The organism is Lacrimispora brassicae (genome assembly GCF_054772055.1).
Genome location: NZ_BRYH01000034.1, coordinates 57,672 through 115,342 on the forward strand (window position 1 = coordinate 57,672; position 57,671 = coordinate 115,342).

General features: G+C 46.0%; 53 protein-coding genes and 1 riboswitch. Of the genes, 43 read left to right on the plus strand and 10 right to left on the minus strand.

The window, feature by feature from the left end:
* Positions 1-136: 136 nt before the first annotated feature.
* On the plus strand, positions 137-1,519 hold the full coding sequence (locus ACYVD3_RS16625; protein ID WP_460643601.1) for a glycoside hydrolase family 18 protein: 1,383 nt from the start codon (positions 137-139) through the stop codon (positions 1,517-1,519).
* Between the two features lie 95 nt (positions 1,520-1,614).
* On the opposite strand, the gene ACYVD3_RS16630 is transcribed toward ACYVD3_RS16625, so the two are convergent.
* The 3 genes from ACYVD3_RS16630 to ACYVD3_RS16640 form a co-directional block, all read right to left on the minus strand.
* Complete coding sequence (locus ACYVD3_RS16630) at positions 1,615-2,325, minus strand: hypothetical protein (RefSeq protein ID WP_460643602.1); 711 nt, start codon at positions 2,323-2,325, stop codon at positions 1,615-1,617.
* On the minus strand, positions 2,309-3,850 hold the full coding sequence (locus tag ACYVD3_RS16635; RefSeq protein WP_460643603.1) for a DUF1538 domain-containing protein: 1,542 nt from the start codon (positions 3,848-3,850) through the stop codon (positions 2,309-2,311). Before ACYVD3_RS16635 ends, ACYVD3_RS16630 begins: the two co-directional genes overlap by 17 nt.
* A 178-nt stretch (positions 3,851-4,028) precedes the next feature.
* Positions 4,029-5,003 (minus strand): substrate-binding domain-containing protein, encoded by a 975-nt coding sequence (locus ACYVD3_RS16640; RefSeq protein WP_460643604.1) that lies wholly within the window; start codon positions 5,001-5,003, stop codon positions 4,029-4,031.
* A 273-nt stretch (positions 5,004-5,276) separates the two neighbouring features.
* Here ACYVD3_RS16640 and modA point away from each other — a divergent pair, with 273 nt between their 5' ends.
* The 4 genes from modA (at position 5,277) to ACYVD3_RS16660 (ending at position 8,415) form a co-directional block, all read left to right on the plus strand.
* Positions 5,277-6,176 carry a molybdate ABC transporter substrate-binding protein gene (gene modA, locus ACYVD3_RS16645; RefSeq protein ID WP_460643605.1) on the plus strand — a complete coding sequence of 300 codons (900 nt, stop codon included), beginning with the start codon at positions 5,277-5,279 and terminating at the stop codon, positions 6,174-6,176.
* A gap of 29 nt (positions 6,177-6,205) precedes the next feature.
* Positions 6,206-6,904 carry a molybdate ABC transporter permease subunit gene (gene modB / locus ACYVD3_RS16650; RefSeq protein WP_460643606.1) on the plus strand — a complete coding sequence of 233 codons (699 nt, stop codon included), beginning with the start codon at positions 6,206-6,208 and terminating at the stop codon, positions 6,902-6,904.
* Position 6,905: 1 nt separating this feature from the next.
* Positions 6,906-7,958, plus strand: a complete 1,053-nt coding sequence (locus tag ACYVD3_RS16655; protein ID WP_460643607.1) for a sulfate/molybdate ABC transporter ATP-binding protein — start codon at positions 6,906-6,908, stop codon at positions 7,956-7,958.
* Positions 7,959-8,205: 247 nt separating this feature from the next.
* Positions 8,206-8,415 (plus strand): TOBE domain-containing protein, encoded by a 210-nt coding sequence (locus ACYVD3_RS16660; protein WP_158416173.1) that lies wholly within the window; start codon positions 8,206-8,208, stop codon positions 8,413-8,415.
* An 88-nt stretch (positions 8,416-8,503) separates the two neighbouring features.
* On the opposite strand, the gene ACYVD3_RS16665 is transcribed toward ACYVD3_RS16660, so the two are convergent.
* On the minus strand, positions 8,504-10,054 hold the full coding sequence (locus ACYVD3_RS16665) for a putative polysaccharide biosynthesis protein (protein WP_460643608.1): 1,551 nt from the start codon (positions 10,052-10,054) through the stop codon (positions 8,504-8,506).
* Positions 10,055-10,397: 343 nt separating this feature from the next.
* On the opposite strand from ACYVD3_RS16665, the gene nifS reads away from it, so the two are divergent.
* The 6 genes from nifS (at position 10,398) to ACYVD3_RS16695 (ending at position 16,117) form a co-directional block, all read left to right on the plus strand.
* The gene (gene nifS / locus ACYVD3_RS16670; RefSeq protein WP_460643609.1) at positions 10,398-11,582 is read left to right on the plus strand and encodes a cysteine desulfurase NifS; all 1,185 of its coding nucleotides are present in this window, start codon (positions 10,398-10,400) and stop codon (positions 11,580-11,582) included.
* A 69-nt stretch (positions 11,583-11,651) separates the two neighbouring features.
* A complete protein-coding gene (gene nifU, locus ACYVD3_RS16675; RefSeq protein WP_460643610.1) occupies positions 11,652-12,089 on the plus strand; it encodes a Fe-S cluster assembly scaffold protein NifU in 438 nt (145 codons plus the stop codon).
* A 59-nt stretch (positions 12,090-12,148) separates the two neighbouring features.
* A complete protein-coding gene (gene mnmA / locus ACYVD3_RS16680; protein WP_460643611.1) occupies positions 12,149-13,267 on the plus strand; it encodes a tRNA 2-thiouridine(34) synthase MnmA in 1,119 nt (372 codons plus the stop codon).
* On the plus strand, positions 13,264-14,403 hold the full coding sequence (locus ACYVD3_RS16685; protein WP_460643612.1) for an N-acetylmuramoyl-L-alanine amidase: 1,140 nt from the start codon (positions 13,264-13,266) through the stop codon (positions 14,401-14,403). Before mnmA ends, ACYVD3_RS16685 begins: the two co-directional genes overlap by 4 nt.
* Before the next feature lie 157 nt (positions 14,404-14,560).
* A complete protein-coding gene (locus ACYVD3_RS16690; RefSeq protein WP_460643613.1) occupies positions 14,561-15,448 on the plus strand; it encodes a patatin-like phospholipase family protein in 888 nt (295 codons plus the stop codon).
* Between the two features lie 195 nt (positions 15,449-15,643).
* Positions 15,644-16,117: a GNAT family N-acetyltransferase gene (locus ACYVD3_RS16695; RefSeq protein ID WP_460643614.1), complete on the plus strand. Its 474-nt coding sequence runs from the start codon at positions 15,644-15,646 to the stop codon at positions 16,115-16,117.
* Between the two features lie 77 nt (positions 16,118-16,194).
* Here the strand turns inward: ACYVD3_RS16695 and ACYVD3_RS16700 are convergent, their stop codons facing one another.
* Complete coding sequence (locus ACYVD3_RS16700) at positions 16,195-17,421, minus strand: argininosuccinate synthase (protein ID WP_460643615.1); 1,227 nt, start codon at positions 17,419-17,421, stop codon at positions 16,195-16,197.
* Positions 17,422-17,683: 262 nt separating this feature from the next.
* On the opposite strand from ACYVD3_RS16700, the gene argC reads away from it, so the two are divergent.
* The 20 genes from argC to ACYVD3_RS16800 all read left to right on the plus strand — a co-directional run bounded on the left by argC (position 17,684) and on the right by ACYVD3_RS16800 (position 40,127).
* Complete coding sequence (gene argC, locus ACYVD3_RS16705) at positions 17,684-18,724, plus strand: N-acetyl-gamma-glutamyl-phosphate reductase (protein WP_460643616.1); 1,041 nt, start codon at positions 17,684-17,686, stop codon at positions 18,722-18,724.
* 35 nt (positions 18,725-18,759) lie between these two features.
* Positions 18,760-19,206 carry a GNAT family N-acetyltransferase gene (locus ACYVD3_RS16710; protein WP_460643617.1) on the plus strand — a complete coding sequence of 149 codons (447 nt, stop codon included), beginning with the start codon at positions 18,760-18,762 and terminating at the stop codon, positions 19,204-19,206.
* 14 nt (positions 19,207-19,220) lie between these two features.
* Positions 19,221-19,613 (plus strand): ACT domain-containing protein, encoded by a 393-nt coding sequence (locus tag ACYVD3_RS16715; protein WP_460643618.1) that lies wholly within the window; start codon positions 19,221-19,223, stop codon positions 19,611-19,613.
* A gap of 1 nt (position 19,614) precedes the next feature.
* Positions 19,615-20,838, plus strand: a complete 1,224-nt coding sequence (gene argJ, locus ACYVD3_RS16720; protein ID WP_460643619.1) for a bifunctional glutamate N-acetyltransferase/amino-acid acetyltransferase ArgJ — start codon at positions 19,615-19,617, stop codon at positions 20,836-20,838.
* Between the two features lie 236 nt (positions 20,839-21,074).
* Positions 21,075-21,971 (plus strand): acetylglutamate kinase, encoded by an 897-nt coding sequence (gene argB, locus ACYVD3_RS16725; protein WP_460643620.1) that lies wholly within the window; start codon positions 21,075-21,077, stop codon positions 21,969-21,971.
* A complete protein-coding gene (locus tag ACYVD3_RS16730) occupies positions 21,961-23,160 on the plus strand; it encodes an aspartate aminotransferase family protein (protein WP_460643621.1) in 1,200 nt (399 codons plus the stop codon). The genes argB and ACYVD3_RS16730 overlap by 11 nt, the downstream gene beginning before the upstream one ends.
* A gap of 335 nt (positions 23,161-23,495) precedes the next feature.
* Positions 23,496-24,332, plus strand: a complete 837-nt coding sequence (locus ACYVD3_RS16735) for a PRD domain-containing protein (protein WP_460643622.1) — start codon at positions 23,496-23,498, stop codon at positions 24,330-24,332.
* A gap of 281 nt (positions 24,333-24,613) precedes the next feature.
* The gene (locus ACYVD3_RS16740) at positions 24,614-26,479 is read left to right on the plus strand and encodes a glucose PTS transporter subunit IIA (protein WP_460643623.1); all 1,866 of its coding nucleotides are present in this window, start codon (positions 24,614-24,616) and stop codon (positions 26,477-26,479) included.
* Between the two features lie 170 nt (positions 26,480-26,649).
* Positions 26,650-28,119, plus strand: a complete 1,470-nt coding sequence (locus ACYVD3_RS16745) for a glycoside hydrolase family 1 protein (RefSeq protein WP_460643624.1) — start codon at positions 26,650-26,652, stop codon at positions 28,117-28,119.
* Between the two features lie 20 nt (positions 28,120-28,139).
* Positions 28,140-28,844: a glucosamine-6-phosphate deaminase gene (locus ACYVD3_RS16750; protein WP_460643625.1), complete on the plus strand. Its 705-nt coding sequence runs from the start codon at positions 28,140-28,142 to the stop codon at positions 28,842-28,844.
* A 455-nt stretch (positions 28,845-29,299) separates the two neighbouring features.
* The gene (locus ACYVD3_RS16755; protein ID WP_460643626.1) at positions 29,300-30,427 is read left to right on the plus strand and encodes a BMP family lipoprotein; all 1,128 of its coding nucleotides are present in this window, start codon (positions 29,300-29,302) and stop codon (positions 30,425-30,427) included.
* Positions 30,428-30,566: 139 nt separating this feature from the next.
* Entirely contained in the window at positions 30,567-32,084 is a 1,518-nt protein-coding gene (locus ACYVD3_RS16760; RefSeq protein ID WP_460643751.1) for an ABC transporter ATP-binding protein, read from the plus strand.
* Complete coding sequence (locus ACYVD3_RS16765; RefSeq protein WP_460643627.1) at positions 32,081-33,112, plus strand: ABC transporter permease; 1,032 nt, start codon at positions 32,081-32,083, stop codon at positions 33,110-33,112. The genes ACYVD3_RS16760 and ACYVD3_RS16765 overlap by 4 nt, the downstream gene beginning before the upstream one ends.
* Before the next feature lie 14 nt (positions 33,113-33,126).
* Positions 33,127-34,059, plus strand: coding sequence for an ABC transporter permease (locus tag ACYVD3_RS16770; RefSeq protein ID WP_460643628.1), 933 nt, complete (start codon positions 33,127-33,129; stop codon positions 34,057-34,059).
* A gap of 16 nt (positions 34,060-34,075) precedes the next feature.
* Positions 34,076-35,014, plus strand: coding sequence for a nucleoside hydrolase (locus ACYVD3_RS16775; RefSeq protein ID WP_460643629.1), 939 nt, complete (start codon positions 34,076-34,078; stop codon positions 35,012-35,014).
* 5 nt (positions 35,015-35,019) lie between these two features.
* Positions 35,020-36,303: a M20 family metallopeptidase gene (locus ACYVD3_RS16780; RefSeq protein WP_460643630.1), complete on the plus strand. Its 1,284-nt coding sequence runs from the start codon at positions 35,020-35,022 to the stop codon at positions 36,301-36,303.
* The gene (locus tag ACYVD3_RS16785) at positions 36,296-37,042 is read left to right on the plus strand and encodes a glutamine amidotransferase (protein ID WP_460643631.1); all 747 of its coding nucleotides are present in this window, start codon (positions 36,296-36,298) and stop codon (positions 37,040-37,042) included. Before ACYVD3_RS16780 ends, ACYVD3_RS16785 begins: the two co-directional genes overlap by 8 nt.
* 10 nt (positions 37,043-37,052) lie before the next feature.
* The gene (locus ACYVD3_RS16790; protein WP_460643632.1) at positions 37,053-38,228 is read left to right on the plus strand and encodes a M20 family metallopeptidase; all 1,176 of its coding nucleotides are present in this window, start codon (positions 37,053-37,055) and stop codon (positions 38,226-38,228) included.
* A complete protein-coding gene (locus ACYVD3_RS16795; protein WP_460643633.1) occupies positions 38,212-39,243 on the plus strand; it encodes a LacI family DNA-binding transcriptional regulator in 1,032 nt (343 codons plus the stop codon). The genes ACYVD3_RS16790 and ACYVD3_RS16795 overlap by 17 nt, the downstream gene beginning before the upstream one ends.
* Positions 39,240-40,127: a ribokinase gene (locus ACYVD3_RS16800; RefSeq protein ID WP_460643634.1), complete on the plus strand. Its 888-nt coding sequence runs from the start codon at positions 39,240-39,242 to the stop codon at positions 40,125-40,127. Before ACYVD3_RS16795 ends, ACYVD3_RS16800 begins: the two co-directional genes overlap by 4 nt.
* Before the next feature lie 56 nt (positions 40,128-40,183).
* On the opposite strand, the gene ACYVD3_RS16805 is transcribed toward ACYVD3_RS16800, so the two are convergent.
* Positions 40,184-40,723, minus strand: coding sequence for an ECF transporter S component (locus tag ACYVD3_RS16805; RefSeq protein ID WP_460643635.1), 540 nt, complete (start codon positions 40,721-40,723; stop codon positions 40,184-40,186).
* A gap of 421 nt (positions 40,724-41,144) precedes the next feature.
* Here ACYVD3_RS16805 and ACYVD3_RS16810 point away from each other — a divergent pair, with 421 nt between their 5' ends.
* The gene (locus ACYVD3_RS16810) at positions 41,145-41,774 is read left to right on the plus strand and encodes a cyclodeaminase/cyclohydrolase family protein (protein ID WP_460643636.1); all 630 of its coding nucleotides are present in this window, start codon (positions 41,145-41,147) and stop codon (positions 41,772-41,774) included.
* A gap of 17 nt (positions 41,775-41,791) precedes the next feature.
* On the plus strand, positions 41,792-42,628 hold the full coding sequence (locus tag ACYVD3_RS16815; protein ID WP_460643637.1) for a bifunctional 5,10-methylenetetrahydrofolate dehydrogenase/5,10-methenyltetrahydrofolate cyclohydrolase: 837 nt from the start codon (positions 41,792-41,794) through the stop codon (positions 42,626-42,628).
* Positions 42,629-42,694: 66 nt separating this feature from the next.
* On the opposite strand, the gene thiT is transcribed toward ACYVD3_RS16815, so the two are convergent.
* Complete coding sequence (gene thiT, locus ACYVD3_RS16820) at positions 42,695-43,366, minus strand: energy-coupled thiamine transporter ThiT (protein WP_460643638.1); 672 nt, start codon at positions 43,364-43,366, stop codon at positions 42,695-42,697.
* 26 nt (positions 43,367-43,392) lie between these two features.
* Positions 43,393-43,491, minus strand: a riboswitch (TPP riboswitch).
* 288 nt (positions 43,492-43,779) lie between these two features.
* On the opposite strand from thiT, the gene ACYVD3_RS16825 reads away from it, so the two are divergent.
* The 9 genes from ACYVD3_RS16825 to ACYVD3_RS16865 all read left to right on the plus strand — a co-directional run bounded on the left by ACYVD3_RS16825 (position 43,780) and on the right by ACYVD3_RS16865 (position 50,911).
* The gene (locus tag ACYVD3_RS16825) at positions 43,780-44,205 is read left to right on the plus strand and encodes a DMT family transporter (RefSeq protein WP_460643639.1); all 426 of its coding nucleotides are present in this window, start codon (positions 43,780-43,782) and stop codon (positions 44,203-44,205) included.
* Positions 44,206-44,307: 102 nt separating this feature from the next.
* Complete coding sequence (locus ACYVD3_RS16830; protein ID WP_460643640.1) at positions 44,308-45,063, plus strand: helix-hairpin-helix domain-containing protein; 756 nt, start codon at positions 44,308-44,310, stop codon at positions 45,061-45,063.
* Between the two features lie 23 nt (positions 45,064-45,086).
* Positions 45,087-45,788, plus strand: a complete 702-nt coding sequence (locus ACYVD3_RS16835; protein WP_460643641.1) for a response regulator transcription factor — start codon at positions 45,087-45,089, stop codon at positions 45,786-45,788.
* A gap of 210 nt (positions 45,789-45,998) precedes the next feature.
* Positions 45,999-46,505 carry a GNAT family N-acetyltransferase gene (locus tag ACYVD3_RS16840; RefSeq protein ID WP_460643642.1) on the plus strand — a complete coding sequence of 169 codons (507 nt, stop codon included), beginning with the start codon at positions 45,999-46,001 and terminating at the stop codon, positions 46,503-46,505.
* Positions 46,506-46,517: 12 nt separating this feature from the next.
* Positions 46,518-48,374 (plus strand): DUF6320 domain-containing protein, encoded by a 1,857-nt coding sequence (locus ACYVD3_RS16845; protein WP_460643643.1) that lies wholly within the window; start codon positions 46,518-46,520, stop codon positions 48,372-48,374.
* Between the two features lie 29 nt (positions 48,375-48,403).
* The gene (locus tag ACYVD3_RS16850) at positions 48,404-49,432 is read left to right on the plus strand and encodes an alpha/beta hydrolase (protein ID WP_460643644.1); all 1,029 of its coding nucleotides are present in this window, start codon (positions 48,404-48,406) and stop codon (positions 49,430-49,432) included.
* A gap of 11 nt (positions 49,433-49,443) precedes the next feature.
* On the plus strand, positions 49,444-49,923 hold the full coding sequence (gene rlmH, locus ACYVD3_RS16855; protein ID WP_460643645.1) for a 23S rRNA (pseudouridine(1915)-N(3))-methyltransferase RlmH: 480 nt from the start codon (positions 49,444-49,446) through the stop codon (positions 49,921-49,923).
* A 168-nt stretch (positions 49,924-50,091) separates the two neighbouring features.
* Positions 50,092-50,715, plus strand: a complete 624-nt coding sequence (locus tag ACYVD3_RS16860; RefSeq protein WP_460643646.1) for a nucleotidyltransferase family protein — start codon at positions 50,092-50,094, stop codon at positions 50,713-50,715.
* Positions 50,687-50,911: a DUF6718 family protein gene (locus tag ACYVD3_RS16865; RefSeq protein WP_460643647.1), complete on the plus strand. Its 225-nt coding sequence runs from the start codon at positions 50,687-50,689 to the stop codon at positions 50,909-50,911. The genes ACYVD3_RS16860 and ACYVD3_RS16865 overlap by 29 nt, the downstream gene beginning before the upstream one ends.
* A 411-nt stretch (positions 50,912-51,322) precedes the next feature.
* Here the strand turns inward: ACYVD3_RS16865 and ACYVD3_RS16870 are convergent, their stop codons facing one another.
* Positions 51,323-51,457, minus strand: a complete 135-nt coding sequence (locus ACYVD3_RS16870) for a hypothetical protein (RefSeq protein ID WP_460643648.1) — start codon at positions 51,455-51,457, stop codon at positions 51,323-51,325.
* Positions 51,458-51,545: 88 nt separating this feature from the next.
* Between ACYVD3_RS16870 and ACYVD3_RS16875 the strand changes: the two genes are divergently transcribed.
* Positions 51,546-54,098: a helix-turn-helix transcriptional regulator gene (locus ACYVD3_RS16875; protein WP_460643649.1), complete on the plus strand. Its 2,553-nt coding sequence runs from the start codon at positions 51,546-51,548 to the stop codon at positions 54,096-54,098.
* Positions 54,099-54,133: 35 nt separating this feature from the next.
* Here the strand turns inward: ACYVD3_RS16875 and ACYVD3_RS16880 are convergent, their stop codons facing one another.
* Entirely contained in the window at positions 54,134-56,584 is a 2,451-nt protein-coding gene (locus ACYVD3_RS16880) for a bifunctional diguanylate cyclase/phosphodiesterase (protein ID WP_460643650.1), read from the minus strand.
* Between the two features lie 144 nt (positions 56,585-56,728).
* Positions 56,729-57,541 carry a M15 family metallopeptidase gene (locus tag ACYVD3_RS16885; RefSeq protein WP_460643651.1) on the minus strand — a complete coding sequence of 271 codons (813 nt, stop codon included), beginning with the start codon at positions 57,539-57,541 and terminating at the stop codon, positions 56,729-56,731.
* Positions 57,542-57,671 lie beyond the last annotated feature (130 nt).

The following is a 57,671-nucleotide window of genomic DNA, read 5'->3' on the forward strand; positions in this document are numbered from 1 at the left end:
GGCTGATAATAACAGAAACGTAAAACCAGGAATAAAAACATCCATAAATATACAACTGATCCATTTTTTGCGCATTGTTCAAAGAAAAACCAGCATGGTATACTGGAAAAAATAAAAGAGAGAAAAGGATCATGTGATGAAAAAAAGTAATAGGAAGAAGATTTTTCTGTCTGCTTCTGTTTTTATGCTGATTATGCTGGGGTGTTTCTTAGGCAGGGGAGTATTTGCTGAAACGCCTGACAGAATTTCCCTGGAATCTTCCCAGAATCCCACAACCCTTACCGTTGCAGACACACCGGTTCCCCTTTCCCCGAAAGCCATTGCTGATAATCCTGAAACGGCTGCTTTCCTTGCCGCAGAAACGGCTGCTTCACCAGCCGCGGAATCATCTTCTCAACCCGCAGTGGAACCGTCTGCCGCAGAATCGTCCGCTTCGCCTGTCACGGACCCCTCAGCCCGTCAGTCCGGTAAATTGGTTGGGTATTATGCAGCATGGGCGGCCTATTATAATTACTATCCAAACCAGATCGATGCCGGGAAGCTGACCCATATTAATTATGCTTTTGCCAACATTGGTTCTGACTTAAAGCTAACTCTGGGATATCCTGACGTGGATCCTGACAACATAAAGCGTTTAAATTCCTTAAAGCAGACCTATCCGGATTTAAAAACCTTAATTTCCGTTGGAGGCTGGAACTGGTCCGGAAAATTCTCGGACGCTGCCCTGACAGAGGAGACCAGGACTGCATTTGCAGATAGCTGCGTTGATTTTATTATTACATATGGCTTTGATGGAGTTGATTTAGACTGGGAGTATCCGGTCAGCGGAGGCCTGGCGGCAAACGCAAGGCGTGGGGAAGATAAGAAGAATTTCACTCTGCTTCTTAAAAAGATCCGTGAAAAGCTGGATGTACGGGGAGTTGTTGACAATAAGCATTACTTATTGACCATTGCAGGAGGCGCGGATGATTCTTACATAAAAAATGTAGAACTTTCAAAGCTGGCCCAGTATCTGGATTACGCAAATATCATGACTTACGATCTGCATGGATACTGGGATTCTAATACGGATCTTCTTGCTCCCTTATATGACAACGACGATCCTTCCCCTCAGTATAAAATGAGTGTGGACAGGGCTGTTACTGCCTGGCTGGGTGCCTCTTTTCCCGCGGAAAAGCTGGTAATGGGCATCCCCTTTTATGGATATTTATATTCCTCTGTTAAGGATTCAAACAATGGATTATACCAGTCCTTCGGCGGTTCCAATTCCATTGGGTATCAGGCCATTAAAGACAATTATTTAAATAAAGCAGGGTATACCGGTCATTTCCATGCCCAGTCCAAGGTTCCCTGGCTGTTTAACGGTACGATCTTTATAAGCTATGAAGATCCCAAATCCATAGGCTATAAAACAGATTATATTAAGTCGAAAAAATTAGGCGGCGCTATGGTTTGGGAACTGAGCCAGGATCCGGGCGGTGAACTCCTTGGTGCCCTGTACCATGGACTTAGACAATAGGAGAAGAGATAAAAACAGACGTCAGTCCCATATCCCATGGAGGGAATAGGAGACTGACGCCCGTTGTTCTTCCGGCAGGTCCACGTAACTTCTTTTTACTTAGCAGGAGTGGTGAGGCCGGCCACTTCATCCACAGGAAGCGAGAAGGCGACGGCATGTTCTCCGGTTTCCTTCAACACCGTTTCACAGATGGATTTAAGAACCGCCTGCTTATCCGTATGGGGAACCAGGATGAGGAGAATCTCCTTTTCACTGGAAAGAGTCAGGCCGAATATTTTTTTGGAATCATCCGTATCCACCTCTCTGGCTTTGACCAGGGTCCCTCCCTTGCAGCCTGCATTTCTGGCAGCTTCCATAATGGGAGCGGAAAGGTCGGTATTGATGACAGCAGCAATTAGTTCGTATCTGATCGTATCTGACATAGAGCGATCCTCCTTGTGATAATCTGTGGCTGTGAGCGTAGCCCCTTCCGGCAGGGCAGCTTCTAAGATACTGGAAGCTGCGGCACTGATTCCCGTCAGGGAGATGGTAAATACGATGCCATAACCTGGTTTTCCAAGCTCCAATGTTTCGTGCAGAGCAGATAATAAGCGTTTGGTAGCTGCTTCATCCACGATTCCGATAACCAGGTCTTTTTCCGGCTCATCAAGCCCCAGGCAATCCTTGATGGCAGAGCTTGCAGTTCCATGGCCTCTGGTAATGAGAAGCAGTTCCTGATGGTGTTCTTTAAAAACGGAAGCTGCTTTTTCACCCTTTCCCCGGTCCACGATAACTGTAATCCAGTTAATTTTACGATTGGAAGTCATCAGCCTCCTCCTTCCCTAATTCAATAAATTCGAGCTCCATATTAAGGAGCGGCGCATCAGCCGGAACGCCGGCTTTTTTGGTCTTGTAATGATAGGAGACGCCGATGAGCTGTATGATAATAAGAGGCGTCATGGCAACCATGGCCACGATGCCAAAGGCATCGGTAACAATATTCCCGCCCAGAGCCTCGCAGGCTCCCATGGCAAAGGGAAGCAGGAAGGTGGCCGTCATGGGGCCGGAAGCGACACCGCCCGAATCAAAGGCAATGGATGTAAAGATCGGCGGGACCACAAAGGACAAACCAAGGGCCAGTGCGTAGCCGGGAAGCAGGAGGGCCAGAAGGGGAAGGCCTGTCATAACCCTTATGATTGACAATCCAAGGGAAATGGCCATGCCGATGGATAATCCGGTCATCATGGTCTTTTCCGAGATGGCGCCTCCTGTAATCTCCTCTACCTGCTTATTTAAAACCTGTACGGCCGGTTCGGCCTTTACGATGAAAAATCCGATAAGCATACCGATGGGGATCATGACCCAGCGGTAGGGTAGGGACGCAAGCTGCTGTCCCAGATAATTGCCGGCAGGCATAAAGCCTACATTAACGCCTGTAAGGAAAAGAGTCAGTCCTATGTAGGAATATATAAGCCCTACCAGGATCTTGATTAGCTGTCGTTTCCTCAGCTTCAGAAAGAAGATCTGAAATATGACGAAGAACAGCAAAATGGGAAACAGAGCCAAAAAGACCTCCCAAGCGTAGTGAGGAAGCTGATGCTGGAATGCCAGCCACAGGTCCTGGGAATTATTTATGGACGGAATCACCATGGGCTCATAATCAGTGGCAGAGGATCCATAGGAAAGGCCCAGAATCATAACGGCAAGGATGGGACCCACGGAACAGAGAGCCACCAGACCGAAGCTGTCACTGTCTGAATTCTTACCCCGGCCGATTGATGAGAGGCCGACACCGAGAGCCATGATAAAGGGCACTGTGATGGGGCCTGTCGTAACGCCGCCGGAGTCAAAGGCTACAGCCAGAAATTCTTTTGGAACGAAGATAGACGTAACAAAGAGTACGGCATAGCAGATCATAAGAATATGGGATAGGCTCCAGCTAAACAGGGTTCTTAAAAATGCAAGTGCCAGGAACAGCCCGACTCCTGCAGCCACAGAAAGGATCAGGACCATATCAGGAACTGCAGGCGTCTGTCCCGCCAGGACCTGAAGATCCGGCTCTGCTATGGTAATGATGAAACCAATGATAAAACAGGCAAAAACAATGAGTGGCAGCTTTTTTGATTTTGCCAGGTGGGCACCCGCTTTTTCTCCGATGATCATCATGGACATGTCAACACCCAGTGTGAAAAAGCCCATTCCAACGATTAAAAGGGTTGCTCCTACCAGAAACAGCATCAGTGGGTCAAGAGGCATGGGAGTGATCGTTATGCACAAAACCAACACGATACATGTAACGGGCAGGACAGATGATAGAGATTCAATAATTTTTTCTTTTAATTTTTGGTTCAAATAAATACCTCCTGTTGTCCGTTTTTTATGTTAGGGATTCTTAAGAATGATAACCCGCACAGAATTGTGCGTGAGTCTGAGGAATCTATCAGCCCTTGATTAGTTTAACACATAAATAGTTGCGAATGCAACTAAAATTTTACCGAATATTTATTAATACAGGAAAAAACTGTTTCATTCAGCCGCTTACCAAGGTGCAGTTTCCTGTGTTTTCAATATCATAGCCGTTAAAAGGAAGAAGGCTGTTTTTAAATTCCTGAGAATTTACCGTGTGGCGAATGCTTTGAAAAGCAGGATGCTCCAAGGCCGCCTTTGAGAAGACCAGATCCATGGAGGCGGCAGACAAAGGAATAAAGTCCAGTTGAGGATATGCGGCCAGATTGGAAACATCGCCGATGCCCGCATCCGCATTTCCCGATGCCACTGCGTTTGCAGCAGACATATGGGACAGGCATTCCTTCTGGTATCCGGAAATGGAAGTCTTCTCAATATTATGGGCCGAAAGGCTGGAATCCATGTAGATCCGGTACCCGTTTCCTTTCTCCCTGTTTATGAACCGGACATCCGGACGGCACAGATCCTTTAAGGTATGCAGGTTTTTAGGATTCCCCTTTCTGATGTAAAGGCCTGCCTGAAGGCTGCAGATATGAAGGACTGCAATCTCTTTTCCAGGCAGCAGGCTTTGGATCTGCCGGATTTCATGACCTTTTTGGCAGGTGCAGAAGGAGGTAAGGGCCATATGGCTCTTATCATAGTAAAGGGAATACAGGCTGTTATAATCATTCATATAGGAATGCAGGATGGGAAGGCTGTCAGGGCGGAGGCTTAGCTGGCTGCGAAGCAACTCTACCACCCGGGATTCCTGGCTGCTTATGATCAGGCCGCTGGTGTTAAGAAGGTAATCCATCTGCCGGATGGCGGCATCAGCAGTAAACAGGGGGATATCCATGATCCGTGGAAGAGGCTCTTCCGCCTGGGCCAGGCTGCCCTTATCAGGGGCCTTTAAATATTCGGCTAGCTGTTCCTGGCTGATTCGTATCTGCTTGCCCACCTTTGAGGCCTTTAGTTCTCCCCGCTTAATCAGTTCATATACAGTTGATTTTTTGATTTTTAGCTGATCTGCGACTTCCTGGGTGGTATATATTTTTTCCATACAGTTTCCTCTTTGCTTCCCGTGGTTTCCATTATTATAAATAGTTATAGCATATTTCATTCCATTGTCAATCAAAGGCTGTAAAAGCCGTCTGTCATAGGGAAAATAAAAACGGAAAGCCCGATGTTATTACAAAAATAGATTGGCATTGACATTAAATGAAATATCATCTAAAATAAATTGGTAATTACCAAACGGTATAAAACCGAATAAAACCAAATCAAAATGAATAACAATCAGTGTTGTTCAAATGAAAAACCAGGAGGAAGTATTATGAAACGAGGAAAGAAATTACTAGCGGTTATGATGGCGGCAATGTTTGCTGCCGGTACGGTCGTGGGGTGCGGTTCAGCCGGTACAAAGACTTCTCAGGCAGACCAGACAACGGCGAAAGAGGAAACCACCAAGGCTGAGGAAACTACTGCAGCGGCAGAAACCACAACGGCTGAGGCAAAGGCAGAGAAATCAGACCTTTATGTCTTTATTGCTGCCAGTTTAAAAAACACAATGGAAAAGATCAAGGAAACCTATGAAAAAGATCATCCCAATGTAAATATCATTTATAATGCAGACAGCTCCGGCACCCTTCAGAAACAGATCGAAGAAGGCGCTCAGTGTGATGTTTTCTTTTCTGCAGCAACCAAGCAGATGGATGCATTAAAGGAAGGCGGATTTGTAGTTGACGGTTCCATCACCAACCTTCTTGAAAATAAGATCGTCCTGATCAAGCCCAAGGGCGGAAAAACTGAGGTAACCGGTTTTGACAATATCACAAAGGCATCAAGCCTCGCCCTTGCAGGAGAGGATGTACCTGTAGGCCAGTATGCGAGAAAGCTGTTCACCAACCTGGGAATTCTTGATCAGGTCATGAAAATGGAAATCAACGAAGGCGCCAATGTAACTGCTGTATTAACATCCGTTGCAGAAGGAAGCAATGAAGTGGGCGTTGTCTATGCAACCGATGCAGCTTCCATGGCTGACAAGGTGGAAATCATTGCAGAAGCAGATCCGACCATGATCGACCCTGCTGTTTATCCTGTGGGACTGATCATTGACAAGGAAGCAACAGAGGAACAGGCAAAGGCAGCGGCTGACTTTAAAGAGTATCTGGTCAGCGATGAAGGCGTTATGAAGCTGTTTACCGATGCCGGATTTGCAAAAGCTGCAAAATAAACATTACATATAAAAGGGGGTGAAAATCTATGCTGGATCTGATGAAAACAATAGATTGGAGTCCCCTTTTTATTTCTCTTAAAACGGGGATTCTGGCAACAGTTCTGACCTTTTTTCTTGGGATAGGAGCTGCAAGAATGATCATGAAAGTGAATAATACGGCAAAATCCATTATCGATGGGATATTAACCCTGCCTCTGGTGCTGCCGCCTACTGTGGCAGGATTCTTTCTTCTTTTGATCTTCAGCCTCCGCAGGCCTTTCGGCAAATTTCTTTTTGAGGAATTTAATATAAAAATGGTGCAGACATGGCCGGGATGCGTTGTAGCTGCTTTTGTTATTGCATTTCCTTTAATGTACCGGAATGCAAGGGCGGCCTTTGAGCAGGTGGATGTTAACATGATCCATGCCGGAAGGACCCTGGGGCTTTCGGAAAGAAAGATTTTCTGGAAGATCATTGTCCCCATTGCCGCTCCCGGACTGGCTTCCGGGACTGTTTTAGCCTTTGCCAGAGCCATCGGGGAATACGGAGCAACCGCCATGCTGGCAGGAAACATCCTGGGAAAGACCAGAACGGTTTCCGTTGCAATAGCTTCCGAGGTGGCGTCGGGAAACTGGGATAAGGCTGGATTCTGGGTATGCGTCATCGTTATTTTGTCATTTTTTATTGTTGCGGTTATCAATTATATATCCGGAAAAAATATGAAACATGTGAACAGGTGGATTTAATATGGCATTGCAGGTGAACATCCGAAAAAAGTTTTCAGGATTTGAATTGAATGTGGAGTTTGAGACTGACGGGGGCTGCATGGGGATTTTGGGAGCCTCCGGCTGCGGAAAAACCATGACCTTAAAATGCGTGGCAGGAATCGAAAGGCCGGATCACGGCCGGATCGTCTTAAACGGAAAGGTGTTGTTTGACTCGGAAAAAGGGATCAATCTGCCTGCCAGGGAACGGCGTGTAGGTTACCTGTTCCAGAATTATGCTCTGTTTCCCACCATGACAGTAGAGGAGAATTTATGCATAGTTCTTCCGGGACAGAAAAAGCATAAGCTTCCCATTGTTGCAGAACAGATAAAGCGTTTTCAACTGGAAGGGCTGGAAAAAAGGTATCCCTCCCAGCTATCCGGAGGCCAGCAGCAGAGAGTGGCCCTTGCCCGCATGCTTTTATACAAGCCTGATATGATTATGCTGGATGAGCCGTTTTCCGCTTTGGATGGTTTTTTAAAGGACACGCTTCAGATGGAAATGCTGGAACTGATCAGGGACTATGCCGGTGATGTGCTTATGGTATCTCATTCCAGAGATGAGATTTATAAATTCTGTGACCACATGATGCTTCTTTCAGAGGGTAAGACCATATTAAAGGGCTGCACAAAGGACATTTTCCGAAGGCCGGAGAGAATGGAAGCTGCAAAGCTCACCGGCTGCAAGAATATTTCATCAATAGAAAAAATCAGCGATTACGAGCTTTACGCCTGCGACTGGAACATAAGGCTTAAGACAGAGGAAAAAATCGAAGACTCCATCCGGTACGTTGGAATCCGGGGCCATAACCTGATTCCGGCCAAGGGACTGGAAGAGGAAAACGCCATGGGAATTGAATTGGCCGGATTTGCCGATACTCCTTTTCAAAGGCAGTACCAGTTTCGGAACGCAGATGACAAAACCTCTTTAAAGATCTGGTGGATCCAGGATAAAATGGATTTTGAAGAAGGAATGGTTCAAAACCTTCCTTCGTTTATCCGGTTTCCAAAGGAAGACCTTCTGCTTTTGCTTTAGTAATTTGTAATTTGTACTTCCAGGAATTGGTTGACAATGAAAACAGAAATGTTTACAATTAATTCATAAAAAGCAGTATAATCTTCCGGTTTACAACCCATAATTACTGCTATATATTTCCACTTTCCTGCCTATGCCTTTTGGGGCAGAGCCCACCCCGTTTCAGCGCACCCCGCACTATCGGGTGTAAAGGTATGCCCGAAGGGTGTTTTCATAGGTCAGGATTGGATGAGAGGAGACATATCAGATGAAGCTCAGCGCAAGAAATCAGTTTAAGGGAAAAGTCGTAGGGATTGAACCAGGTGCGGTAAACGCCATTGTGACCATTGATATTGGCGGCGGAAACATTGTATCTGCCACGGTTTCCATGGCAGCGGTAAAGGATTTAAAGCTGGAAGTGGGAAAAGATGCCTATGCCATCATTAAAGCCACTTCTGTAATGGTTGGAATTGACTAAAAACGGAACTTCCAAAAAACGGACTTATGACAGTCCGTTTTTTACTTTCAGTTATGTAAGCCATAAATGTTCATTTCATGAAAATAAGTTAAAGATTCCTGGGTTTTTCCCCTTTCATAACATGGGCGCCAAGAAGCAGTACCAGATAAAATATGCTCAAAACAGTGATATGAAATGCAGTTTTTATGAATAAGGGCATCCTCTGGAAGGGATCTGCCACGGAAAAAGCCGCAAAGTAAATACCGATGGCCAGCACCATAAGGGCCGCGGGTTTTACGATCATATCCCATGCATTCCATACAAAATCAACCTTTTTCCGAAGGGTCAGCACATGCATCATGGCCAGAAGCACCTCGCTGGCCAATGTTCCCACCAGATAGGCGAAGATCCCAAAGTTTGGGATTCCAAAGAGGACAAATCCCAAACGGATCAGTAAAGCAATGGCATTCTGGATAAAGGTGACGGAGGTTTTCCCCAGCCCGTTTAAAATGCTTCCCATGGTTGTTACCAGATAAAGGAAGGGGCAGAGCCACGCCAAAACAGTCATATAGGTTCCGGCAGTATTGTCTTTAAATACACTGACGCCTAAGTCGTCTCCAAACAGGGTGAAAATGCCGATGCATAGGATTCCCACGTACAGGCAGTAACGCAGTGACATGGAAATGGCATCGCCGATCCTTCGATCGTTTCCTTCTGACTGGGCTTCGGCCACCGTTGGCAGCAAAAGCACGGCAAGGGAATTAAATATGGTGGATGGGAACAGAATAAAGGGCAAAGCCATTCCTGTTAAAACACCGTATACGGAAAATGCCGCTGAATCGGAAAGTCCTGACATCTGAAGCCTGCTGGGAATCAAAATAGCTTCTGCGCTTGCAAGGATATTTAAGACCAGGCGGTTTCCCATAAGAGGAAGGGCCAGATGCATAAGCCCCGGAGCGGTTTCATAAAAGGAAGAGGAAACAGCCGTAATGCCTGAGGGCATTTTGGGCGAAAAAAAACGATAGGCTATAACGGTATAAAGAGAAGAAACGATTTCCCCGATCAAATGGCCCATGACTGCTAGCTGGACAGTGATTTTGATCCCGGACTCCATCATAATATCCGCAATAAGGAATACGGCACCGATCCTTATGGTCTGTTCGATCACCTGAGCAAATGCCGGGACATGGGGCCGCTGCATACCATAATAATATCCATTGATGCAGGCGTGGATGGCTGCACATGGGACGGATACTGCAATAAAGAGAAGAAGAGGGGCGCAGCGAGGTTCCATGAGGATGTTGACTGCCAGGAAATCCTTAAACCGGATGATGGCATATGCCAGGACTATGGAAATTGCCACTGAAATTACCAGGCCGGTTCGGAAAATGGAACGGCCTTTTCTAACATTAGCAGCTACGGACTGGGATATGGCGGTTTGGATGGAACCGGCGCACAACGCAAAGCAGATTCCAAACACCGGATGGACCAGGCTGAATATTCCAAGTCCCTCTGCGCCAATGGTCCGGGAGAGAAAAATCCGGTAAAAAAAGCCCAGCATTCTTGTGATCAGTCCGGCAGAAGTCAGAAGAAGAGTGCCAGTGAGCAGCGCATATTTTCTCGGTGAAAGTTTTTGGGGAAATTTCAGAGAATCATTCATGCAATCTCCTGTAAAAGAGAATTATTATAATATATGGATGGGGCCTCTTCTTCATGACATATATTACGGCTTATCCATGCCATTCATAATTTAGGGGATAAAATATATATTTCCCAAAGGCGGCTGCATATACCGCCAAATGATTTATGCCGGGCCTATGCCCTGTAAAACATTTGCATAATTTGTGCTTAGTGAGCAAGCTCCCATGGACAAATGTTTCTGTATGACTGAACTGTATGCATAATGAGAATCATTCCTATTGAAATTCTAGGAAATATGTGTATAATAGAAATTGTAGATGAAGCTTTTAACTTTAGGACTACAGAAAGGCGGAACTAACAATATGAAACAACTGATTTATCTTGACAATGCAGCGACTACCAAAACACGGCCAGAGGTCGTGGAAGCCATGCTACCTTATTTTACGGAGTATTATGGAAATCCATCATCCGTATATGAGTTTTCAGGCATCTCCAAAAAGGCTGTGACAGAAGCCAGAGAGACCATTGCAAACGCTCTTGGAGCCAAGGCAAACGAGATCTATTTTACGGCAGGAGGTTCAGAATCCGACAACTGGGCGCTGATCGCAACTGCTGAGGCTTATGCTGCAAAAGGAAAACACATCATCACCAGTAAAATCGAACACCACGCTGTGCTTCACACTTGTGAATATCTGGAGAAGCATGGCTTTGAGGTGACCTATTTAAACGTAGATGAAAATGGGATCATAAAACTGGAAGACCTAAAAAGGGCCATCCGTCCTGACACCATCCTCATTTCCATCATGTTTGCCAATAATGAAATAGGAACTATACAACCGGTCAGGGAAATCGGAGAGATTGCAAAAGAACACGGAATATTCTTCCACACGGATGCGGTTCAGGCATTTGGCCATGTGCCCATTAATGTGGATGATTACCATATCGATATGCTCAGTGCCAGCGGCCATAAGATCAACGGACCCAAGGGCATTGGCTTCCTCTATATCAGAAGCGGCATCAAATCCCGTTCCTTCATTCACGGAGGCGGACAGGAAAGAAAACGCCGTGCCGGTACGGAGAATGTGCCTGGAATCGTAGGCTTTGGCAAGGCTGTAGCGCTTGCGGCAGCAGAAATGGAAGAAAGAGCGAAAAAGGAATTCGAGCTTAGCAATTACCTGATGGACCGGGTCATGGCGGAGGTTCCCTATACAAGAATTAACGGTCACAGGAAAAACAGGCTGCCCAATAATGTGAATTTAGCGTTCCAGTTCATTGAGGGAGAGTCTCTGCTCATCATGCTGGATATGAAGGGCATCTGCGGTTCCAGCGGATCTGCCTGTACTTCAGGTTCCTTAGACCCGTCTCATGTGCTTCTGGCCATTGGCCTGCCTCATGAGATTGCTCATGGATCCCTTCGTCTGACCTTAGATGACCATAATACAAAAGAAGAGATGGACTATGTTGTGGAATCCATTAAAGGGATTGTAGAAAAACTTCGCAGCATGTCCCCGCTTTATGAGGATTATATCAGACATCAGGGGAAATAATTCAAAGCCCCGCCTGGCGGCGGCTGAAAGCAAAGTGGAAATATTACCTAGAAATGGAGAAAATAGATTATGTATACAGAAAAAGTAATGGATCATTTTGAGCATCCAAGAAATGTAGGGGAGATCGATGCCCCCAGCGGTATGGGTACCGTAGGAAACGCCAAATGCGGCGATATTATGAGAATTTATCTGGATATTGATGAAAATCAGATCATCCGTGATGTGAAATTTAAAACCTTTGGCTGCGGAGCCGCAGTTGCCACCAGCAGCATGGCTACAGAGATGGTAAAGGGAAAATCCGTTCAGGAAGCAATGGCCGTGACCAATCAGGCAGTGTGTGAAGCCCTTGACGGATTACCGCCTGTAAAGGTGCATTGTTCCCTTCTGGCAGAGGAAGCGATTCACGCTGCCTTATGGGACTATGCAAAGAAAAACGGAATCGAGATTGATGGCTTAAAGAAACCCAAGTCTGATATCGGCGAGGAAGAAGTGGAAGAAGTATATTAAAATGCCGGGCTTTTGCTTACCCGGCAGAAGAAATGGAAACACCTTGTAGGTGTACCTTTATGCCCAAAGAGCAAGGCAGGAAAGTGGTACGTGAGGCTATGAGCAAAGCGAAAGTAGTAGTAGGAATGTCGGGAGGCGTAGATTCTTCTGTAGCGGCGTGGCTGCTTAAGGAGCAGGGATATGATGTCATAGGCGTTACTATGCAGATATGGCAGGATGAGGATACCGGGGCCCAGGAGGAAAACGGAGGCTGCTGCGGCTTAAGCGCTGTGGACGATGCCAGACGGGTGGCCTGGGACCTGGAGATTCCTTATTATGTCATGAATTTTAAAGAAGAATTCAAATCCCAGGTCATTGATTATTTTGTAGGAGAATACCAGAAGGGGCGTACGCCCAATCCGTGCATTGCCTGCAACCGCTATGTCAAGTGGGAGTCTCTTTTAAAGCGCAGCCTGGATATTGGGGCGAATTATATTGCCACAGGCCATTATGCCCAGATCGAGAAGCTCCCTAACGGAAGATATGCGTTAAAGAAGTCCGTGACAGCGGCAAAGGACCAGACCTATGCCCTTTACAATCTAACACAGCACCAGCTATCCCATACCCTGATGCCGGTAGGAGCCTATTCCAAGGACCAGATCCGTGAGATTGCGGACAGGATCAACTTAATGGTCGCTCATAAGCCGGACAGCCAGGAGATCTGCTTTATTCCGGATAATGATTATGCAGGATTTATAGAAGAAAGTGCAGGGGAAAAAGCGCCGGAGGGGGACTTTGTAGACCTTTCCGGTCAGGTCATCGGTCGGCACAAGGGGATCACCCATTACACCGTAGGCCAAAGAAAGGGATTGAATTTATCCATGGGCCGTCCGGTTTTCGTGGTGGAGATACGGCCGGAGGCCAATGAAGTGGTGATCGGAACAGGAGATGATGTATATTCCCAGACACTGCGGGCAAATCACATCAACTGGATGGCCATTGACGGGCTTCATGGAGAAAGCATGAGGGTATCGGCAAAGATCCGTTACAGCCATAAGGGAGCCATGTGCACCATAGGAGAAGCTGAGGATGGAGTGGTGGAATGCAGTTTTGACGAACCCCAGCGGGCCATTACCCCTGGACAGGCCGTAGTATTTTATGATGGAGATTATGTTGTCGGAGGAGGAACCATACTTTGAGGAATTTAAGAAAAACGAATGGGTGGCTATTATTGGCCTCGCTCCTTCTTTGTGTTTTTATGCTTGCAGGCTGTGCCAGGAAATATGAAACCGTAAAGGCCCCGGCCCTGGAAGAAGCCCAGGGAGGGTTAAGTGAAGAAGAGGGGGAGGAAACAGCCCCTGTGTCCATTGCAGAGGACAAGACTGGGGAGGCTCCAGGCGGAAAGTCCGCGGAAACAAGCTCCCACGAAGCCGATGTGACAATGGAGACCGCTCCAACCTTTGCGGCGGCCGATGAGACGGTTTATGTTACCGGCTCCCAGGTGAATATAAGAAAGTTCCCTTCTTCCCAGGGAGAGGTCCTTGGAAAGCTTGAAAAGGGAGCTTCCTTAAAACGGACCGGATACAGCGATAGCTGGAGCCGGGTAATTTATCAGGAAAAGGAATGCTATATTTCATCCCAGTATGTGTCAAAGGACAAGCCGGCACAGGAGACAGCAAGCGCCGTTCCTTCCGTTTCAGGTAACGGGGGAGGCAAGCTCATCGCCATTGATCCAGGCCATCAGGCAAAGGGCAATTCCGAAAAGGAACCCATTGGGCCAGGGGCTTCTGAAATGAAGGCAAAGGTGGCTTCCGGAACCCAGGGAACGGCAACCGGAATTCCGGAGTACCAGCTTACCCTTGCAGTTTCCTTAAAATTAAAGCAGGAGCTCATCAACAGGGGATATCAGGTCTATATGATCCGGGAAACCCATGATGTGAACATCAGCAATGCAGAACGGGCCCAGATGGCTGATAAAAGCGGAGCGGATATATTCATCAGGGTCCATGCCAATTCCTTAAATGACAGCAGTATCCAGGGGGCACTTACCATGTGCCAGACGGCCAATAACCCTTACAATGGAAGCCTGTACAGCAAGAGCCTTTCTCTTTCCAAAGCCGTTGTAAACGGAATCTGCAGCCAGACCGGATTTAAGAACCGGGGGGTGCAGGAGACGGATTCCATGAGCGGCATCAACTGGTGCAATATACCGGTGACCATTGTGGAAATGGGCTTCATGAGCAATGCGGAAGAGGATAAGAAGATGGCAACCGAGGAATGCCGGGATAAGATCGTAAAAGGAATCGCCGACGGAATCGATGAGTATTATAAATAATTAAAGAAGAACAGCCTTTTTAGGCCAGCTTTCCATTATGGAAGAGATATGGCCGGGAAAGACTGTTCTTTTTTGCATTTGCCGGGCCAGGCATAAATGAAAGAGAAATGGCATACATTTTCCTGAAATGCGGCTGAAAAGCAAGGAGAATGGAATCATGGCAGACTACGGACTGGCGTTGGCAGGCGGCGGGACCAGAGGGGCGGCTCATGTGGGAGTATTAACGGCGTTGGAGGAGGCAGGACTTCTTCCCGACCGGATCGCGGGAGCCAGTGCCGGAAGCATTGTTGCCGGACTTTATGCGTCGGGCATGAAAACAGTGGATATGCGGGAAACGGTACGGTGGCTTTCCAAACACGGCAGAAGCCTGATTGATCCGGATATTTTAGGAATCACTTTATTTCTTCCTCAGATCCTGCTGGGCAGGGAGACAACGTTGAAAGGACTTATAAAAGGAAACCGGCTTCAGCGTTTCCTGTGCGATTTAACCGATGGGCTGGATATACAGGGAGACTGCGGGGGCCTGCTGATTCCGGCTGTGGATATAAACAGCGGGGATACGGTCACCTTTACCAACTTGTTCAAGGAGGAAATCCCCTACCCCGCATTAAAGCAGGAGCATGTGAAATGGGAACGAAGCGGACTTCTCTGTGATATCATGATGGCAAGCTCTTCCGTTCCTGCCGTGTTCCGGCCAAGGCAGATGAACGGTTTTCTGCTGGTGGATGGAGGGGTGACCAACAATCTTCCTGTGGACCTTTTAATCTCGGCAGGAGAGCCAAGAGTCATTGCGGTGGACATTGGTGAAGAATATGAAATGCCTCACGATCATTCCATCATTGAGACCGCCTTCCATTCCTTTTCCATTATGAGCAGAGAGCTTAAGGACTGCCGTTCCAGCGGTGAGCTCCTGCTGTTAAAGCCGCCCATGCCAAGAGGGGCAGGACTTCTGACCTTTGAATGCATGGAAACCTGTATGGAAAACGGCTATGTGTATACAAAAAGAATGATGCCCCGGATCAGAAGGGTACTGGAAAAAAGATAGGGCTTCCAGGCATATAGGACGGCATCAGGAGAGAGGCAGTGGCCGGAATCTGATACATAGCTGCCCGCTCATCCCCACAATTATAAATCCGGCTTCAAAAAGACATAAAGAAGTGATATATTTAAACTAAAATATCAATGGTATACAGCGCTTGTTGAATTTTGAAACAAGGAAATACGGTTAGGAGGAAAGGAAATGGAATTATCATTCAGATACGCCGAAAGAAGGGATACGGCTCTTATATTGAAATTCATTAAAGAACTGGCAGAATACGAAAAAATGCTTCATGAGGTGGTGGCTACGGAAGAACTGCTGGAGGACTGGATTTTTAACAAGAAAAAGGCTGAGGTGATTTTTGCCCTGGCTGACGGGAAGGAAGCTGGATTTGCCTTATTCTTCCATAATTTCTCTACATTTTTAGGGAGAGCCGGGATCTATCTGGAAGATCTGTATGTAAATCCGGAATACAGAGGCAGAGGGATCGGAAAGGCATTGTTAAAGAAGCTGGGGGCGGTTGCAGTAGAACGGGGCTGCGGAAGGCTGGAGTGGTGGTGCCTGGATTGGAACAAACCCAGCATTGATTTCTACCGATCCATGGGAGCGGAGCCTATGGAGGACTGGACGGTCTACCGGATAGCCGGTGAGACTTTAAAGAAGCTGGCAGATTGATTTTTGAATATATATGTATCATGGCCATAAAGAAGGACGTACCAGGGAAAATGCCCTTGGTACGTCCTTTTACTCAATTATTTATTTGCTTTTTCAACTTCCTGCATCTTCATAGCCCTTACCTTTAACGGAAGGCCGAACAGAGTGATAAAGCCCTCTGCGTCATGATGATCATATAAATCACCGGTTGTAAAGGAAGCCAGGGACTCGCTGTATAAGGAGTATGGGGAGGTGGTTCCTGCCTTAATGATATTTCCCTTATAAAGCTTCAGCTTCACTTCTCCGGTCACATACTGCTGTGTGGATTCCACAAATGCCTGAATTGCTTCACGGAGGGGAGTGAACCATTTTCCTTCATAAACGATTTGTGCAAACTTATTGCCCATATCCTTTTTCACTTCCATGGTAGCACGGTCTAACACCAGTTCCTCTAACTGCTGATGAGCCTCAAGGAGAATGGTTCCGCCGGGAGTTTCATAAACGCCCCGGGATTTCATTCCCACAACACGGTTTTCCACAATATCCACGATGCCGATTCCGTGCTTGCCGCCCAGTTCATTTAACGTGGTAATGATATCGGAAACCTTCATCTTTTCCCCGTTTACGCTGGTAGGAATGCCTTTTTCAAAGGTCATGGTCACATATTCCCCTTCATCAGGAGCCTTTTCAGGGGATACGCCTAATACTAATAAGTGGTCATAATTTGGTTCGTTTGCCGGGTCTTCCAGCTCCAGGCCTTCATGGCTGATGTGCCATAAGTTACGGTCACGGCTGTAGCTGTTGTCAGCAGAGAAGGGGAGGTCGATTCCATGCTGCTTGCAGTATTCGATCTCATCTTCCCGGGATTTCATGGTCCATACGTCGGTCATACGCCATGGAGCAATGATCTTTAAGTCAGGAGCCAGAGCCTTGATACCCAGCTCAAAACGGATCTGGTCGTTGCCCTTTCCCGTAGCACCGTGGCAGATGGCGGTAGCGCCTTCTTTCCTTGCGATCTCCACCAGCCTCTTTGCAATAGCCGGACGTGCCATGGAGGTACCTAATAAGTATTTGTTTTCATAAACAGCATTTGCCAGCACACATGGAACGATGTAGTTGTCGCAGAAATCCTCCACCAGATTTTCAATATATAATTTGGAAGCGCCGGATAATTTGGCTCTTTCCTCCAAACCGTCTAATTCATTTCCCTGGCCGCAGTCGATGCAGCAGCAGACTACATCATAATCAAAATGTTCTTTTAACCACGGGATAATGGCCGTGGTATCAAGACCGCCGGAATAGGCTAAAATAACTTTTTCTTTCATTTATACATCCTCCTGTGTTGTCATTGGATTTTTTTTATTGAACTTTCATAAATATACAACAAAATCATGAATAATGCAAGGGTAAAATGAAAAATATAAAAAAAACTTGCATATTATGCGTTGTGGATGTATAATTATGAACTATCAGCTATGGAAGTGACTGGAAGGGCTTTCTTTTTGGCATAAGAGTCCATAGAATCAATGCATAAAATGCAGAAATAATAAATAGATCAACCATGAAAAAATATAAGGAGAGATGATTATGATTAAGGCAGGAATAATAGGGTCTACCGGATATGCAGGCGGTGAGCTTGCAAGACTTTTGCTTCAGAGAGATGACGTGGAGATCATATGGTACGGATCCAAAAGCTATGTGGATCAGAAATACGCTTCTATTTATCAAAACATGTTTCAGATTGTGGATGATTCCTGTCTTGATGACAATGGGAAATCTTTGGCAGAAAAGGCAGACGTGATTTTTACGGCCACTCCCCAGGGCTTTTGCGCATCCCTTATGAATGAGGATATATTAAAGAAGACAAAGGTCATTGACTTAAGCGCCGATTACCGGATCAAGGATGTGGCTGTCTATGAAGAATGGTATAAAATGGAGCATAAGTCTCCCCAGTTTATAGAGGAAGCGGTCTATGGGCTTCCGGAAATCAACCGGGAGAAGATTAAAAATGCCAGGCTCATCGCCAACCCGGGATGCTATCCCACCTGCTCCACCTTATCCATTTATCCATTGGTAAAGGAAGGGCTCATTGATCCCAACACCATTATCATTGACGCCAAGTCCGGAACCTCCGGTGCAGGAAGAGGAGCCAAGGTGGATAACTTATACTGTGAGGTCAATGAAAACATTAAAGCTTACGGCGTAGGGGTTCACCGCCACACCCCGGAGATCGAGGAACAGTTGTCCTATGGGGCAGGCCGTCCGGTCACTATTAGCTTTACTCCCCATCTGGTGCCTATGAACCGCGGAATTCTCATTACTGCTTATGGAACTCTCACCAAGTCTGTGTCCTATGAGGAAGTAAAGGCAATTTATGATAAATATTATGCAAAGGAATACTTTGTCAGGGTCCTGGAAAAGGAAGTGGTTCCCCAGACCAAATGGGTGGAAGGCAGCAATTTTGTAGATGTGAATTTTAAAATCGATCCAAGAACTAACCGGGTGGTCATGATGGGCTCTATGGATAACCTGGTAAAGGGAGCTGCGGGACAGGCGGTGCAGAATATGAATCTTCTGTTTGGACTGCCGGAGAACAAGGGACTTAAGCTGATTCCCATGTTCCCGTAAGCTTATAAATGAATGTATAAATAGAGGAAAATATTATGATAATTCGTACTATGACATTAAAGGATTATGACCAGGTTTATGAACTCTGGTCAGGGATTAAAGGTTTTGGGCTGCGCACCGTGGACGATTCCAGGGAGGGCGTGGAAAAGTTTTTAAAGAGAAACCCTTCAACCAGCGTAGTGGCGGAAGAGGATGGAAGGATCATTGGCTCCATTCTCTGCGGTCATGACGGGCGGCGGGGCTGCATGTACCACGTCTGTGTGGCAGAGAAATACCGGCATCACGGAATAGGCCATAAGATGGCACTGGAGGCAATGAACAAGCTGAAGGAAGAAGGAATCAACAAGGTAAGCCTGATCGCTTTTAAATCCAATACCGTTGGCAACGAATTCTGGCACAAAGTAGGATGGACCTTTCGTGATGATTTAAATTATTATGATTTTGACCTAAATGGGACTAACATTACAAATTTTATTGACTAAGGTGGAGGCATGAGATGAATTTAAAGCGGATATCTGCAGAATTTTCCGTATGCAAGCTGTCCGGACCGGCGGATTTGGGAAAGCTTGACATAAGGTCCGGGTTCTGGTTTCTGGGAAAGACAGACCAGGAAGTGTCCCTGGTATGTGAAACCCCGTTGGTTCCCCAGGATACAGAAGAAAGGGAAGACGGCTTTTTGGCATTCCGCATTGAAGGGGTCCTGGATTTTTCCCTTATTGGGATATTATCTAAAATATCAACGGTACTGGCAGATCACGGAATTGGAATCTTCGCAGTATCCACATTTAATACAGACTATATTCTTGTGAAAAAAGAGAATTACGAAAAGGCTTTGAAGCATTTGGAGGCAGCAGGATATAGGGTCATTGGCACAGAGGAGGATAAATGATATGAAACAGATAGACGGCGGAGTAACGGCGGCAAAAGGATTCCAGGCGGCATCTACGGCGGCGGGAATCAAATACAAAGACAGAAAAGACATGGCAATGATTTACAGCGAAGTGCCCTGTAAGGCGGCAGGAACCTTTACCACCAACATCGTAAAGGCAGCCCCTGTAAAGTGGGATAAGGATGTGGTGGATTATTCCCCTTACTCCCAGGCAGTGGTTGTCAATGCAGGAATTGCCAATGCCTGTACCGGAGAGGAAGGGCTTCGTTACTGTATGGAAACGGCAATGGCGGCGGCAGATAGCCTTTCCATCCCTGTCAGTTCTGTGCTGGTGGCCTCCACAGGAGTGATCGGGAAGCAGCTTCCCATGGACCGCATTACTGCCGGGGTGAAAGCTCTTGTACCGGCCCTTGACGGCAGCCCGGACAGCGGAACAGCCGCAGCCATGGCCATCATGACTACGGATACAGTGAAAAAAGAAGCAGCAGTCCAGTTTGAAATCGGAGGAAAGACCGTTACCATTGGCGGCATGTGCAAAGGCTCCGGCATGATTCACCCCAACATGTGCACCATGTTAAGCTTTGTCACCACGGACGCGGCCATTTCCAAAGAACTTTTACAGGAGGCTTTAAGGGAGGACATTAAGGACACCTACAACATGATTTCCGTGGATGGGGACACCTCCACCAATGATACTGTGCTCCTCCTTGCAAACGCCATGGCAGGAAACCATGAAATTACATCAAAAAACGAGGATTATAAGACATTTTGCAAAGCTCTTAATTTCATTAATGAGACCCTTGCAAAGAAGATGGCAGGGGATGGGGAAGGCTGTACCGCTTTGTTCGAGGTAAAGATCGTGGGAGCGGAAACAAAGGAACAGGCCGTAACTCTTTCAAAATCCGTCATTACCTCCAGCCTGACCAAAGCCGCCATTTTTGGCCATGATGCCAACTGGGGACGGATCCTCTGTGCCATGGGATATTCCGGGGCAATGTTTGACCCGGAAAAGGTGGACTTATATTTTGAGAGTGCTGCAGGAAAGTTAAAAATAATCGAAAACGGTGTTGCCCTTCCCTACAGTGAGGAGGAAGCCACTAAAATCTTATCAGAGCCGGAAGTGACCGCAACGGCGGATATAAAAATGGGAGAAGCCACTGCTACGGCCTGGGGCTGCGACCTGACATTTGACTATGTGAAGATCAATGCGGATTACCGTTCCTAGCTGTTGCTGATTTATGAAAGCACCAGTTGTTGATTTGTGAAAGAACCAATGGGGATAACCGCTGTTAATCCATGGAAAAATAGGGATAACTACCGGAACGGCACCATTTGCGCGAGTGACGAGCCAAGTGAACATGATAACATGTACATTTGGCGGCTGCCGCGGAAACTACAAGAAATTCGCGGAGTGTGTTTCTTGCAGTTTCACTGAGATAGATGAGAAAAGGAGAAATTAATATGGAACTGGATCACAGCATTATGGAAAAAGCAGAGGTACTGATAGAGGCCCTTCCTTATATACAACGTTTCAACCGGAAGACCATTGTGGTAAAATACGGCGGAAGCGCCATGGTGGATGATGAGCTGAAAAAGCAGGTCATTCAGGATGTGGTGCTTTTAAAGCTGGTAGGCTTTAAGCCCATCATTGTCCATGGAGGAGGAAAGGAAATCAGCAAGTGGGTGGAAAAGTCAGGCATGGAGCCTCGTTTTGTCAATGGCCTCCGGGTGACCGATGAGCCTACCATGGAGATCGCGGAGATGGTATTAAACCGTGTCAACAAAAGCCTGGTGCAGATGGTCAATGAATTAGGCATAAAAGCCGTGGGAATCAGCGGAAAAGACGGCATGATGTTAAAATGCAAAAAACGCTATTCAAACGGAGAGGACATCGGTTTTGTGGGAGATATCACCCAGGTGGACCCTCAGATCATAAATGACCTGCTGGAAAAGGATTTCCTTCCCATCATCTGCCCGGTGGGATTTGACGAGGATTTTGAGACCTATAATATCAATGCCGATGATGCGGCCTGTGCCATTGCCACGGCCATGGAGGCGGAGAAGCTGGCTTTTTTGACGGATGTTGAGGGAGTTTACCGGGACTTTCAGGATAAGGAATCCCTTATTTCAGAAATGTCCATGAACGAAGCGGAGGAATTTGTGGAAAGCGGGATGCTGGGAGGCGGAATGCTCCCAAAGCTTCAGAACTGCATTGACGCCATGAAACAGGGGGTATCCAGGGTACATATCATGGACGGACGGATTCCCCATTGCCTGCTTTTGGAAATATTCACCAACAGGGGAATCGGAACAGCCATTATAAGTGCAGGAGAGGAGCGTTTTTATCATGCCAAGTAAGCAGGAATATATTGAAAAAGCGGAGTCAGAGATCTATAAGACCTATAATCGTTTTCCCATTGTTTTTGACCATGGGGACGGCGTCCGTCTTTATGATACGGATGGGCAGGAATACCTGGATTTTGGGGCCGGGATCGCGGTTATGGGATTAGGCTATAATGACCCGGAATTCACTGAAGCGTTAAAGAAACAGGTGGATAAGCTTCTTCACACCTCCAATTTATTTTATAATGTCCCGGCTGTGGAAGCGGGAGAGCTGATTATAAAGGCTTCCGGTATGGATAAGGTATTTTTTACCAACAGCGGAACGGAAGCGGTGGAAGGGGCTTTAAAGATAGCCAGAAGATACGCTTACAATAAGGACGGCGGCCATGACCACGAAATCATAGCCATGAAGCACTCCTTTCACGGCAGGAGCTTTGGAGCTCTTTCCGTAACAGGAAATGACCATTACCAGGAGCCCTTTAAACCCTTGCTTCCGGGAATTAAATTCGCTGATTTTAATGATCTTAACAGTGTGAAGGAACTGATCAATGATAAAACCTGTGCCATAATCATGGAGACGGTCCAGGGAGAAGGGGGCATATATCCGGCGACGGAAGAATTCTTAAAGGGCGTAAGAGCGCTTTGCGATGAGCATGACATGCTGCTGATCCTGGATGAGATCCAGTGCGGGATGGGGCGTACAGGAACCATGTTTGCCTGGCAGAAATACGGCGTAAAGCCGGATGTGATGACGGTTGCAAAGGCTTTAGGAAACGGCGTGCCGGTGGGAGCATTTCTGGCAGCAGGAAAGGCGGCTACGGCCATGTCTCCCGGAGATCATGGAACCACCTACGGGGGGAATCCCTTTGTGACGGCTGCGGCCTTTAAGGTGCTGGAGCTGTTTGAAAAGCGGAAGATCGTTGACCATGTAAAGGAAATGGGAGAGTATCTTACAAAGAAGCTTAAATCCCTGGCGGACCGGTATGATATCATAAGGTCACAAAGAGGACTGGGGCTGATCCAGGGTCTGGAGTTTGATCTGCCTGTTGCCCCCATTGTAAGCCAGGCCCTGTTAGAGCAAAAGCTGGTACTCATCAGCGCCGGGACGAATGTTATCCGTTTTGTACCTCCGCTGGTGATCGAAAAGGAACATGTGGATGAAATGATAGAGAAGCTGGAGGCAGTATTGGTGCGGCTGCTTTAAAGTTTTTGCCGGGGCGTTCGGAAGGATTTCTGAAGGCTCCGGCTTTTGTATGTAATAAAGGACCCTGGAATGATCCGGTATTCTCTGATAGAGAAAGCGATGTAAAATTGTGCTAAATGCACAAAAAAAATAGTATTTTAAAAAGAATATGATTATTATGCCTTAAAAATCTTGACAAACTATTCCTTGTTTGGTATGATGAACAAAATGAAAACGGATTTACTGGAAGTGTTACTGTTCGACAGGCCTGGCCAGGATGATGTAAGATTGCAGATAATAATATTTAGCTGCAGTTTTACATGATCTTGGCCTTTTTTATTTGAGAAGGTGAACTTTTGTATGTAGAAAAGCGTATCAATAATAATGTGATATTGGCGTCAGAAAATGGACAGCAGATGGTTCTGGTGGGGAAAGGCATTGGTTTTCAGGCATATCCCGGCAATGAGGTTGATAAAGACAAGATCGAGAAAACCTTTTACCCCACAAACAATATGACCTATACTCAAATGGCGGCCCTTATGACCGGGTGTGGACCCAATGAGCTAAAGGCAGTATTCAAAATTGTGAATCTGGCTAAGGAGGCATATAAAGAATTAAATGACAATATGTTCTTCTCCTTACTTGACCATTTATCCTTTGCCCTGAAGCGCTGCGAAAACCAGATGGATATTGTAAATCCGTTGGAATGGGAGATAAAGAAATTTTATTCCAGGGAATACCAGATAGGGATCAAGGCATTGGAAATTATAAAGAATGATTTAGGGACACAGCTTCCTGACAGCGAAGCCGCATTTTTTGCCCTTCACATTGTGAATGCACAGATCGATAGTGTAACTGGGGAGGAGATTTTTGGAATCACTGAAATGACAAATTCCATTTTAAAACTGGTCAAGTATTTCTATCAGTGTGAATTTGATGAGGACAGCGTGTTCTTTAACCGGTTCATAACTCATGTCAGGTATTATCTCATGAGACGGTTAAAAGGAGAGGAAGTTTCCCATACAGACAGGGAGATTATTAATTCTGTCCGCAAGGCAGATTCCCAGGCTTACGAATGTGCAAACAGGATTACCCAGTATATTTATGAGAGACAGAAATGGGAAACTTCCGAGACGGAGAAAATGTTCTTAATGCTGCATATTATTAATTTGGTAAAAAAGGTGAATACATAAGGGATTCGTTACAGTTCGGCTGGCAAGACCCAAACCTGCCTGGCAGCAGACCGTTGTCAGACAGGCTTGGGTCTTTTATTTTATATCATGTTCTGTTATTTTTCCCGCACTGCGCAGAGGAAGTGGGGCTGCAAAAGGCATCTGGCGTTTATAAAACGTAAGGTGCGGCCGTGCTCCGGCGGGGATTTGGCGGAACTGGGAATCTGTTGTTTGGGCTGTGAAAGCGCGCAGCAGCCAGGCAGATGGAAAAAGCAATATCATGATGAATCAGGAGGAGAAAGATGGAACGAGAGGAATTAGCGAAAAAAATCATAGAGTATGCGGGAGGGATAGGAAATATCAAGTCTCTGTCCCATTGCATGACGCGGCTGCGATTTTTCTTAGTGGATGATGATAAAGTCAATGAAGAGGAATTAAAGAAACTTTCCATACTTGGTGTACAGAAGCAGGGCGGCCAGTACCAGGTGATTGTGGGGAATGACGTATCCAGGGTTTATAAGGAAATCATTAAGCAGTATCCAAAGATTGCCGGAGGAGAAAATATATCAGATAACGCAGGAGAGAAGAAAGGAACTGTCATTAACCGTATGCTTGCAACCCTGACTGCCATTCTGGTTGCGCCCCTTTCCGCCATTATCGGCGGCGGTTTGATTTTGGGTATCCGGTATATGTTTACCACCTTGCATATTTTGCCCGGGGACAGCCCCCTTATTTTCCTGCTTACGGTTATCGGTAACTCATCCCTTTATTTCTTCCCATTTCTCCTTGCGGTTTCGGCTGCCAAGCGGTTTAATACCAATATTTACATGGCCATGGGGATTGCGGCTGCCATGCTGGACCCCAATATCATTGCCAGGGTTGGAGAAGATCCGGTAAGGCTTTTTGGGGCAATCCCCATTCCGATGATTAATTATGGAAGCAGTGTTATTCCCATAATTCTGGCAATCTGGTTTATGAGTAAGGTATATGGCTGGCTGGAGGACAATCTACCCTCAATGGTTACCGTTATTTTTGCTCCCCTGCTGACTTTTTTGATTGTCATCCCTATTAACTTAATCTTGATCGCTCCTCTGGCCACTTACCTGACAGCGTATGTATCCAATGGCCTTGAGTGGCTGATTAACTTAAATCTTGGAATTGCAGGCTTTGTGATCGGTGCGACCCGTCCGCTCCTGGTATTGGTTGGGATGCATCATGCCGTCCGGCCCCTGCAGTACATGCAGCTAGAGACCCTTGGCTATACCACAATCAGTCCGGCAACCTTTATATCCACCATGTCCCAGGCAACCGCCGCATTTGCTGTTGCAGTGCTTGTAAAAGACCGGAAGAATAAGCAGATTGCAACTTCTTCCACCATTTCAGGTTATTTAGGCATTACCGAGCCTGCCCTGTATGGAATTATCTTTAAGTATCGGGCAGCCCTGGTGGGCTGTATCTTAGGCGGCGGACTTGGGGGAATGGTCAGTACCATGATGGGGGCAAAGGCCTTTTCACCGGGAATGCCCAGCCTGCTGACAACTCCGGTATTCATGGGAGACAAGCCCATGTCCATTGTTTTCGGACTGATTGTCATGTTTGTGTCCACATTTGGGATCACATGGTTTCTTGGGAAGACCGTATTTAAGCTGGATGATAACATAGTCTTTACCGATGGCATTTCAGAAGCAGGGGCAGCTAAAGGGAAAGCTGTCCCAGGGCATCTGGTGTTCAGCCCTGTGGGCGGGCAGATCTGCAAACTGGAGGATATTAATGATGAAACATTTTCCACGAAAATATTAGGCGAGGGGATGGGGATCATACCAAATGAAAACCTGATTGCAGCTCCTGCAGATGGTACGGTCAATACGGTCTTTCATACCAACCATGCCCTTGGCCTGATTACGGAAGATGGCATCGAGGTACTTATCCATATCGGCCTTGATACTGTCAAGCTGGAAGGGAAGTTCTTTACTGCCAGATGTAAGGCTGGAGACAAGGTGAAAAAAGGTGATGCTCTTATTGAGTTTGACCGGGAACAGATTGAGGCGGCCGGCTATGATACCACGGTCATTGTAGTGATTTCCAATACAACGGCCTATGACAGCATCCAGCCTGAATTTGAAGAAGGCACTGTTTTTGCAGGCGAAAAGATATTAACTGCCAGATAGAAATACCCTACGGGTATACCTTTACGTCCAGAAAGCGTGGACAGTAACAATGAAACACCCTACGGGTATACCTTTATGTCCAGAAAGCGTGGACAGTAACAATGAAACACCCTATGGGTATACCTCTATGTCCAAAAAACGTGGACAGTAATAAAGAAAGGAGAATGAATATGCTGAAACATGGGCCTAAGGGCTTTCCGCCAGGATTTCTCTGGGGGAGCGCCACAGCGGCATGCCAGATAGAAGGCGGCTTCAGAGAAGGGGGAAAGGGCCTGAGTGTAGCAGATATTGCCATGAAGCAGGGAAAGGAAGTTCCCCGAAATGAGTATAAAAACATTACAAAAGAGCAGGTGAAAGCGGCGGAATGCTGGGGAGGAGAGGATCTGTATCCCAAGAGGCATGGAGTGGACTTTTATCACCGTTTTAAGGAAGATATTGCTTTGTGCGCCCAAATGGGATTTACTGCCTTTCGGATGTCCATTGCCTGGAGCCGGCTTTTTCCAAATGGAGATGAATCAGAACCTAATCCTGAGGGAGTGGGATTTTACCATGAGGTTTTTAAAGAATTGAAAAAATATAAAATGGAACCCATTGTGACGCTTTCTCATTTTGAGATGCCTCTCCATCTGGTTACCCAATATGGAGGCTGGGCCAACCGTAAGCTGATAGACATGTTTGTGGGTTACTGCAAAGTATGCTTTGACGAATACGGGAGTTATGTCACCTACTGGATTAACTTTAATGAAATGAACGGTACCCGCTTTAATACCTTTTATTCAACCGGCATCCTCCGGGAGGACTGGGGGGATCAGTTTGAGCAGGCTGCTTATCAGGCCGCCCATAATCAATTTGTTGCTTCTGCAAAAGCAGTCAAATATTTGAAAGAGACAAGGCCTTATGCCAGGATGGGCTGCATGGTGGTTCCTTTCACCCGCTATCCCGGCACTTGTAAGCCGGAGGATGTGATGAAGATGCACCATAACATGCATCTGGACTGCTATTTTTATACGGATATTTACATGAGGGGAGAGTATCCGGGATATGCCAGCCGCTACTTTGATGATCATCAGATCCGGCTTGAGACAGAGGATAAGGACTTTGAACTGATAAAAACATATACGGCCGATTACCTGACCTTCAGCTATTATTCCACCAGCATATCCAGCGCAGAACAGGAGGAGTGGGAAACCACGGATGGGAATTTGAGCCAACAGCTTAAAAATCCTTACCTGGAAGCCTCCCAATGGGGCTGGCAGATTGACCCCCTGGGACTGCGCTATCAGCTTAGCTGCTTTGCTGACCGATATCCCGGCGTAGAAATGATGGTAGTCGAAAACGGCCTTGGGGCCCAGGATATTGTAGAAGCAGACGGCAGCATCCAGGATGACTATCGCATTGATTACCTGCGCCGCCACATTGAACAGGTAAAGGAAGCCATTTGTGACGGGACCAATGTGATTGGATATACCTCATGGTCTTCCATAGACTGCGTTTCTTCCGGAACATCTGAAATGGCAAAACGTTATGGATTCATTTATATTGATTTGGACGATAACAATGAAGGGACTCTTGAAAGAAAGCCTAAGAAATCGTTTTACTGGTATAAAAGGGTGATTGAGACCAACGGAGAGGAATTATAAAAAGAAGGGAGCATTTTAATATGCAGTTAATCATCGCAAAAGACTACGAAGCAATGAGCCGTATGGCTCTTACCCATGTTCAAGCCCATATGTACACAGGGGATAGCCGGAGGGTGAATCTTTCCATTACGGCAGGAAAGACCCCGGAACGGCTGTATCAGCTTCTTACAGAGGAGTATAAGGGGAATCCCTGTTTTAACCATGTCCATTTTTATAATTTTGACGAGATACCAAGGGAGGGAGAGAAAACCGGCGTTACCATGAATGATTTAAACCGTATGTTCTTCACTCCGGCAGAGGTACCAGGGGAGCTGGTCCATGTTTTGGATACAAAGAACTGGAAAGATTATGACAAAAAGCTTAAAGAAGATGGCGGATTAGATATGCTCATTATGGGGCTTGGCATTGATGGACATTTCTGCGGAAATCTTGCAGGTACGGTAGAGCATTTCGGCATGGAAACCCGGAGGGTAACCAAGGAAAAGTATCCCATCTCATATTTTGAAAGAGAGACCGTTCCGGATCACTATGTGACCTTTGGGCCGAAAACTGTGATGAATGCCCGGCATCTCATCATGATCATTAATGGCAGCCACAAGGCAGAAATCGCAAAGAAGGCGTTGTTCGGCCCGGTTACACCGGAGATTCCTGCCAGTGTGTTCCAATTGCATCCCAATTATACGGTTATCATGGATGAGGAGGCCGCAGCCTTGCTGGACAGGTAAGTCGAGGAAGGGGACAGTGAAATCTGTTTGGCAATAAAGTATAATTCAATGCAATTAAAAATATCTTCCCGAGCTTGTTCCGGAATCTCATTATGAGTACCCGGAATAAGCTCTTTTTTATGGTCTATAAAGCGATTTTGTCATATGGTTTTTCTCTCTGGCTTGATAATTATAACAAATAATTGATAATATACAGTTTGTTATGTAACGGATGTATGCTATTTTCAATGATTTGGAGAGACGAAGTTGATAAAACAACATAAGAAAGTGGTTTAATAAAATACTTTTTTGTGCAAAAGTACTTGACATCTTAAACTCAGGATGGTAGCATGTGCTTAGAAGAAACGCAGATGATAAAGCTGTTTTATTTTTAGACAAAAAGGAAAAACGTTTTACCAAAGGAATAAGAGTAAAATGATATCCTTTTTCACTATATTTTTTAAGGAGGTATTTCAATGAAAAAAAGAGTTTGGAGTATTCTGATGACGGCAGCGCTGGCAGTATCGCTGACCGGCTGTTCCGGCGGGGCAGGAGCAGGGAAAGAAACTGGGAAAACGGCTGAGACAGCGGCTGAGACAACGGCAGCGGCCGCATCAGAGAATGGGGCAGGAAAGGAAAAGGCAGGGGAAGGAAAAAGGGTATGTATTGTGTATTCCGGAAACTTAGGGGACAAGTCCTATAATGATTCCTGCAATGAGGGGGCAAAAGAAGCTGCAGCAGATTTTGGAGTGGAAATTAAAAATCTGGAGGGTACATCTGCAGAGGAATGGGAGGCAAACTTTTTATCCGCCTGCGAGGACGGTTATGATCTTGTTATCTGCTCTTCCTCTAACTTTGAAGAGTACATGAAAGAGCATTGTGCCAGTTATCCGGATGTGAAATTTGCCATTATTGACACCACGGTGGAAGGAGATAATATCGTATCCATCAGCTTTGCCCAGAATCAGGGTTCTTTTCTGGCAGGTGCGGCAGCAGCCATGTTTACCCAGAAAACAGATATTGAAGGGGTAAACCCGGAAAAAATCATTGGCTGGGTAGGGGGAATGGATATTCCGGTTCTTCATGATTTCTTCACTGGATATGAGCAGGGTGCAAAATACATTGACCCGGATATCAAGGTTCTTCAGTCTTTTGCAGGAACATGGAATGATCCCTTAAAGGGCAAGGAGCTGACTCTGGCGCAGTTTGATCAGGGAGCGGATATCGTAATGAACGTAGCCTCCGGCACAGGCCCTGGAATTTTAGAAGGAGCAAAGGAAGCAGGAAAATATGCCATTGGTGTGGATTTAAACCAGGATAATGACCAGCCGGGAAGCGTGCTGACATCTATGGTAAAGCGTGTGGACACAGCCTGCTATCTGGCGATCCAGTCAGTGGTTGAAGGCACATTTAAGGGAAATTCCACTTCTTATCTGACCATAAAGGAAGAAGGCGTCGGCCTGACCGATTTCAGTGTGATGAAAGAGCATCTGGGAGATAAATTCCCCGAAGACATTGTGGAAAAGGTAAAAGAACTGGAAGAAAAGATCGTTTCCGGAGAAATTGTCGTAGAGAATTATACCGGTTTCGGTGCAAATAAATAGCAGGAACTTAAAAAGAATGAGAATGGTTTGGATTTCCTGATACCCCTCGGGTTTCCAAACCATTTTACAATCAAAAGGTTCGTAAGGAGGCTCCTGCCATAAGAAGGAGAGTGAAAGTTTGAGCGAATATGTGATTGAAATGAAGGATATTGTAAAATCCTTTGGAAATGTTCATGCGGTAAAGAGTGGGCAGTTCACATTAAAAAAGGGAGAGATCCATTCCCTGATCGGAGAGAACGGAGCCGGAAAGTCCACCATGATGAAGCTGCTTTACGGCATGTATTCCATTGATGACGGAATTATCCGGATTCATGGAGATGATGTCAAGTCGATCACTCCTAAAACTGCCATTGAAAAAGGCATTGGAATGGTGCATCAGGAATTTATGCTGGTCAATGAACTGACGGTATTGGAAAATATTATTTTGGGATTTGAGCCCCGGCGTGGAATCACCATTGATTTTGACAAGGCCAGAAAGACGGTGGAACAGTATGTCAGCCAATATGGAATGGATATCCAGCTTGGGAAAAAGATCAATCAGATTTCAGTGGGTGAGGCACAGAGGGTGGAGATCATCAAAACCTTAACCAGGGGAGCCAACGTGATTATTCTGGATGAGCCTACGGCAGTCTTAACCCCCCAGGAAACCAGGCAGCTTTTTGTGATCCTTGAGAATTTGAAAAAAGATGGGAAATCCTTAGTGTTTATATCCCATAAATTAAATGAGGTCATGGAGATCTCTGACCGCATCAGTGTGATGCGCCAGGGAAATTATGTGGGAAGTGTAAATAAGGAAGAGACTTCCCCTGCAGAGCTTGCAAAAATGATGATCGGAAGAGAAGTGTTTCTAAACATCGAAAAAACCAAGGCAAAGCCGGGAGAAAAGGTTCTGGAAGTAAAGGATGTATGGGTTTCCGGAGAAAAGGAGATCTCAAAGATCCGGGGGGTATCACTGGATGTCCGGGAAGGAGAGATCGTAGGTATTGCGGGAATCGACGGAAACGGGCAAAGTGAGCTGATTGAGGCAATCGCAGGACTGAGGCAGGTGGAGAAAGGAACCGTGCTCTTAGACGGAAAAAATATAACGGGTTTGAGCCCAAAACAGATCAGGAAGAGAGGTCTGTCCCACATCCCGGAGGACCGCAATACAAGAGGCTTGAACCGGTTCATGAGCATCAAGGAAAATCTCGTAGCCGTTCAGGTCAGTGAACCTCCATTTTGCCGTGGGATCATGCGGAATGATAAGGATACGCTGGAATATGCAAAAAAGCTGTCTGAGGTCTTTGACATCCGTCCCAGGGATCCGGAGATATCCACTCAGTCCCTGTCAGGTGGAAATGCACAAAAGGTAGTGGTTGCAAGAGAAGTTTCTATTGGGGGAAAGCTTTTGGTTGCATCCCAGCCTACGAGAGGTGTTGACATCGGGGCCATTGAATCCATCCGGAAAATTTTGCAGGAAGTCAAAACCAAAGGAATGGGGGTTTTGCTGGTTTCTGCTGATTTAGAGGAGATTCTGTCTCTTTCAGACCGGATCATTGTCATGCACGAGGGCAGGATAACAGGAAGGCTGAAGGCAGAGGAGGCCAATGAGGATAACCTGGGATTACTGATGATGGGCGGAACTGGGTTGGCTGAGGAAAGGGGAAGCACAACATGAATGTAGCGGTAAAAAGCATAAAGAAAATTTTACTTACCATGCTGCTTGCATTGGCGATCGGAGCCTTGTTTATACTTTTTATCGGAGAAAATCCCTTAGAAGCTTATGGGGCCCTGCTGCGGGGAGCCTTTAACGGAAAGCTTAAGGTAGGCACCACTCTGGCCAGCTTTACGCCCCTTCTCCTGACCTCCTGTGCCTTTGCGGTAGCGGCAAAAGCGGGAGCATTTAACGTAGGAGTGGAAGGTGAGGTATTTCTGGGAGGAATTGCTGCCGCCTATATCGGGATCAACTGGACCTTTCTTCCTGCTCCTCTTCTCTTAATAGCCTGCTTTCTGGGAGCAATGGCAGTGGCGGCTTTGTGGGCTCTTATCCCTGCGGTGCTGAAGGCTTATTACCGGGTGAGCGAGGTTTGTGTGACCATTCTCATGAACAGCGTGGCCTTGTACATAACCTCTTATCTGGTCAGCGGCCCCATGAGTGCAGGCGTGGCCAATGCCCAGTCTCTGCCGGTAACGGTGAACCTGCCTCAGTTTATGAAACCCAGCAGTGTCAATGCAGGACTTTTCATTGCCATTGTCACAGTGGTTCTTATGATCTGGATCTTAAACAAAACCACCTTTGGATATAAGGTAAAAACAGTGGGCACCAATCCGGCTCATGCGGAGTATGCGGGCATCAGTCCTAAAAAGATTTTTATACAGTCCATGATGTTAAGCGGAGCATTGGGCGGGATGGCCGGCTGCATTGAGGTTTTGGGAGTTCACGGTTATTTCCTGAATAATTTTGCCACGGGGCTTGGCTCCAATGGTATGCTGGCTTCTTTGATCGTTAAGAACAATCTGGTTTTTGCACCCTTTGTGTCCTTTTTCCTGGCAGTGTTGAAATCCGGAGCCATGGGGATGCAGCAGAGTACCGGTGTACCAAAGTCTATTGTGGATACCATAACGGCAGTTTTCATTATTGTGGCAACCATGGAGCTTTTGTTTCAGTTTAAAGATAAGAAAAATAAAAAGGAAAAGAGCAAATAGGAGGAGGCAGGACTATGGACTTAGGCAAAATTTTCAGTGTATCCTTGATATATGCAACCTTTCGTTCTGCCACGCCTATTATTTACGCGGCATTGTGCGCAGCTATTACCCAGCAGGCGGATATTTTAAATATCGGAACGGAAGGGATCATGCTGACCGGTGCATTTGCGGCAGTAGCGGTCAGCTATTTAACCGGAAGCTGGGCATTGGGAGTGGCAGTTGCCATGATAGCAGGGCTTATCATGGCCATGATCATGGCAGTCGGCCATATCCGTTATAAAGCGGAGATCTGTGCCATCGGCATGGGAATCAATTTATTTGCACTGGCAATCACCAAGTTTCTTTTAAACAGCGTCCTGGGAAAAAGCGGGACCTTTTCGGAACCGGGGATCATTGCAATTCCAAGGGTCAGTCTTCCTTTTCTGGCCAAAGTCCCATTTTTAAAAGAGATCTTTGACAACTGGTGCATCACCGAGTGGTTTGTCATTGTACTGATTATTATGGTCTGGTTTGTATTTTATAAAACAGTCTGGGGTCTTCGCTTAAGGGCAGTCGGCCAGTTTCCCATGGCTGCACAGACGGCTGGGATCAATGTGAACTCCATGAAATACAGGGCCATTGCCATATCGGGCCTGATCGGAGGACTGGCAGGTGCCCATTTATCCCTGGGATACAGCAAAATGTTTACGGAAAATATGACCAATGCCAGAGGATTTATGGGAGTGGCGGCCATGTATTTTGGAGGCGCCCACCCCGTCCTGACTGCGGCCGGATGTCTGGTGTTCGGATTAACAGATTCCATAGGAGCCAGGCTTCAGGCTTACGGAGTGCCGTCTCAGTTGGTGCTTTTGATGCCTTATGTGGTGACCATAGCAACCCTGGCGGTTTCCATGGCATCGAAGCTGGCAAGGGAAAAGAAGAAAAAGAGTGCATTGGCAAAAGTTTAAAAAAGGAGAACGATCAATGGAAAAACAGAAGGTCATCCTGGACTGCGATCCGGGACACGATGATGCGGTGAACATATTACTGGCGGGAAGAAGCAGCGGGATCCAGGTGCTGGGTATCACAGTGGTGGCAGGAAACCAGTCCCTTGAAAAAACTACAAGAAATGCCCTGAATATCTGCCAGTACTTAGGGCTGGATATCCCTGTCTACGCCGGCTGCGGACAGCCCATGATCCGGGATAAGCAGCTCCTTGCAGGAGATATCCATGGAGAAAGCGGACTTGACGGTCCTGTCTTTGAACCGTTAAAGAGAAAGGAAGAAGCAGAACACGGGGTACAGTTTATTGTCCGCGCCCTGATGGAATCGGAAGGTGACATTATCCTGGTGCCAACGGGCCCCCTGACCAATATTGCCATGGCCATGAGAATGGAGCCCCGTATCATACCAAAGATAAAAAGAATTGTCCTCATGGGAGGCTCCTATCAGTTGGGGAATGTGACTCCGGCTGCTGAATTTAATATCATAGCCGACGCCGATGCAGCCCATGTGGTATTTACCAGCGGCCGTCCCATTACCATGGTGGGACTTGATGTGACCCGGAAGGTGCTCTGCTATCCTCAGGTGGTAAAACGAATGGAAGAGATCGGAACTCCGGCAGCCCGCCTGTTTACAGATCTCATGGGACATTTCAACAAGAGCCAGAAGGAAGTTTTCGGCTGGGAGGGAGGGCCTCTCCACGATCCGGTGACCATTGCTTCCATTCTTGATCCAAACCTCCTGGTGACAAAGCCCATGTATACGGAAGTGGATATCAGAAGCGTACAAAGCTATGGCAGGACCAATTGTGATTTCTTTGGGTACAGTCACAGAGAAGCCAATGTGGATGTGGCCGTAGACATTGATGTGGAACGTTTCTGGGATCTGATCCAGGAGGGAATCCGGGCCTACGGCTCATGAGGTGAATGATGGAAAGGTTAAGAGAAGTACTGGAAAGAAACCGGGAAGAATATGTTAAATGTTTATCAGAACTGATCGCCATAGATACCCGGGATCTGGGACATGGGATTGCCGGAGGAAGAGAGAAAGAAGGACAGGAATATTTAATCCGGTTATTGGAAGAGTTTGGGGCGGATCAGATAGAAAGAGATCCCATGACAGAAGAGACGATTACAGCTTCTATAGAGAAATTTGGGGAAGGCAATCCCGGTCATGACTATAAGGACCGCTTTAATGTTTATGCTGTTTTTAAGGGTCAGAAAAGCAGAAGCCTGATGTTTAACGGACACATGGATACCATGCCTCCTGGGGATGAGTCCCTGTGGAATGTACCTCCTCATGCTCCCGAGATAGCAGACGGCAAACTGTACGGCCTGGGAGCAGCAGATATGAAGGGGGGGCTTATGGCTTCCGTCATGGCTGTAAAGCTTTTAAAGGATGCCGGGATCCCTCTTCCTGTTCACGTCCACATTTGCTCCGTATGTGATGAAGAAGGCGGCGGCAACGGCTCCATTCAGGCGGTTATGAGAGGAAAACGGGCGGATGGAGTGGTGGTCTGTGAACCTACGTCCGGAGAGCTGATCCTGGCTCATATGGGATTTGTATTTATGAAGGTAGGTCTAAGAGGGAAGTCCAACCATTCCGGCGCAAAATGGCTGGGGGTCAGTGCCATTGAAAAGGCAATAAAGATCATAGAACGGCTTAATGAACTGGAGCACGGCTGGCTCCTTACCTATAAGCATCCCCTTCTTCCGGCCCCTAATTTAAATGTAGGGACCATTCATGGAGGAAGTGCAGGATCAACGGTTGCCGGAGACTGTGAATTTGAAATGTGCATCCATTATCTTCCCGGTCAGATGAGCCATGAACAAGTGGTAGCTGAGGTCACAGACGAGATCAGGCGTTTTGCAGAAAGTGATTTGTGGCTGCGGGAGCATATGCCAAAGATCAGTATTTATCAGGCCGGCGGTCCTTTTGAGATGGAAAAGGGACCGTTTGTAGACAGCTTTGAAAGAGCGTTTGAAGAAGCGGAGGGAAAACCAGTGGCCATAAAGGGCTCACCGGCTGGCTGCGACTCCAGGCTGTGGAGAAACATGGCCGGATGTCCAACCATTCAGTTTGGTCCCGGAAATCTGGAACAATGCCATTCCGTAAACGAGTATATTCCCATAGAGGATTATCTTAAAGCGATTCATATCTATGCACAATTGATTTTAGAATGGGGAAAGGAAGACAGGACAGATGAATAAAAAAATTCTATTGGCAGGAGAATCCTGGATGAGTTATACTACACATGTAAAGGGGTTTGATTCTTTTTATACCTCTACCTATGAGACTGGAGAAAAATGGCTGAAAAAGGCCATGGAGAAAGCCGGTTATGAGGTGACGTTCCTTCCGAATCACTTAGCATCAGACGGGTTTCCGTTTACCATGGAGGAATTAAAGCAGTATGACGGGGTCATTTTGTCCGATATCGGAGCAAATACTCTGCTGCTGCCGGCCGCCACCTTTACTCATAGCCGGAAGATGCCGGACCGCAGTAAGCTGATCCGGGATTATGTTCTGGAGGGAGGCGCTCTTTTGATGATAGGAGGATATTTGACATTTTCCGGTGTGGATGGAAAGGGGAAATGGCATGACACGGCCGTCCAGGAAGTCCTTCCTGTAGAGGTTCTGACTGTTGATGACAGAATGGAGCACTGTGACGGAGCAAAGCCTGTTGTAAGAGAAAGCCATGAGGCCATATCCGGACTTCCCTTAAACTGGCCGGAGGTATTGGGATACAATAAGACCGTGGCAAAACCGGAAGCCATTGTACCCGTTACCATAGAAAATGATCCCTTTCTTGCACTGGGAACCTACGGAAAGGGAAGAAGTGCAGCCTTTACCACGGATTGCGCTCCGCACTGGGCGCCGCCGGAATTTTGTGAGTGGGAATATTACGATCAGCTTTGGAAGGGGATCCTTGACTGGCTGACGGAAAAATAGAGGATTGGAAATGGAAAAACAAGGCTGGGAAAAGGAAGCGGTACAGCTTTTAACGGATTTGATGGAGATCAGGACAGTTAACGGAAAAGACGGAGAAAAGCCGGCTGCGGAATTTATCTGCCAATACTTAAACAGCCATGGAGTGAAGGCTTTTGTTCAGGATATTGGGGATGAAAGGGGAAATGTAATTGCCCTGATCCCGGGAGCGGATGGGGTCAAGGGAATGATCTGGAATGGGCATCTGGACACGGTGGACTACGGAGAGCTGGAGAGCTGGGACAGGCCGCCATGGACCCCGGTAATACAGGACGGCTTCCTCTTTGGGCGGGGAGCCAGTGATATGAAGAGCGGACTGGCTGCCATGGTATATGTTCTGGGAATGCTGGGAGAGACCGGGAAAAAGCCGGGGACTTCCATCCAGTTTCTTGGAACATGCGACGAAGAACGGGGAGGAGCCGGAGCAAGGGCCATTATTTCCGGGGGCCATATGATGGAAGGGTCGGTTTTGCTGATTGGAGAACCTACGGGCTGCACCGTGGGGATCGGACAAAAGGGCTGTATCTGGCTGGAACTGGAAGTAAGAGGTAAGACCAGCCATGGAGCATATCCGGAAGAAGGCTGTAATGCAGTCACCTGTGCATATGAAGCTGTGGAACGTCTGGGAGACTGGATTCGCTGCCATGACCATCCGGTCCTTGGAAGAGCTACTGCCCAGATTACTGAGATACAAGGAGGAATACAGCCAAACATGACACCGGATCTGTGCACGGTTTTAATGGATATCCGTACTGTGCCGGGACTTACTTATGAAAGTATTCTTAGGCGGCTGGAGACGGTATTTCAGGAGATCAGCCGGAAATACGGAGAAATCCCCAGTCTGGTTACCCGGATCAAGAATCACAGAATAACCATTGAGGCGGACAAGGCTTCCGGGGGAGTTATCGGGCTGGTAAAAAGTATGGAGGCTGCCGGAATTAAGGAGGCCTATTCCGGAATCTCTTACTTTACGGACGCCTCCATACTGGCGGAAGGAAGAGAAGAGATGACCACCGTCTTATTTGGACCAGGTTCCGCGGATATGGCACACAAGCCCAATGAATGTGTACAAATCGCGGATTACTTAAGTGCAATACGGGCATTGACAAACATGGCAGCAGTGAGGATCGAGGATGAGAGCGACAATTAAGGATATTGCAACAGACACGGGACTTTCTGTGACTACGGTCTCTCTGGTATTAAACGGGAAAGCCTATAAGATACCAGATGATACAAAAAAACGCATTATGGAATCGGCGCGTAAGCTTAACTACCGGCCCAATCAATTGGCAGTCAGTCTGGTCAAAAAGAGAAGCAAAACCATAGGCCTTATTATTCCTGACATTGGGAATGTCTTTTATGCCCATATGGTAAAGGGGATTGAGGAGTGCTGCAGGGAACATGAGAGAACGCTGATACTGTGCAATACCAATGATCTCCATGAGAGAGACATGGAATATATCCATCTTTTGGCTGACCAGGGCGTGGACGGGATCATCTATGTCATGGCCAGAGAAAGTGATGAGACAGCAGGTAAAGAATCAGTTGCCTTATTGGAACAACTGCAGATGCCCTTTGTGCTTTTGGACCGTTTTCTTACGGATTCGGACTGTGCCGAAGTAATATTGGATCATGAACTGGGCGGATATCTGGCAGCGAGACATTTAGCAGAGCTTGGCCATAAGAGGATCGCCTGTGTAACAGGCCCTGCCCGACTGGCGGATTCAGAGAGAAGATTAAAAGGATATGTCCGTGCCCTGCAGGAATTTCATATTCCTTTTGATGAAAATCTGGTTTATGAAGGCGATTATACCATGGAATGCGGGGCCAATGCTGTGGCTGCCTTGATGCACCGTGGATTCACAGCAGTATTTGCCTGTAACGACCTTTCTGCTTTTGGAGTGTGCAGGCAGCTATCTAAATATGATATGAAAGTACCAAAAGACATATCGGTGGTAGGATATGATGATGTTTTGTATGCGGAGATGATGGCAGTTCCTCTTACAACGGTCAGACAGCCCGTATACGAAATGGGAGTGGAGTCTGTAAAACGGCTGATTTCCCAGATCAAAGGGAAAAAAGAAGAAAATAAGATTGCGGTATTTGAACCGAAATTGATGATAAGAAGCAGTACCGTGGGAATTGGACAGGAGTGCAGTATATGAAGATATTGAATTTTGGTTCTCTGAATATTGATTATGTTTACCAGGTGGATCATTTTGTAAGAGAGGGGGAAACCATATCCTCTGATTCTCTGGAGATATTTTGTGGTGGAAAAGGTTTAAATCAGTCCCTTGCACTGAGCAAAAGCGGCGTCAAGGTCTGGCATGCAGGAGCGGTTGGGGAGCAGGACGGCGAAATATTGACCCAGGAGCTGGAACAGTTTGGCATAGATACAAGAAATGTTAAGCGGCTGAAAAATAAGACCGGCCATGCCATCATTCAAAAGGATAAGGAAGGACAAAACGGCATTCTTTTGTATGGGGGAGCGAACCAGGAAATAACAAAGGATCAGGCAGATGAAGTTTTAAGTGAGTTTGGAGAAGGAGACTTTCTCGTTCTCCAAAACGAAATCAATGAAGTGGGATATATCATGGAACAGGCACATGGGAAAGGAATGAGGATTGTTTTGAATCCCTCTCCCATGAACGGCAAAATATGGACTTATCCTCTTCATTATGTGGAATTTTTCATATTGAATGAGATTGAAGCCCAGGATATCTGTCAAAAGTCCGGGAGCGGCAGAGAGCTTTTGGATCAGCTTGCTGAGAAATTTCCCAAGGCAAAGATCCTTTTAACCCTGGGCCAGGATGGTTCTTTATTCAAAGACGGGGATCAGGTGTTTGAGCAGGAGATTTATCCGGTGCATGTGGTTGATACCACCGGGGCCGGAGATACCTTTACAGGCTATTTCATAGGTGGACTTGCCCTGGGAGAAGCTTCCGGACAGGCTTTGGATCATGCGGCAAAGGCGGCCTCCATTGCAGTATCCAGAGCCGGGGCTGCGCCTTCGATTCCGACAAGAGATGAGGTTATGAAAAGTTATTGAGGTTAAGGCCCAAAAAGAAAGCCCAAGGAGAGTGGATCCCTGAGCTTTCTTTTCTGTCATGAAGCCGAATTGCTGTTCAGTTCCCGTATTTCGCGAACCCGCAGAAGAACAGGAAGCAAAACCCCGGCAGCAATCAGACTGAACAGATTCTGCACCAGATTAAAGGGGACATTAGAAACGGCAGCGGGCCAGTCATAGACTGTAAGCTCAAACAGGAAATAGCCCCCTGTGACTACTGCGCTGGATACCGTTCCGGCGACCAGAAAAGGCAGTGTACGAAAGCCTCCTCCCCGCCCCCTGTAAGGCAGATGTCTGTACAAATACCCGCCTGAACATGCAGCCAATGCTTTAATGATCAGGGTAGCCGGAGCATAAAAGCCGTAGCCTGAAAGCAAATCCGCCATCATAGAGCCGATCCCTCCCGCGGCCCCGCCGGCCATTGGACCCAGGAGCATGCCGCTTAGCAATACCATTCCGTCTCCCAAATGAATATACCCGCTGAATGCAGATGGTATATGTATTACCATAGTGGCTGCAGCGGTAAGGGCTGCCATCAAGGCACTGAAAACGATTTTTTTCGTTGGATTGTTGTTCATATTTTTTCCTCCCTCAAAAATTCTCTCATATTTTTATTAAACTCTATGATATAGAAAAACTGGTATTTATTAAATAGCCAATTTGAATAAAATTATACATACCAGTTTTTTGCGGCAGTTTTCAATCCTTTATGAAAAAGGTGTGTATTCAAAGAGAAAAAGACATTTTTGGAATAGCGGGACATTTCTTTTTCAATTATAATCAGATTACCAGCAGCTATGAGGGGGTGGAGGATAGGATGAAAATATTGTCTCCCATAGCGGCAAAATGTGGAAATATCAGGATCCGGTCAGAGCTTGGCAAGATTTCCATGAAATTCCTCTGAATAAGTTCTGCCTGACAAGTTAAACTTGTTTTTTTATAGAAACCCCTATATAATAATGGAAAATAAAATGCGGTTGGAAAGGCGGATCAATAGTTATGGTACAAGACTTTACAATTGACACATTCCTTGAAAAATTATCCTCAAAAAGCCCAACGCCGGGCGGCGGCGGAGCGGCGGGTCTTGGCGGCGCCATGGGAGCGGCTTTGGGAGAAATGGTGGTGAACTTAACCCTTGGCAAGAAGCGGTATGCCGATGTGGAAGAAGAAATGCAGTCATTCCTTGAAAAGCTGGAAGTTTTAAAAAGCGAATTTTTAAGGCTTGCAGATGAAGATGAAGTTGTATTTGTCCCCTTGGCGGCAGCATATGGCCTTCCGTCCGGTACGGAGGAAGAAAAAAAGCATAAAGACGAAGTACTGGAAACGCATCTATTAGGCGCTACCCTGGTTCCTCTCATGGTTATGGAGCGGGCCCTTGAAACCCTTGATATCATGGAGGTTCTGGCAGAAAAGGGAAGCCGCCTGGCTGTCAGTGATGTGGGTGTTGGGGTGCAGTTCGTCCGTTCCGCCCTGTTAGGAGCAAAGATGAATGTTTCTATCAATACAAAATCCATGAAGCAGCGGGAAAAGGCAGGACAGCTTCAGGCCCAGGCAGATAAGCTGGCAGAGGACGGGATCAGAAAGGCTGACGCCATTTATGCAGGAGTGGAAGCTGCATTAAAGGCATAATAAGGAGGAGAACAGACGTGATAATCTTAAAGGGAGCAGCCGTGTCTGCAAAAATCAAAGAACAGGTGGAAGGTCTTTTGACCGGCTGGAAAGGAAAGACTCCCAAGCTTGCCATTGTGCGGGTGGGAGAACGGCCTGACGACTTATCCTATGAACGGGGAGCTTTAAAGAAAATGGAAAGCTTTGGCCTGCAAGGGGAAAGCTTTGCGTTTCCCCAGGATATAACCGATAAAGCGTTTAAGGAAGAGTTTGCAAAAATCAATGATGATCCGGATATTGACGGCATCCTTCTCCTGCGCCCTCTGCCAAAGCAGATAAGGGAAAAAGACATCGAGCATATGATCTATCCGGAAAAGGATTTAGATGGCATATCTCCCGAAAATATTGCCAAAGTATTTGCCGGAGACGATACGGGATTTGCACCATGTACGGCAGAGGCAGTGGTGGAGGTCCTAAAGGCCAGTGATATATCTCTCACCGGAAAGCGGGTGGCCATTGTGGGCAGAAGCATGGTCGTGGGACGCCCCTTATCCATGCTGATGCTAAAGGAAAATGCAACGGTCACTATCTGCCACACCCGCACGGAAAATTTAAAGGAAACCTGTAAAAATGCCCAGATCCTTGTGGCTGCCGCCGGGCGAGCCAGAATGGTGGATGCCTCTTATGTGGGAAAGGATGCTGTGGTGGTTGACGTGGGAATTAATGTGGATGAAAACGGAAAGCTTTGCGGAGATGTGGATTTTGATTCTTTAGAAGGGACTGCATCCATGGCAACTCCGGTACCAGGAGGTGTGGGAGCGGTAACAACGGCTGTGCTGGCAAGACATCTGGTACTGGCAACCCTTAAAAAATAAAATATGAAAACTGGGAGGCCATTGCAAAATAGATTGACCATCTATGGAGCAATGGTTCTTTTTTGATTACCTGTTTACGGCCTGCCGCTTCACCTGCCCAATGGCTCCCAGTACGGGAGGGAGATACAGGATCACAACGGTTACGATCAGTTCCGGCAGGATATAGGTGGCATTATAACCCAGAGTATAAACCACTGGGTTCATGCCTTCCGGCGTATAGGAAGCAAAGAATATATAGCCGGAAACCACATGGCACAGGTAACGGCCTAGGACACCTGCCACATAACCGGTTACAAGGCCGTGTTTTTTATTGCTGAACAGCCCTGAAAGCCCCAAAGCGCCGAAGGCTAAGGGATAGTCAAGGAGAACCTGGAGAGGAGCATATATATAAGGTTCTGTGATAAACTGTAAAATCCCGTAGGCAACGCCGGTCATGATCCCGGCTTTTACACCGTAAACATAGCCGATCAGGCAGATGAACAGCATGGAAAACAGGGTGATGGAACCTCCAAAAGGAAGGGAGGCAAATTTGATAAAGGAAGTTACCATTGCCAGAGCCATGGCGCCTGAGCAGTAAACAAGCTGGCGGGTCTGCAGTTTTTGGGATTTGGAAGCGGCTCTGCCCAGAAGATGCAGGGTGAAAAGAATTGCGGCAAACAGAACGATCACCAGCACATATCCGGCCGGCCTTAATAAATACGCTTCATTTTCCACAGAGTAAGTTAGAAAAAATGACATAAAAAATCCTCCTTTATGTGCGCAGGAGGGGACTACTGTTGCTTCCTTACGCCGGCATTATCCGGTTCAAGTAGTGAGGGTTCGGTTTCTACCAATCTCAGCCAAAGGCTCCCCTAGCGTGCGTGATTTATATAATTTTGCTGTGAGTATAGCGCAAATCTTAAGGCTTGTCAAGCCATGCCATTCATCATTTGCGGATAGAATTTATTTCTGAAAGGCATATGTTTCTGAATGGATGAACTGTAATCAAATTGTAAATTCAGTATAAAAATGCAAATAAAGCACAACCTAGTTAAAGAAGTGAGGTTGAAAGAAAAACATCTTTCAAGCCTGAGAGCTTGTGAATCAAGGGGATATGCCTGCATATCCAGTTGATTCATTATATACAAATTGGAGATACGGAGGTTGCTTTAATGACAGGCTTTATTATAGCTCTTATATCCGGGGCGCTTATGAGCATTCAAGGGGTTTTTAATACGGGAGTGACAAAGCAGTCCAGTATGTGGGTATCAACAGGCTGGGTGCAGCTTACAGCCTTTTTGACCTGCATCATTCTGTGGTATTTTACCGGCAGGGAGAACATTTCCAGCCTTTTTGACGTACAGCCCAAATACCTGCTGCTGGGAGGTATTATGGGCGCTTTCATTACCTATACGGTGGTAAGGAGTATGTCGGCCCTGGGTCCGGCCAAAGCAGCCCTGATCATTGTAGTTTCCCAGATCATTGTGGCCTATGCTGTGGAGCTGTTCGGCTTATTTGGCGTTGAAAAGGTGGGATTCGAATGGAAAAAACTGATCGGCGCAGTTGTTGCCATCATCGGAATCATGATATTTAATTAATTTGGAAATAGTGCTTGTATTTACCTATTTCTTTAGGTAGAATAGTAATATAGGCTGAAGATGGTATCCTTTTTTGGAGATTTTTGTAAGAGGAGGGATATCATGAAATACCAGAAAGTTAAAATCGCCCTTATGGCCCTGTGTGTTTTGGCGGCGGGTCTGTGTTATGGCCTCAACAGAAGCCAGGAGGACAGTAGGTCTGGGATGTCTCTGTCAGAGTCATTGGCTTTTCCTTCCGGAGAGAAGGATACCGGAATTCAGGCAGAAGGCGACGGCAGGCCGGGAGACAGCGGTCCAACAGGAGCCGGGGGTCAGGCAGCAGGGGGTACCGAGTCAGTTTCCGACGGAACCGGCCGGTTGGCTTTAGAGGCGGCGGAGGGCAGCTTAGGAAGTGCAGGAGAGGAAACAGTCCTGCCTTTCTACGTACATATCTGCGGAGAAGTTGTTTCTCCCGGTGTTTATGAGCTTCAAGAAGGAAGCCGGGTCTTTCAGGCAATTGAGAAAGCAGGCGGATTCACAGACCAGGCTGGGGCAGAATATTTAAATATGGCGGAGCGGGTTACGGATGGCATGAAGATCCTGGTTCTCAATAAAGAAGAGGCGGAGGCGGCCAAAGCCAGGGGAGAACTTTCTTTGCCGGCGGAGGCTTCATCAAAGGCGCAGAAAACCAAAGTGAATTTAAATACGGCCACCAAAGAGGAACTGATGACCCTGCGGGGAATCGGAGAAGCCAAGGCCAACGATATTCTTAAATATCGGGAGAGCCGGGGCGGATTTCAGAAAATCGAGGATATTATGAAGATATCCGGAATCAAAGATGCAGCGTTTCAAAAAATTAAAGAAGACATAACGGTTTAAATATAGAGGAACAGAGGTGTAGTATGGCAAGGGTTTTAGTAGTGGACGATGAAAAACTCATCGTAAAGGGAATGAGATTCAGTTTGGAACAGGACGGTATGGATGTGGACTGTGCCTATGACGGGGAGGAAGCCATTAATCTGGCAAAGCAGAAAGAGTATGATGTAGTCCTTTTGGATGTCATGCTTCCCAAATATGACGGGTATGAAGTGTGTCAGGCCATCCGGGAATTTTCCGAGATGCCCATCATCATGCTGACAGCTAAGGGCAATGATATGGATAAGATCCTGGGCCTGGAATACGGTGCCGACGATTATATCACAAAACCCTTTAACATCCTTGAGGTAAAGGCCAGGATCAAGGCCATCATGCGCCGGAATGCCAAAAAGAACAAGCGTGACGGCCAGGATGACAGCCAGGTGGTGATAGCCGGCGATTTAAAGCTGGACCGGGACAGCAGAAGAGTGTTTATTGCTGAGAAAGAGATCAATTTGACGGCAAAGGAGTTTGACCTTTTGGAGCTTCTTACCTGCAATCCGGGTAAGGTTTACAGCAGGGAACAGCTTCTTACTTACGTATGGGGAAATAAAGCTATGGATACGGGAGATGTCCGTACCGTAGACGTTCATGTAAGGCGTCTGCGGGAGAAGATCGAACCAAGTCCCAGCGACCCTAAATATGTGCATACCAAGTGGGGCGTGGGATATTATTTCTGCAAGCAATGAGTCAGGTCAGGAATGGTTGCATTCCTGAATCCGGCCAATGCTGCAAGGGTCAAATCCCCTGCAGTTTGCTGCGGGGGATTTAACCTTCGCGTCTAGAAAAAGAAAGAGGAGGATTTCCAACGGGATACCGGGGAGATCCGCCTTTTCTTTAAATTTTGGGAAAGAAAAAGCCCTGGACCAGGGCAATTATGAAGACGGAGAAACGATGGGATGGATTACAGTATCAGAAGAGTGAGAAAAGAAGATTTAGACCGGGTGGCAAAGGTGGAGGCCCTTTGCTTTCCGCCGGAAGAGGCCGCAGGGCGGGAAACCTTTGAACAGAGGATCAATCATTTTCCGGAAAGCTTTTTTGTAGCAGAGCTTTCTGATGGGACGATCATCGGTTTTATTAATGGATGTGCCACAGACGGGAATACTATTTGTGACGAAATGTTTGAGAATCCGGATTTTCATGATCCGGATGGCGATTACCAAAGCGTATTTGGACTTGATGTAATAAAAGAGTGGCGGGGCCGGGGAGTTGCCGCAGCTCTTATGAAGCGTTTGATAGAGGAATCAGAGAAAAGGGGCAGGAAAGGAATGATCCTTACCTGCAAGGACAGGCTGATTCAATATTACGAAAAATTCGGATACCGGAACATGGGAGTGTCCGGGTCTGTGCACGGAGGAGCGGTCTGGTATGACATGCGGCTTGATTTTATGGATACAGGGAAGTGAGGCACCGTCAGTATGAAACGAAGTCCCCAGGGAGAGCGTTGGAGACGGCTTGACAATACGGCAAAGATATTTCCGGTCATAGCCAGCGAGAATTTAAGCAATGTATTCCGGATTTCCGCAGTTTTAAAGGAAGAGGTGGACCCGGGCACCCTGCAGAGGGCACTGGAAGAGATTCTTCCTCAGTTTGAAGGATTTACAGTGAGGCTGCGCAGGGGATTTTTCTGGTATTATTTTGAAAACAATAAGAGGATGCCTGTGATCGAACGGGAGACGACTTATCCCTGCAAATACATTGATCCTCACAGCAACCAGCTTTTTTTGTTCCGGGTCACTTATTTTGGCAGACGGATCAATCTGGAGGTATTCCATGCGGTTACAGACGGTCTGGGAGCGGTGAACTTTTTAAAGGCCCTGGTTTACCGGTATCTGGATCTTAAACAAAATTCCAGGGCAGATCATCAGGCGCCCCAGAAAATATCGTCGGATGTTTCCATGAACGTGGAGGACAGCTATGTCCGTCATTATAAAAAGACCGTAAAGCGAAAATACAGTTCCAGAAAGGCTTATCATCTGACCGGAGAAGCCCTTCCTCTTGATGAGGAAAATGTTCTTCACGGTTACGTGGATTTAAAGATGCTGAAGGTGGCCGCCAAAAGCTGTGGGGTCAGCATCACCAGATTTTTGACGGCAGCGCTGATCTGGGCCATTTATCTGGAATATCTTGAGAAAAAGCCCTGTGAAAGATCCATTGGCATCAGCATTCCCATTAATTTGAGGAATTTTTTCGGCTCGGATACAACCGCCAATTTTTTTGCCGTGACGCTGATTGACTTTCTATCCACCGGTGAGGAGCATACTTTTTCAGAGATACTGGAGGCGGTGAGCCGGCAGATGGATTTAAAGATCACAAAGGAAAAAATGGAGCAAATCATTTCCTACAATGTTTCCAATGAAAAGAAATGGTATCTGCGGATCGCACCCCTTTTTGTAAAATGGTGTGTTTTAAACCTGATTTTCCGGAAAAATGATAAAGCCTACACCATGACTCTTTCCAATATCGGACCCATTGAAATAGAAGAAGACTATAAAAAGGAAATCGAAAGGATTACCATGATGATCGGCGTTTCCAAGAGGCAGCCTGTAAAATGTGGGGTCTGCGCCTATGGGGAAGAGGTGATCGTAACCTTTACTTCCGTATTTCAGGACACCAGGCTCCAGGACCGTTTCTTCGGCTTTTTAAGAGAAATGGAGATTCCGGTGAGTCTGGAGAGCAACGGCGTCCCGGACAACAGGGATGATCTTGGCATGTATCCCCAGATCCGGTATGACCGGAAGCGGATTAAGAAGCTGGCAGTTATTTTTTACGGATTGCTGTTTTTGGTGGGGGCTGTTTTAGGGGGCATTAATTACGCCACCTATTCCGGTTCTTTGTGGTCCGTCATTGCCATTGTGCTTATGGCCTATACGACTCTTACGGTGGAATATTCCATTCTGCGCCATGCAAACCTGGCATCAAAGATTCTTTTGCAGACGGTGGCGGCTCAGGCGCTTTTAGTGGCTCTGGACCATTCTACAGGATATAATGGCTGGTCCGTGAATTACGGGATTCCAAGCACCATTCTGTTTGCAGATTTATCCGTGGTCTCTCTGATCCTGGTGAACCGGATGAACTGGCAGAGCTATTTCATGTATCAGATTGCTGTTACGGTGTTCAGCTTTATTCCTTTGATTTTATGGGCGGCCGGGTTCCTTACCAGACCGTCTCTGGCCTTGATTACCGTTGCTGTAACGATGATCATTCTGACCGTTACGATTGTGCTTGGAGACAGAAGTGTGAAAACAGAATTGAAAAGGCGGTTTCATGTGTAAAAACACGCCGGAAAAGGAGGGTGTTGTTGATGGGCCGGAAAAAAGTGAGTGTACGGGGAAATCTTGTGAGGGATATGATGCAGAATGTAATGGAAACTTCGCTGAAACAGCCGATCCGCACCGGAGAGCTGAGAAGAAGTCCTGTGGAGCCTGCCTGGGTTTGTCCGGCGGGATATGAATATGAGATCATAGAGCTGGGGCAATTGAAAATGGAGTATCTCCGCCCTGTGGGAGTAGTGACGGACCGGGTAATCTTACAGCTTCACGGCGGTGGATATATCGGGCCGATGAAGAACATTTACCGCAGGTTTGCAGTCCGGTATTCCAAGCGAAGTTATGGCGGGGACGTGCTGACTCTTGACTACCGGGTGGCACCGGAATATCCTTATCCGGCGGCATTGGAGGATTCGGTGGCAGCTTACCAGTGGCTTGTTGAGGAAAAAGGATACCGGCCGGAGCATATTGTGGTGGCCGGGGATTCTGCCGGAGGCGGATTATGCCTGGCGCTTGGGCTGTATCTTAAGGATCACGGGATCGCCCTTCCCGGAGGTTTTATCACCATGTCTCCATGGACGGATCTGACCAACAGCGGGGAAAGCTATGTGTCCAATTATGAGATCGATCCCCTGTTTGGAAATTCTACGGATAATATGCTTTACAATTCGGACTATATTGGCGGCGAGGACCCCGGCCTTCCTTACATTTCTCCGGTATTCGGGGAATATGAAGGGTTTCCTCCTGTTCTCATGCAGGTGGGAAGCTATGAGGTGCTTTTAAGCGACACCCTGACTGTGGCAGATAAATTGAAAGACGTGGGAGTGAAGCGGCGGGTTTCTGTCTATGAGGGGATGTTTCATGTATTTCAGATGGGACTGGACTTAATCCCTGAGAGCCGGGATGCCTGGGATGAGGTAGAATCGTTTTTACGGATCATCTTTCATATCAATGTAAAGCCTGATGGGAAAGTGGTGCGGAAGGTGAAGACAGAACACACAAAACCAACAAGAGATATGGTTAAGCTTTTGATTGCCATGATGAAGAAAGAACTGGACACATAAAGGAGATACCAATGAAGATCACTCTGGTAACTGTGGGGAAAATAAAGGAGAAGTTTTATACAGATGCCATCGGGGAATACAGCAAAAGACTGAGCCGCTACTGCAAGCTGGATATTGTCCAGGTGGCCGATGAAAAGACACCGGACTCGGCCAGTGAAGCGGTTGAGAGACAGATCCGGGAGAAGGAAGGGGAAAGGATCCTTTCTTCGGTCAAGGATGGGGCGTATGTGATCGCTTTGGCCATTGACGGGGAAATGCTGGATTCGGTTCAGCTTTCAGGGAAAATCAATTCTTTGGGAGTGGGCGGAATCAGCCAGATCGTGTTTGTCATCGGAGGGTCTTTGGGGCTCTCTGATGCTGTTTTAAAGAGAGCAGATTATAAACTGAGCTTTTCCAGGATGACCTTTCCGCACCAGTTGATGCGGGTGATTTTACTGGAGCAGGTATACCGCAGCTATCGGATTATAAATGGAGAGCCATACCATAAATAAGGGCGAAATGTCTGGGATGCGCAGGAACGGTAGGCATTACTATTAACAACGCTGGAATCAGAGAAATCGTAGAGGGCTTAGATAATATTAATCTGATAAATGTAGGAGCAAGAGCTTTTAAGTAATATGAAAAGATACTGTGCGTTATAAATAAGAGGGAGGTTGGATTTGCTTAAGGAGCTTGAAAAGAATGGATTATCAATAAATATTTTGAATACTTTGAGCTATAAAAGTTCTTTAGAAAAAAGTTTAAAGAACAGTCTTAGAAGGTTTGAGGTAGAAGATCTATTCAATGAAGTAACAACAATGATACGCTTTTATCGAGGAATAGAAACATTGGAAGTAGTTGACTTGGATTATAGAATCAAAAGTTTTGATTCATGCTTACGTAAGTATGAAAAATTTTATCCTGAAATGCGGGTAGAAAAAGTATTCAATGACATTTTGGGCTTTAGGATGCTGGTGGATAACTATGATACTCTTTTGAATGGCAACATTCCAGATGGGATAAGAATAGTAGATATGAGTAAAGGCAAGGCGAAAGATGATGGGTATAGAGGTGTCCACATTTATTTCCAGCCCGACCATTACCATTATCCTATAGAAATTCAATCAAATACTTATTATGACAGGCAATTGAACAACTGGCTGCATAAATATCTATATAAGAGGGGATATTCTGATTTAGTAGGTAGAATATTGCGTCAGGAATATGAATATGGTAAGATATTAAAGGAACAAGATTTTCAGGAGGTGTTAAAGCATGTGCTATCTGGTAGCCAAGAAGTTTGATGAAAAAGGTTGTATTGCAGTGAAGACTAGACACGGAAAAGCATTGGCGGATTATGCAGAAAACCTTCAGCAACTAATCGGACATAATGGTGTTCAATTGGTGACAATCAGCCGCCCCAGTGCTTACGGTGAATACGAACCCTATGAAATCATAGGAAGTAAAGAAGAATTTCAGGAGCGGGTTCTGGAAATGTAAACCTAATAACCATAATGAAGCTGTACAGATCCGTATTATCTACTAATACTCTGCACAGCTTTTGTATTACTCACTAGTTTTTTATCCCTTGCCTATGATATGGAGAGCCATACCATAAATAAGGGCAAAAAATCCTGGGTGTGCAGAAATGGTATATCATATAAGCGTTGGATTAAAATATCCCATCGGGGCGGCAGGGGCTTCGATGGGATTATTATGTTTAAATGATGATACTTATAATAGAAGAAATCATTCAAATACATTCGAAGCTGATATTAAAAACTGGTGGCTTAGACGGAAATAAACGTATTTGTGTTAGTTATGTTGATGATCTTAAAGCTGAATAAAGTGACGATTTCTTATTCACAAGAAGAGTTAATTCAACTGGGCTGGAAATAGCCGGTGAGAAACTTAATTATAATCAAATAAGTGAACAGTAAAATGTAATAGGGTGAAATAGATTGCTCCCGCCATAAGGGTTACCTTATCCTTGTGTCCCTTGCTGGATTGTTGTATAATACCTTTATTCAATAATGCGTTTTTCATGTTGTCCTCCTGTTCGAAATCAGCCCCTTTACAACATTGATAGCGATTTAAACGTAATCAATAACTAAGTGATATAAATGGTGAGACTATGGTTCATAAAAATCAATATGATGAAGTCCCTGAGGTTTCTAATGTTGAATCCTATTTAAACAGGGAGCGCATCAATAATTTACTTAAATCAGCCATTGAAAAGCCTGTCACCCTGGTAACGGCAGGGGCAGGCTATGGCAAAACACAGGCTGTCTCAACGGCGCTGAGAGATTTTCATAACCGGATCATATGGTTACAGCTTTCCGAATTTGACAACCTTGCTGCCAGGCTATGGGAACACTTTATCTATTCTGTGAATTGCCATAACCCGGAATTAGGGAAAAGGCTGACGTCATTGGACTTTCCTCAGCGCTTACCTGCATTTGATCAGTTTTTACGCTTGATTACCAAAGAATTGATAGGCTCAGAAAATTTTATTTTTGTATTTGACGACCTGCATTTTATTCATAATAAAAAAGTATTGGACTTCTTTGAAAGGCTGATATTCGCCCGGGTCCATAAGCTGTCCATTGTCATCATTTCAAGGACAAATCCGGATTTAGGTCTGGCCGGCATGTTATCCAAGGGGGGATTGGCAAAAATAACCGAAGATGATCTGCGGTTTTCCAGAGATGAAATGGAGGAATATTACCGCAAACAGGGCGCAAAGCTTAGCCAGGGCCTGATTTCTCAGATTTATTCTTTTACGGAAGGCTGGATGTTTGCCATTTACCTTATAGGATTGTCAATGAAAGCCGGCAATATTTATGATAAAAATCCTATCCTTTTAACCAAGCTGGATATATTTGAACTGGTGGAACGAGAAATATTCCAAGCTACATCAAAGGAATTGCAAAATTTTCTCATTAAAATTTCCATATTTGACACGCTGCCCATAGGACTTGTAAAAGAATTGTCCAATGATAACGCCGCTGTCATTAATGAAATGATAAGTTCAAGCCTGTTTATTCGTTATGACAACATCACCCATAGCTTCCGCCTGCATAATTTATTCCGGGAGTTTTTACTGGAAAAGGCAAACCGGTTGGCAAAGGGGGATGTATATCAAGTACAATTAACCGCGGCAAAATGGTATGAGAGCAATCATTTCCTCACTGATGCAATCAGCCACTATAAAGCCTGCGGGTGTTACAATGAAATTTTTGATATTATTTTATCCATAAAACAGCGGGTGGTTAAAGACACCGCGGATTCATTCATTAACTTAATTGAATTCGCACCCAAAGAGTTAATGGAAGCCAGACCCATCATGTTATTGGTGAAAGCCAACTATTTACTGAATAACAACAGAATTCATGAGGCTCATGAATTATTGCTGAACATACGCAATAAGTATGAGGCTCTTCCTGCCGTAGGGGAAAATCAAATGATTCTTGGTGAGGCTTACTTAACGCTTGCGCTAATCAGCATTATCAATCAGGAATACGAATTTGAAGATTTGTTTAACATGGCGAATCAGTGTCTGCCAAAGGGAAGCCAGCTTATAGACAGCCGGTTCAGTATTGCCGAAGGAATCAATGTAACCGGTATTAAAAAACCTGTGCCCGGCGAACTGGACAAGTACAGAAATGCCTTGTTTCAATCCGCCGGTACGGCTGCAAAGGTAATGAACGGATGCGGCTACGGCATGGAGTACCTCAATGCCGCCGATTCAGACTATATGACCGGGAACATCAATCATGCTGAAAAAAACGCTTATGAAGCAATATACCGGGCCAGACAGTATGAACAATATGATGTGGAGTATATGGCAAATTTTATTTTGATGCGAATCTATCTATTTAAGGGCGATTATCCTAAAATAGCAACCTTACTGCAAAACATGAAAGAGCAGTTGGATATTCTTCAAAACTCACAATGCATAGCACTTTATGATATGATAGAGGGCTGGTTTTATGTAAAAATCGGACAAACTGAAAAAGTATGCCAATGGATTATGAATGAGGAAGAAACACAAAAAATGTTTGCTCCCCTTATTTTAGGCAGGGAATACCTGGTTCATTCCGACTGCCTTTTAGGTGAAGACCGGTATAACGAACTTTTAGCCTTTATGGGGCATACGGATAAACTCTACGAATCCAGAGGTATTTTATATGCAGTGATACAAAACTACATTACAAAATCCATCATATACCATTATTCCCACCAATATGATGAATCAATAAAGGCATTGCAGGCAGCTTACGAGCTTTCCAGCCCCAATAACCTGATAATACAATACATAGAATACGGCAGTAAAATGCGAACCGTGATCAGTGCGGCGCAGCGTGATAAAAACTGCGGAATACCGAAAGAATGGCTTTCAAATGTTTATACCAAATCCTCAACCTACGCAAAGAACCTGGCTAACGTTGTTTTTAAATATATGGATGCCTATTCAGTCAATCGAAACGAGCATGTTCATTTGTCAAAGCGTGAAATGGAAATTTTATTATGCCTTTGCAATGGCCTTACCAGGGATGAAATAGCGGACCATTGCCATTTATCTGTAAATACCGTAAAAAGTATGCTGAACACGATTTATTCTAAGCTGGGTGCACAAAACCCCATGGAAGCCGTCCGTATTGCTGCGAAGATGGATATATTATAATGGGGGCTTGATATAACCGGGCCGGATAATAATACTTAGGAAGTTTCAAAAAGAATATCAGGTTTCCAATTTGCGTAAAAATCAAGATACTCCTCATAGGGCAACGGTTTGCTGATATAATAGCCTTGCAGCTCCTGACAGCCTATCTGCCTTAAATAGAGCGCCTGGGTTATATCTTCCACACCTTCCGCTGTGGTAGTTATGTTTAACTTTGTTGCCATAGCAACAATGGCATTTACAATGGTACGGTCTTCATCACTATCGTTGAGGCCGATAATAAAGGAGCGATCAATTTTAATTCTGTCCACCGGAAGTTTTTTCAAATAACTTAAGGATGAGTAGCCTGTGCCAAAATCGTCTATAGAGACAGTCACCCCCATGTCACGCAAAGCATTCAACACGATCTTAACCTTAGGAATATCTTCCACGATGGTAGCCTCGGTAATCTCAATATCCAGCTTCATACTCTCAATACCGGCTTCCTCTGCCGCTTCCCGAACCATACCTAAAAAGTCCTGGTTCAACAGCACCTGTGAAGATATGTTTACAGATATGGAGGCGTTCATCCCCTGTATGGCCAACAGCTTGCTGCACTTGCATGCGGCTTTTAGCATCCACCGGCTCATGGGTACAATCAGGCCGGATTCTTCAGCCATAGGAATAAATTCGCCCGGACTGATAATGCCTTCGGGCGTTACCCAGCGCATTAACGCTTCGCAGCCTATAATCTGTCCTGTTTCAGTTGAAACCTTGGGTTGGTAATAGGGCTTAAACTGGGAGCAGCCGTCATTGACGGTGCTGCGGATTTTGTTTTCCACAAACAGCTTGCGTTGTAATGCGCTGGTTAGTTCGGCTTCATACCGGCAGTACATATTACCGCCCATTTCCTTGGCATAGTACATGGCTATTTCCGCATTTTTAAACAGAGTTTCAGTATCCTGTCCGTCAGCAGGGTATGTACTGGAGCCTAAGGATGCTGATATGTGCATTTCTACATCTTTAACTGAAAACGGTACTTTAAAAAGAGATAAAATTACGCCTGCGTATAAATGCACTTCGTATCGTTCACGAAATCTGTGGGTAACGATAATAAATTTATCGCCGCCTATGCGCCCGATGATCGGGTTGCGAGGCAGTTGGTGCTTAAACCGGTCTGCAACCGCAATAATAAAGTTGTCTCCGGTGGAGTGCCCCAGCGTGTCATTGATAAATTTAAACCGGTTCAAATCAATGAAATAAATGCCGATCATGGTGCGGTCGTCCCTTGCCGGAGCAAACAATTTTGCCAGCAGTTCACCGGTACTGTTCCTATTATTAAGGCCTGTTAACATGTCAAAGTTTGCATGATAATACAGGTCTTCATTGTTTTGTTTAATAATACCGCTGTCTTTTTTAATCCGTTGGATCATGTTGCTGACAGACTCCGCCAGCATGTTCATCTCCGTATTTTTATATGTTGTTATCACACTTGATTCAATTGTCTCAAGTGAAATATTGTTAACCTGGCTAGCCAGCTTCCCTAATGGCCTGGCAAAAGCATACTCCATTAAAAGAATTCCTAAAACAAGCATAATGACCAGGAAAACAGCTATCATGATCTGTACCGTGACAATAAAGCTGAAACCCTCAGTGAATAAATAACGTTCCCTGGAAACAGACAGAACCAGGCTTTTATTTCCCAGAATATCATACATCTCGCCATACGCGGTTATTTCATTTGTCCCGGTCATTTCTACAATTGGCATCTCCCCGTCTGCAGCGGTATTTTGTCCCTTAAGCAAGGTTACCTGATCTTTTTTGTCCATCGTAATATGAACTTCCGGATATTTGATTAAATTAAAAATTTTTTCTGCCGGAATCACTCTGCCGAATATGATGGAGCCGGCGCAGGGGCCGGAGCCATCTGTACGCAACACGGGGTAGGAACTCATATAAATGATAGTCCCATCCTGTATTATGTAACCATTTACTCCGCCAGGCGCCGAGCCGCTTATATACTGTGTCTCGTTTTGCAGAAAATGAGTTAAGGTCAGCGGGCCGAGAAATCTGTATGTTTGAGTCAGATCCACGATACTGTTCTGATACTGCTTTGTTTCTTGATCGTAATACTGTTCAAACACAGCCTTGCCCGCGGGATCTACTACCGCAATAAAATTAAGCTGATAAGCCTCGTAACGGCGTTGGTTTAAATAATGCTCCGGAAATTCATCGTATTCTCCGTTTAAATATTCATAGGTATAATCCCAAAACGCCCAATCCCTTATCATTTCCGGCAGGTATTCCACCGAAATGTTTAAGTTGTTTTCGGCGAGGAAATATTCATTTCGGATATGATCGTATTCCCGATCCGTCAGCATCCTGTTCATGCTGTTATAGAAGATAAGATTTACAATGCCGGCTATAAGCAGAAATAATATAATCATGATGGCAATTAATTTTTTTCGAGTAGATAATTTTTTTCTTTTTTCAGATGATGGATTAAACATATCGACCTCCTTATCTATAAACGTTTCCTGGCATGCTGTATAGTACATCTCAGTAGTAATAATATAATACTGCTCTATCGCAAAACACACCTGAAACCGCAAATCTTTAAATGGCAGAATGGCAGTATATTTCTTTCGTAAGCCTCATTTTCTTCCATTTAAATACTCTTCAAGACAAACTCCTTGATTTTGAATTTCCATAGCTGCCTTAATTCCTACATACCGGTAGTGCCACGGCTCATTGATCACCCCTGTTATTTCAGTTTTATCTGGCGGATAACGGCGGATAAAGCCGAACTTGCAGGCATTTTCATTAAGCCATTTATAAACTTCGCCGCCAGTAGAACGAATGCCGTCTGCGTTGATGTCCACTGCAATTCCCAATTGATGTTCACTTGTTCCGGGAATTGCCACCCATGCTTCCGCCTTAGTCTTTGCTTCTTTGGGTGAACAGCCTTCGGCTTTGTATGCTTTTATTTTTTCGTCTAATAAACGTTGCTGCTTTTCCCTTGTCCGATAGCCGGAAGCAACAATGGGATAAATATGATCCTTTCTTGCGGCATCAAACATTTCTTGCAGTGCGGGATATATCCGCTTATCTACGGATTCACCGTTTGCCAACTTTGTTAATTGCATTTTGTAATCGTCTGGAATGTAATTCCATTTGTTAACTAAAATTAAGCACCATGCAGCTTCGTCAGTGCCATTTTCTGCGTTGTCGGTTGAAGCAGCAGGCAAAGCCATTTTCTGTTCAGTGGTTTCAGAAATAGAAAACAGGTCTGGCTGTTTTACTGTGGGATATGGATCGGCATCCGCTAAAAAAACAACAGCGGAAATTAATATGGCAAGACAGATACACGTCCAAAGAAAGAGGCCTATGGATCTGCGGATTGCATGGCCTTTCGATTTCTTTCGCCGTTTTCGTCTGGGAAAATTGTCATTCTCATAACCTTTCAATTATCGATCCTCCTTTGAATGAATCAGGACAAAAAAGCTCTTGTCAGTATTTATTGTACTGAACAAGAGCTATTGGGATTTTAATACTAAGTTGTTAATTTACTAAGAAAAAGTAGAGATTATATTGATG

Coding starts and splice junctions, on each gene's coding strand:
- ACYVD3_RS16630 (WP_460643602.1), bottom strand. CDS start 2,325: ATGACTTCCAATCGTAAAATTAACTGGATTACAGTTATCGTGGACCGG.
- ACYVD3_RS16865 (WP_460643647.1), top strand. CDS start 50,687: ATGTGCTATCTGGTAGCCAAGAAGTTTGATGAAAAAGGTTGTATTGCA.
- ACYVD3_RS16715 (WP_460643618.1), top strand. CDS start 19,221: ATGAATTTAAAGCGGATATCTGCAGAATTTTCCGTATGCAAGCTGTCC.
- ACYVD3_RS16880 (WP_460643650.1), bottom strand. CDS start 56,584: ATGTTTAATCCATCATCTGAAAAAAGAAAAAAATTATCTACTCGAAAA.
- ACYVD3_RS16700 (WP_460643615.1), bottom strand. CDS start 17,421: ATGAAAGAAAAAGTTATTTTAGCCTATTCCGGCGGTCTTGATACCACG.
- ACYVD3_RS16785 (WP_460643631.1), top strand. CDS start 36,296: ATGAATAAAAAAATTCTATTGGCAGGAGAATCCTGGATGAGTTATACT.
- ACYVD3_RS16760 (WP_460643751.1), top strand. CDS start 30,567: ATGAAGGATATTGTAAAATCCTTTGGAAATGTTCATGCGGTAAAGAGT.
- ACYVD3_RS16695 (WP_460643614.1), top strand. CDS start 15,644: ATGGAATTATCATTCAGATACGCCGAAAGAAGGGATACGGCTCTTATA.
- ACYVD3_RS16830 (WP_460643640.1), top strand. CDS start 44,308: ATGAAATACCAGAAAGTTAAAATCGCCCTTATGGCCCTGTGTGTTTTG.
- modA (WP_460643605.1), top strand. CDS start 5,277: ATGAAACGAGGAAAGAAATTACTAGCGGTTATGATGGCGGCAATGTTT.
- ACYVD3_RS16640 (WP_460643604.1), bottom strand. CDS start 5,003: ATGGAAAAAATATATACCACCCAGGAAGTCGCAGATCAGCTAAAAATC.
- ACYVD3_RS16810 (WP_460643636.1), top strand. CDS start 41,145: ATGGTACAAGACTTTACAATTGACACATTCCTTGAAAAATTATCCTCA.
- nifS (WP_460643609.1), top strand. CDS start 10,398: ATGAAACAACTGATTTATCTTGACAATGCAGCGACTACCAAAACACGG.
- ACYVD3_RS16825 (WP_460643639.1), top strand. CDS start 43,780: ATGACAGGCTTTATTATAGCTCTTATATCCGGGGCGCTTATGAGCATT.
- ACYVD3_RS16835 (WP_460643641.1), top strand. CDS start 45,087: ATGGCAAGGGTTTTAGTAGTGGACGATGAAAAACTCATCGTAAAGGGA.
- ACYVD3_RS16730 (WP_460643621.1), top strand. CDS start 21,961: ATGCCAAGTAAGCAGGAATATATTGAAAAAGCGGAGTCAGAGATCTAT.
- argB (WP_460643620.1), top strand. CDS start 21,075: ATGGAACTGGATCACAGCATTATGGAAAAAGCAGAGGTACTGATAGAG.
- ACYVD3_RS16795 (WP_460643633.1), top strand. CDS start 38,212: ATGAGAGCGACAATTAAGGATATTGCAACAGACACGGGACTTTCTGTG.
- ACYVD3_RS16800 (WP_460643634.1), top strand. CDS start 39,240: ATGAAGATATTGAATTTTGGTTCTCTGAATATTGATTATGTTTACCAG.
- ACYVD3_RS16805 (WP_460643635.1), bottom strand. CDS start 40,723: ATGAACAACAATCCAACGAAAAAAATCGTTTTCAGTGCCTTGATGGCA.
- ACYVD3_RS16765 (WP_460643627.1), top strand. CDS start 32,081: ATGAATGTAGCGGTAAAAAGCATAAAGAAAATTTTACTTACCATGCTG.
- ACYVD3_RS16625 (WP_460643601.1), top strand. CDS start 137: ATGAAAAAAAGTAATAGGAAGAAGATTTTTCTGTCTGCTTCTGTTTTT.
- nifU (WP_460643610.1), top strand. CDS start 11,652: ATGTATACAGAAAAAGTAATGGATCATTTTGAGCATCCAAGAAATGTA.
- ACYVD3_RS16775 (WP_460643629.1), top strand. CDS start 34,076: ATGGAAAAACAGAAGGTCATCCTGGACTGCGATCCGGGACACGATGAT.
- ACYVD3_RS16840 (WP_460643642.1), top strand. CDS start 45,999: ATGGATTACAGTATCAGAAGAGTGAGAAAAGAAGATTTAGACCGGGTG.
- ACYVD3_RS16780 (WP_460643630.1), top strand. CDS start 35,020: ATGATGGAAAGGTTAAGAGAAGTACTGGAAAGAAACCGGGAAGAATAT.
- ACYVD3_RS16665 (WP_460643608.1), bottom strand. CDS start 10,054: ATGAATGATTCTCTGAAATTTCCCCAAAAACTTTCACCGAGAAAATAT.
- ACYVD3_RS16655 (WP_460643607.1), top strand. CDS start 6,906: ATGGCATTGCAGGTGAACATCCGAAAAAAGTTTTCAGGATTTGAATTG.
- ACYVD3_RS16750 (WP_460643625.1), top strand. CDS start 28,140: ATGCAGTTAATCATCGCAAAAGACTACGAAGCAATGAGCCGTATGGCT.
- ACYVD3_RS16690 (WP_460643613.1), top strand. CDS start 14,561: ATGGCAGACTACGGACTGGCGTTGGCAGGCGGCGGGACCAGAGGGGCG.
- ACYVD3_RS16790 (WP_460643632.1), top strand. CDS start 37,053: ATGGAAAAACAAGGCTGGGAAAAGGAAGCGGTACAGCTTTTAACGGAT.
- mnmA (WP_460643611.1), top strand. CDS start 12,149: ATGCCCAAAGAGCAAGGCAGGAAAGTGGTACGTGAGGCTATGAGCAAA.
- modB (WP_460643606.1), top strand. CDS start 6,206: ATGCTGGATCTGATGAAAACAATAGATTGGAGTCCCCTTTTTATTTCT.
- ACYVD3_RS16740 (WP_460643623.1), top strand. CDS start 24,614: ATGGAACGAGAGGAATTAGCGAAAAAAATCATAGAGTATGCGGGAGGG.
- thiT (WP_460643638.1), bottom strand. CDS start 43,366: ATGTCATTTTTTCTAACTTACTCTGTGGAAAATGAAGCGTATTTATTA.
- rlmH (WP_460643645.1), top strand. CDS start 49,444: ATGAAGATCACTCTGGTAACTGTGGGGAAAATAAAGGAGAAGTTTTAT.
- ACYVD3_RS16875 (WP_460643649.1), top strand. CDS start 51,546: ATGGTTCATAAAAATCAATATGATGAAGTCCCTGAGGTTTCTAATGTT.
- ACYVD3_RS16710 (WP_460643617.1), top strand. CDS start 18,760: ATGATAATTCGTACTATGACATTAAAGGATTATGACCAGGTTTATGAA.
- argC (WP_460643616.1), top strand. CDS start 17,684: ATGATTAAGGCAGGAATAATAGGGTCTACCGGATATGCAGGCGGTGAG.
- ACYVD3_RS16755 (WP_460643626.1), top strand. CDS start 29,300: ATGAAAAAAAGAGTTTGGAGTATTCTGATGACGGCAGCGCTGGCAGTA.
- ACYVD3_RS16660 (WP_158416173.1), top strand. CDS start 8,206: ATGAAGCTCAGCGCAAGAAATCAGTTTAAGGGAAAAGTCGTAGGGATT.
- ACYVD3_RS16850 (WP_460643644.1), top strand. CDS start 48,404: ATGGGCCGGAAAAAAGTGAGTGTACGGGGAAATCTTGTGAGGGATATG.
- argJ (WP_460643619.1), top strand. CDS start 19,615: ATGAAACAGATAGACGGCGGAGTAACGGCGGCAAAAGGATTCCAGGCG.
- ACYVD3_RS16745 (WP_460643624.1), top strand. CDS start 26,650: ATGCTGAAACATGGGCCTAAGGGCTTTCCGCCAGGATTTCTCTGGGGG.
- ACYVD3_RS16870 (WP_460643648.1), bottom strand. CDS start 51,457: ATGAAAAACGCATTATTGAATAAAGGTATTATACAACAATCCAGCAAG.
- ACYVD3_RS16845 (WP_460643643.1), top strand. CDS start 46,518: ATGAAACGAAGTCCCCAGGGAGAGCGTTGGAGACGGCTTGACAATACG.
- ACYVD3_RS16770 (WP_460643628.1), top strand. CDS start 33,127: ATGGACTTAGGCAAAATTTTCAGTGTATCCTTGATATATGCAACCTTT.